This is a genomic window from Lysinibacillus sp. GW247-5R2A (assembly GCF_059424475.1).
This window is the reverse complement of the sequence record NZ_JBWKZL010000014.1, coordinates 82,327-131,172: the sequence shown is the minus strand read 5'-3', so window position 1 is coordinate 131,172 and position 48,846 is coordinate 82,327. Positions and strand designations below refer to the sequence as shown.

51 protein-coding genes and 1 rRNA gene are annotated in these 48,846 nt (G+C 38.4%); 38 read left to right on the top strand and 14 right to left on the bottom strand.

From position 1 onward, the window contains the following. Positions 1-73, top strand: a 5S ribosomal RNA gene (gene rrf, locus AC07YC_RS19900); the annotation flags it as partial. Between the two features lie 91 nt (positions 74-164). Here rrf and AC07YC_RS19895 read toward each other — a convergent pair. Then, the gene (locus AC07YC_RS19895; RefSeq protein WP_336636364.1) at positions 165-836 is read right to left on the bottom strand and encodes a LytTR family DNA-binding domain-containing protein; all 672 of its coding nucleotides are present in this window, start codon (positions 834-836) and stop codon (positions 165-167) included. A gap of 214 nt (positions 837-1,050) precedes the next feature. Between AC07YC_RS19895 and aceA the strand changes: the two genes are divergently transcribed. Together aceA and aceB are read left to right on the top strand one after the other, a co-directional pair. Then, complete coding sequence (aceA, locus tag AC07YC_RS19890; RefSeq protein ID WP_494920232.1) at positions 1,051-2,334, top strand: isocitrate lyase; 1,284 nt, start codon at positions 1,051-1,053, stop codon at positions 2,332-2,334. A gap of 103 nt (positions 2,335-2,437) precedes the next feature. Next, entirely contained in the window at positions 2,438-4,036 is a 1,599-nt protein-coding gene (gene aceB / locus AC07YC_RS19885) for a malate synthase A (RefSeq protein WP_494920231.1), read from the top strand. 224 nt (positions 4,037-4,260) lie between these two features. Here aceB and AC07YC_RS19880 read toward each other — a convergent pair whose 3' ends face one another. Continuing rightward, positions 4,261-4,926: an O-methyltransferase gene (locus AC07YC_RS19880; RefSeq protein ID WP_494920230.1), complete on the bottom strand. Its 666-nt coding sequence runs from the start codon at positions 4,924-4,926 to the stop codon at positions 4,261-4,263. A 130-nt stretch (positions 4,927-5,056) separates the two neighbouring features. On the opposite strand from AC07YC_RS19880, the gene AC07YC_RS19875 reads away from it, so the two are divergent. From AC07YC_RS19875 to AC07YC_RS19850, 6 genes are all read left to right on the top strand, one after another. Next, positions 5,057-5,947, top strand: a complete 891-nt coding sequence (locus AC07YC_RS19875; protein WP_336636448.1) for a LysR family transcriptional regulator — start codon at positions 5,057-5,059, stop codon at positions 5,945-5,947. A 73-nt stretch (positions 5,948-6,020) separates the two neighbouring features. Continuing rightward, a complete protein-coding gene (locus AC07YC_RS19870) occupies positions 6,021-6,416 on the top strand; it encodes a GntR family transcriptional regulator (protein WP_036148217.1) in 396 nt (131 codons plus the stop codon). A 37-nt stretch (positions 6,417-6,453) separates the two neighbouring features. Next, the gene (locus AC07YC_RS19865) at positions 6,454-7,515 is read left to right on the top strand and encodes a DUF1648 domain-containing protein (RefSeq protein ID WP_494920229.1); all 1,062 of its coding nucleotides are present in this window, start codon (positions 6,454-6,456) and stop codon (positions 7,513-7,515) included. Between the two features lie 73 nt (positions 7,516-7,588). After that, the gene (locus AC07YC_RS19860; protein WP_336636369.1) at positions 7,589-8,260 is read left to right on the top strand and encodes a response regulator transcription factor; all 672 of its coding nucleotides are present in this window, start codon (positions 7,589-7,591) and stop codon (positions 8,258-8,260) included. Next, positions 8,257-9,630, top strand: a complete 1,374-nt coding sequence (locus tag AC07YC_RS19855) for a HAMP domain-containing sensor histidine kinase (RefSeq protein ID WP_336636370.1) — start codon at positions 8,257-8,259, stop codon at positions 9,628-9,630. Before AC07YC_RS19860 ends, AC07YC_RS19855 begins: the two co-directional genes overlap by 4 nt. A gap of 73 nt (positions 9,631-9,703) precedes the next feature. Then, positions 9,704-10,108, top strand: a complete 405-nt coding sequence (locus AC07YC_RS19850) for a hypothetical protein (RefSeq protein ID WP_336636371.1) — start codon at positions 9,704-9,706, stop codon at positions 10,106-10,108. 49 nt (positions 10,109-10,157) lie between these two features. Here the strand turns inward: AC07YC_RS19850 and AC07YC_RS19845 are convergent, their stop codons facing one another. After that, positions 10,158-12,077 carry an SEL1-like repeat protein gene (locus AC07YC_RS19845; RefSeq protein WP_494920228.1) on the bottom strand — a complete coding sequence of 640 codons (1,920 nt, stop codon included), beginning with the start codon at positions 12,075-12,077 and terminating at the stop codon, positions 10,158-10,160. A 167-nt stretch (positions 12,078-12,244) separates the two neighbouring features. Between AC07YC_RS19845 and AC07YC_RS19840 the strand changes: the two genes are divergently transcribed. The 4 genes from AC07YC_RS19840 to AC07YC_RS19825 all read left to right on the top strand — a co-directional run bounded on the left by AC07YC_RS19840 (position 12,245) and on the right by AC07YC_RS19825 (position 16,054). Beyond that, positions 12,245-12,952, top strand: a complete 708-nt coding sequence (locus tag AC07YC_RS19840) for a glycosyltransferase (RefSeq protein ID WP_494920227.1) — start codon at positions 12,245-12,247, stop codon at positions 12,950-12,952. A 92-nt stretch (positions 12,953-13,044) separates the two neighbouring features. Further along, positions 13,045-13,305 (top strand): metal-sensitive transcriptional regulator, encoded by a 261-nt coding sequence (locus tag AC07YC_RS19835; protein WP_004233098.1) that lies wholly within the window; start codon positions 13,045-13,047, stop codon positions 13,303-13,305. Between the two features lie 219 nt (positions 13,306-13,524). Then, the gene (locus AC07YC_RS19830; protein ID WP_494920226.1) at positions 13,525-14,664 is read left to right on the top strand and encodes a transglutaminase domain-containing protein; all 1,140 of its coding nucleotides are present in this window, start codon (positions 13,525-13,527) and stop codon (positions 14,662-14,664) included. A gap of 94 nt (positions 14,665-14,758) precedes the next feature. Continuing rightward, positions 14,759-16,054: a transglutaminase domain-containing protein gene (locus AC07YC_RS19825; RefSeq protein WP_494920225.1), complete on the top strand. Its 1,296-nt coding sequence runs from the start codon at positions 14,759-14,761 to the stop codon at positions 16,052-16,054. Between the two features lie 24 nt (positions 16,055-16,078). Here the strand turns inward: AC07YC_RS19825 and AC07YC_RS19820 are convergent, their stop codons facing one another. The 7 genes from AC07YC_RS19820 to AC07YC_RS19790 all read right to left on the bottom strand — a co-directional run bounded on the left by AC07YC_RS19820 (position 16,079) and on the right by AC07YC_RS19790 (position 24,273). Next, positions 16,079-17,026, bottom strand: coding sequence for an N-acetylglucosamine kinase (locus AC07YC_RS19820; RefSeq protein ID WP_494920224.1), 948 nt, complete (start codon positions 17,024-17,026; stop codon positions 16,079-16,081). Continuing rightward, positions 17,023-18,537 carry an argininosuccinate lyase gene (gene argH, locus AC07YC_RS19815; protein WP_336636377.1) on the bottom strand — a complete coding sequence of 505 codons (1,515 nt, stop codon included), beginning with the start codon at positions 18,535-18,537 and terminating at the stop codon, positions 17,023-17,025. The genes AC07YC_RS19820 and argH overlap by 4 nt, the downstream gene beginning before the upstream one ends. 27 nt (positions 18,538-18,564) lie before the next feature. Further along, positions 18,565-20,286 carry an ABC transporter permease gene (locus tag AC07YC_RS19810; protein WP_494920223.1) on the bottom strand — a complete coding sequence of 574 codons (1,722 nt, stop codon included), beginning with the start codon at positions 20,284-20,286 and terminating at the stop codon, positions 18,565-18,567. 12 nt (positions 20,287-20,298) lie between these two features. After that, complete coding sequence (locus tag AC07YC_RS19805) at positions 20,299-21,369, bottom strand: ABC transporter ATP-binding protein (RefSeq protein WP_494920222.1); 1,071 nt, start codon at positions 21,367-21,369, stop codon at positions 20,299-20,301. A gap of 101 nt (positions 21,370-21,470) precedes the next feature. Further along, entirely contained in the window at positions 21,471-22,577 is a 1,107-nt protein-coding gene (locus tag AC07YC_RS19800; protein ID WP_494920221.1) for an extracellular solute-binding protein, read from the bottom strand. A gap of 199 nt (positions 22,578-22,776) precedes the next feature. After that, on the bottom strand, positions 22,777-23,691 hold the full coding sequence (locus AC07YC_RS19795) for an EamA family transporter (protein ID WP_494920220.1): 915 nt from the start codon (positions 23,689-23,691) through the stop codon (positions 22,777-22,779). Positions 23,692-23,709: 18 nt separating this feature from the next. Beyond that, a complete protein-coding gene (locus AC07YC_RS19790) occupies positions 23,710-24,273 on the bottom strand; it encodes a GNAT family N-acetyltransferase (RefSeq protein WP_494920219.1) in 564 nt (187 codons plus the stop codon). A gap of 145 nt (positions 24,274-24,418) precedes the next feature. Here AC07YC_RS19790 and AC07YC_RS19785 point away from each other — a divergent pair, with 145 nt between their 5' ends. From AC07YC_RS19785 to AC07YC_RS19760, 6 genes are all read left to right on the top strand, one after another. Beyond that, the gene (locus AC07YC_RS19785; protein ID WP_336636382.1) at positions 24,419-25,366 is read left to right on the top strand and encodes a carbohydrate kinase family protein; all 948 of its coding nucleotides are present in this window, start codon (positions 24,419-24,421) and stop codon (positions 25,364-25,366) included. Between the two features lie 20 nt (positions 25,367-25,386). Then, positions 25,387-25,818, top strand: coding sequence for a protein-tyrosine phosphatase family protein (locus AC07YC_RS19780; RefSeq protein WP_069479704.1), 432 nt, complete (start codon positions 25,387-25,389; stop codon positions 25,816-25,818). Positions 25,819-26,026: 208 nt separating this feature from the next. After that, positions 26,027-26,230 carry a PLDc N-terminal domain-containing protein gene (locus AC07YC_RS19775; protein WP_081937092.1) on the top strand — a complete coding sequence of 68 codons (204 nt, stop codon included), beginning with the start codon at positions 26,027-26,029 and terminating at the stop codon, positions 26,228-26,230. Beyond that, positions 26,227-27,111, top strand: a complete 885-nt coding sequence (locus AC07YC_RS19770; protein ID WP_494920218.1) for an ABC transporter ATP-binding protein — start codon at positions 26,227-26,229, stop codon at positions 27,109-27,111. The genes AC07YC_RS19775 and AC07YC_RS19770 overlap by 4 nt, the downstream gene beginning before the upstream one ends. Next, the gene (locus tag AC07YC_RS19765) at positions 27,108-27,890 is read left to right on the top strand and encodes an ABC transporter permease (RefSeq protein WP_494920217.1); all 783 of its coding nucleotides are present in this window, start codon (positions 27,108-27,110) and stop codon (positions 27,888-27,890) included. The genes AC07YC_RS19770 and AC07YC_RS19765 overlap by 4 nt, the downstream gene beginning before the upstream one ends. A gap of 352 nt (positions 27,891-28,242) precedes the next feature. Then, on the top strand, positions 28,243-28,947 hold the full coding sequence (locus AC07YC_RS19760) for a CBS domain-containing protein (protein ID WP_375105769.1): 705 nt from the start codon (positions 28,243-28,245) through the stop codon (positions 28,945-28,947). 19 nt (positions 28,948-28,966) lie between these two features. On the opposite strand, the gene AC07YC_RS19755 is transcribed toward AC07YC_RS19760, so the two are convergent. Beyond that, positions 28,967-29,686, bottom strand: coding sequence for a DUF421 domain-containing protein (locus AC07YC_RS19755; RefSeq protein WP_249661550.1), 720 nt, complete (start codon positions 29,684-29,686; stop codon positions 28,967-28,969). A gap of 106 nt (positions 29,687-29,792) precedes the next feature. Between AC07YC_RS19755 and AC07YC_RS19750 the strand changes: the two genes are divergently transcribed. Beyond that, positions 29,793-30,998 carry an MFS transporter gene (locus AC07YC_RS19750; RefSeq protein ID WP_233301942.1) on the top strand — a complete coding sequence of 402 codons (1,206 nt, stop codon included), beginning with the start codon at positions 29,793-29,795 and terminating at the stop codon, positions 30,996-30,998. Positions 30,999-31,178: 180 nt separating this feature from the next. Here AC07YC_RS19750 and AC07YC_RS19745 read toward each other — a convergent pair whose 3' ends face one another. Beyond that, on the bottom strand, positions 31,179-31,865 hold the full coding sequence (locus AC07YC_RS19745) for a histidine kinase (RefSeq protein ID WP_336636388.1): 687 nt from the start codon (positions 31,863-31,865) through the stop codon (positions 31,179-31,181). A 562-nt stretch (positions 31,866-32,427) separates the two neighbouring features. Here AC07YC_RS19745 and AC07YC_RS19740 point away from each other — a divergent pair. The 10 genes from AC07YC_RS19740 (at position 32,428) to AC07YC_RS19695 (ending at position 40,876) form a co-directional block, all read left to right on the top strand. Next, positions 32,428-34,839 carry a Na+/H+ antiporter subunit A gene (locus AC07YC_RS19740; RefSeq protein ID WP_494920216.1) on the top strand — a complete coding sequence of 804 codons (2,412 nt, stop codon included), beginning with the start codon at positions 32,428-32,430 and terminating at the stop codon, positions 34,837-34,839. Further along, positions 34,829-35,251 (top strand): Na(+)/H(+) antiporter subunit B, encoded by a 423-nt coding sequence (locus AC07YC_RS19735; RefSeq protein ID WP_036122157.1) that lies wholly within the window; start codon positions 34,829-34,831, stop codon positions 35,249-35,251. The genes AC07YC_RS19740 and AC07YC_RS19735 overlap by 11 nt, the downstream gene beginning before the upstream one ends. A gap of 3 nt (positions 35,252-35,254) precedes the next feature. Next, positions 35,255-35,593 (top strand): Na(+)/H(+) antiporter subunit C, encoded by a 339-nt coding sequence (locus AC07YC_RS19730; protein WP_004233143.1) that lies wholly within the window; start codon positions 35,255-35,257, stop codon positions 35,591-35,593. Then, positions 35,586-37,091 (top strand): Na+/H+ antiporter subunit D, encoded by a 1,506-nt coding sequence (locus AC07YC_RS19725; protein WP_494920215.1) that lies wholly within the window; start codon positions 35,586-35,588, stop codon positions 37,089-37,091. The genes AC07YC_RS19730 and AC07YC_RS19725 overlap by 8 nt, the downstream gene beginning before the upstream one ends. Beyond that, complete coding sequence (locus tag AC07YC_RS19720; RefSeq protein WP_012292439.1) at positions 37,091-37,573, top strand: Na+/H+ antiporter subunit E; 483 nt, start codon at positions 37,091-37,093, stop codon at positions 37,571-37,573. The genes AC07YC_RS19725 and AC07YC_RS19720 overlap by 1 nt, the downstream gene beginning before the upstream one ends. Further along, positions 37,573-37,857, top strand: a complete 285-nt coding sequence (locus tag AC07YC_RS19715; protein ID WP_025116881.1) for a Na(+)/H(+) antiporter subunit F1 — start codon at positions 37,573-37,575, stop codon at positions 37,855-37,857. The genes AC07YC_RS19720 and AC07YC_RS19715 overlap by 1 nt, the downstream gene beginning before the upstream one ends. Next, the gene (locus tag AC07YC_RS19710) at positions 37,835-38,194 is read left to right on the top strand and encodes a Na+/H+ antiporter subunit G (protein WP_494920214.1); all 360 of its coding nucleotides are present in this window, start codon (positions 37,835-37,837) and stop codon (positions 38,192-38,194) included. The genes AC07YC_RS19715 and AC07YC_RS19710 overlap by 23 nt, the downstream gene beginning before the upstream one ends. Before the next feature lie 312 nt (positions 38,195-38,506). Next, the gene (locus AC07YC_RS19705) at positions 38,507-39,295 is read left to right on the top strand and encodes a transporter substrate-binding domain-containing protein (protein WP_336636392.1); all 789 of its coding nucleotides are present in this window, start codon (positions 38,507-38,509) and stop codon (positions 39,293-39,295) included. 206 nt (positions 39,296-39,501) lie between these two features. Further along, on the top strand, positions 39,502-40,161 hold the full coding sequence (locus AC07YC_RS19700; protein WP_031418079.1) for an amino acid ABC transporter permease: 660 nt from the start codon (positions 39,502-39,504) through the stop codon (positions 40,159-40,161). Further along, a complete protein-coding gene (locus tag AC07YC_RS19695) occupies positions 40,154-40,876 on the top strand; it encodes an amino acid ABC transporter ATP-binding protein (protein WP_089986880.1) in 723 nt (240 codons plus the stop codon). Before AC07YC_RS19700 ends, AC07YC_RS19695 begins: the two co-directional genes overlap by 8 nt. Positions 40,877-40,963: 87 nt before the next feature. Here the strand turns inward: AC07YC_RS19695 and AC07YC_RS19690 are convergent, their stop codons facing one another. Together AC07YC_RS19690 and AC07YC_RS19685 are read right to left on the bottom strand one after the other, a co-directional pair. Beyond that, a complete protein-coding gene (locus tag AC07YC_RS19690) occupies positions 40,964-42,022 on the bottom strand; it encodes a saccharopine dehydrogenase family protein (protein ID WP_336636393.1) in 1,059 nt (352 codons plus the stop codon). Further along, positions 42,019-42,720 carry a class I SAM-dependent methyltransferase gene (locus AC07YC_RS19685; RefSeq protein WP_336636394.1) on the bottom strand — a complete coding sequence of 234 codons (702 nt, stop codon included), beginning with the start codon at positions 42,718-42,720 and terminating at the stop codon, positions 42,019-42,021. The genes AC07YC_RS19690 and AC07YC_RS19685 overlap by 4 nt, the downstream gene beginning before the upstream one ends. A gap of 96 nt (positions 42,721-42,816) precedes the next feature. Between AC07YC_RS19685 and AC07YC_RS19680 the strand changes: the two genes are divergently transcribed. The 8 genes from AC07YC_RS19680 to AC07YC_RS19645 form a co-directional block, all read left to right on the top strand. Further along, on the top strand, positions 42,817-43,863 hold the full coding sequence (locus tag AC07YC_RS19680) for a LuxR C-terminal-related transcriptional regulator (RefSeq protein WP_336636395.1): 1,047 nt from the start codon (positions 42,817-42,819) through the stop codon (positions 43,861-43,863). Positions 43,864-44,148: 285 nt separating this feature from the next. Beyond that, positions 44,149-45,285 (top strand): hypothetical protein, encoded by a 1,137-nt coding sequence (locus AC07YC_RS19675; RefSeq protein WP_336636396.1) that lies wholly within the window; start codon positions 44,149-44,151, stop codon positions 45,283-45,285. Position 45,286: 1 nt separating this feature from the next. Beyond that, positions 45,287-45,682 carry a hypothetical protein gene (locus AC07YC_RS19670; protein WP_336636397.1) on the top strand — a complete coding sequence of 132 codons (396 nt, stop codon included), beginning with the start codon at positions 45,287-45,289 and terminating at the stop codon, positions 45,680-45,682. Between the two features lie 20 nt (positions 45,683-45,702). Beyond that, positions 45,703-46,164, top strand: coding sequence for a GNAT family N-acetyltransferase (locus AC07YC_RS19665; protein WP_336636398.1), 462 nt, complete (start codon positions 45,703-45,705; stop codon positions 46,162-46,164). A 20-nt stretch (positions 46,165-46,184) separates the two neighbouring features. Then, a complete protein-coding gene (locus AC07YC_RS19660) occupies positions 46,185-46,697 on the top strand; it encodes a phage tail protein (RefSeq protein WP_494920213.1) in 513 nt (170 codons plus the stop codon). Positions 46,698-46,712: 15 nt separating this feature from the next. Then, positions 46,713-47,213, top strand: a complete 501-nt coding sequence (locus AC07YC_RS19655; RefSeq protein WP_336636400.1) for a phage tail protein — start codon at positions 46,713-46,715, stop codon at positions 47,211-47,213. A 13-nt stretch (positions 47,214-47,226) separates the two neighbouring features. Next, positions 47,227-47,766, top strand: a complete 540-nt coding sequence (locus AC07YC_RS19650) for a phage tail protein (protein WP_336636401.1) — start codon at positions 47,227-47,229, stop codon at positions 47,764-47,766. A gap of 5 nt (positions 47,767-47,771) precedes the next feature. After that, positions 47,772-48,846 (top strand): InlB B-repeat-containing protein (locus AC07YC_RS19645; protein WP_494920212.1); only part of this gene is annotated, 1,075 nt, incomplete at its 3' end.

The following is a 48,846-nucleotide window of genomic DNA, read 5'->3' as shown; positions in this document are numbered from 1 at the left end:
ACACGGAAGTTAAGCTCTTTAGCGCCGATGGTAGTTGGGGGCTTCCCCCTGTGAGAGTAGGACGTCGCTAGGCAATAGAAAGACCAGAGAATCTTTTCTCTGGTCTTTTTTCGTTTTCAACAGAAGAAATGAAAGCTGTCTCCTGAGTAAGACAGCTAATATATTTAAAACTCAAGCGCACTTCTCAAGTTATTGATATATGATTGACTGACTGGTAATTCACTACCATCCATTAATGTAATAATAAAGTTTGATGTCAAATCACGCGCCATTTTTTTTATAAAATAAATATTTACGATATAGGATCTATGAATACGAATAAAGTATGATGGTAATCTTATTTGAAGTTCCTTAAGGGTGATGTTCGTTTTAAATTGTTCGCGCTCTACATAAAACCATGTCTTTTTTTGAAGGCTTTCAATATGCGATACTTTACTAATGGCTACAGGATTCCATTCTTCATCTTGTTTTCCTGTTATAAACTTAAATGGTTCTGTTTTTTTAGTAGTGAAAGTAGATGGCAGTATGACTACTAGAGCTGCTGGTTCATCCTGAATGAGTATCGGATAGCCGATACCGTAAAAGGGTGTATCGCATGACAAATTATCTAAAATTGTTTCTGTTTTTTTCTGTGTGCGCAATACTTGATCGGCAATACTTCCAGGTAACACCTGTTGACCGATTTCTAAATGGATACTCGGATGCCCTGGTTGAATAAAGATATACGTATTATCAACGGCAATTGCCATCGATGAATCAGTAGGAATCCAATCGCTCAACATTGAAATATATTGTTCTGAAATATCTTTTGCACAAGATTTTAACTCATTGTTCATTGTGAATATCCCCCTTGTTTGTAAATAAGCCTCCAAATTTCGTCGCAAAAAAGAATAGCTTTGTCATGAATATTTGGTCTTTTATCAAAAAATAATGAAAATTCAAATACTCTGTTATATATTAATTTACAACAAATAAACCTGTTATGGAACAGTGATTTAAAAGTTTTTTAACAGAGTATATTGTACACAAAGGGGAAGGTGGAATTTCAATATGTCAACTCGTCAAGAAAGAATCGGAGCTTTAGAGAAACAATGGGCTGAAAACCCTCGCTGGGCTGGTATTGAACGCACATATTCGGCTGAAGAGGTTATAAAACTACAAGGTACTGTAGTAATTGAACAAACTTTAGCAAAAAAAGGTGCTACTCGACTATGGAATTCATTACATGAGGAGCCGTTTATTAATGCATTGGGGGCATTAACGGGGAATCAGGCGGTACAGCAAGTTAAAGCTGGACTCAAAGCTATCTATCTATCAGGCTGGCAAGTAGCTGCGGATGCAAACCTTTCGGGTCAAATGTACCCAGATCAATCACTTTACCCAGCTAATTCTGTACCAGCAGTAGTTAAACGAATTAATCAAGCACTTCAACGTGCAGATCAAATTGATCATGCTGAAGGACGTGTCGATCAATTTGACTGGTTTGCTCCAATTGTAGCAGATGCAGAAGCAGGTTTCGGAGGACCTCTTAATGTATTTGAGCTAGTTAAAGGCATGGTGGAAGCAGGGGCAGCTGGTGTTCATCTTGAAGATCAGTTAGCTTCAGAGAAGAAATGTGGACATCTAGGCGGTAAAGTTTTACTTCCAACACAAAACGCTGTTCGTAATTTAGTAGCTGCGAGATTAGCAGCTGACGTTATGGGTGTTGATACAATTCTTATCGCTCGTACAGATGCTGATGCTGCAGATATGGTTACTTCAGATATCGACCCACGTGATGCAGAGTTTATTACGGGTGAACGTACTCCTGAAGGTTTCTTCCGTACAAAGCCGGGCATCCAACAAGCAATTGCTCGGGGCTTAGCTTACGCACCATACGCTGATTTAATTTGGTGTGAAACTTCTAAACCATCTCTCGAGGAAGCTCGTGACTTTGCAGAAGCTATTCATGGGGAATTCCCAGGTAAAATGCTTGCATACAACTGCTCACCTTCATTTAACTGGAAAGCAAATCTTTCAGAAGAAGAAATTGCAGAGTATCAGCGTGAGCTTGGTAAGCTAGGTTATAAGTTCCAGTTTGTTACTTTAGCAGGATTCCATGCATTAAACCACTCTATGTTTGAGTTGGCACATGATTATAAAGATAATGGTATGGCTGCATATTCTAAGCTACAGCAAGCTGAGTTTGCTTCGGAATCTAAAGGCTATACAGCGACACGCCACCAACGCGAGGTAGGTACTGGATACTTTGATGAAATTTCTCAAGTTATTTCAGGTGGTACTTCCTCAACAACGGCAATGGCTGGATCGACAGAAACTGAACAGTTCGTATAAAAAATGCGTGTTTTCCTAAATTCATAATCATAGAGTAGTCTCCTCCGCTCCTCCTAAAGCGGAGGAAGACAAAACTAAAATCGCAAAGGTGGGTAAACAACTAATGAAACAAGCAACGACAGGTAGGCTTAAAATTGTTGGAGAACAAAATGAGCATACAAATGAAATTTTAACGCCTGAAGCTCTTGAGTTTGTTCTTGCCCTGCACGAGAAATTTGATGCTCGCCGTAAAGAGTTATTGAATGCTCGTCAGAAACGCCAAAAGCGTCTAGATGCGGGAGAGAAGCTAGATTTCTTACCTGAAACAAAGGCTATTCGTGAAGGCGATTGGTCAATTGCACCTCTTCCACAAGATTTGCAGGATCGGCGTGTTGAAATTACAGGGCCGGTTGACCGTAAAATGGTTATTAATGCTTTAAACTCCGGAGCAAAGATGTTTATGGCTTGCTTTGAGGATGCTTCTTCTCCAACATGGGAAAATATGATTGGTGGTCAAATTAATATGCGCGATGCTATTAATAAGACGATTGAGTTTACACAAGCATCCAATGGAAAAACGTATAAACTAAATGTTGAAACAGCCGTGTTACTAGTTCGTCCTAGAGGCTTACACCTGCTTGAAAAGCATGTACGTGTTCATGATGAACCGATTTCTGGAAGTTTCTTCGACTTTGGTTTGTATTTATTCCATAATGCAAAAAATGCACTGGCAAAAGGAACGGGGCCGTACTTTTATCTACCGAAGCTTGAAAGTCATTTAGAGGCTCGTCTATGGAATGACATCTTTGTATTTGCCCAGGATTATATTGGCATTCCACAGGGCACTATAAAAGCTACTGTATTGATCGAAACCATTTTGGCGGCATTTGAAATGGATGAAATTTTATATGAGCTACGTGAACATTCAGCTGGTCTGAATTGTGGGCGTTGGGACTATATTTTCAGTTATATTAAACGCCTTCGTAATCAAGCGGATGTTATTTTACCAGACCGAGGTCAAGTTACGATGACTGTCCCGTTCATGAAGGCTTATACATCTTTATGTATTCAAACTTGTCATAAGCGGAACGCACCAGCAATGGGTGGGATGGCTGCACAAATTCCTGTTAAAAATGATGATGAAGCGAATGCGGTGGCATTTGCAAAGGTTGCTGACGATAAGCGACGTGAAGCATCAGAGGGGCATGATGGTACTTGGGTAGCGCACCCAGGTATGGTGGCAACAGCCATGGAGCAATTTGATGCCATTATGACGACCCCTAACCAAATTCATAAGAAGCGTGAGGATGTACAAGTTACTGCGGAAGATTTAGTAGCTGTACCTGAGGGCACAATTACCCTTGAGGGACTTCGTGTTAACTGTAGTGTTGGTGTACAATATATAGCTTCATGGCTTAGTGGTAATGGGGCTGCACCAATTAACAATTTAATGGAGGATGCTGCAACAGCAGAAATCTCTCGTACACAAGTATGGCAGTGGATTCGACATCCAAAAGGTATTTTAGATGATGGGCGTGGCATCACTTTAGCGTTTGTCCTTGAAATTCTGGAAGAAGAGCTTGTCAAAATTAAAGAGGCTGTTGGGGAACAAGCCTATAACAGTGGTCGCTTTGAAGAAGCTGCTGAACTGTTTAAATCCTTAATTGAGCAAGATGAATTCGCGGAATTCTTGACACTTCCAGGCTATGAGAAATTAGCGTAAATGAAAATCTACTAAAAACATATTCAGCTTTCCTACAAAGTAAACTATAACGGGGTCTGTTCCTCCGTTTCTAATGAGATGAGCACAAGCGTATAAAAGGGGTCTACTTATAAAAGTAATTTAGAGGAAAAAGATGTCCTACGAGCTTAGATGGGGAGCTTATAAGACATATTTTTTATTAATCCGCGTAACTGTTCTTCCAGGCTACGCGGATTTTTTCTATATTAATTGACGATGGCTAGGACAAAGCCATCATAGCCCTTGACGCCAACCGTCTGTATAGCTGTTGCTTCAATACGGGCCTCCTCTTTTAGCAGATCAATAAATTGCTGTACGCCTTTAACACGTTCATCCATACTATTTATATCTGTGACAGCACCATTCCGCACTACATTATCCGCAATAATAACAGCACCAGAATTCGCTAGCCTTACTGCCCACTTTAAATATTCAGGATTATTGGGCTTATCTGCATCAATAAAAATGACATCGAAAAATTGCCCCCTTTTTTTCAAGTCTGGCAATGTATCCAACGCTGGACCGACGATAATTTCAATCTTTTCCTCTAAGCCTGCATGTCGTATATTTTTGCGAGCGACAGAGGCATAGTCTTCATTGATTTCTAAAGTCACCACTTTCCCTTCTTTTGAAAGAGCTTGAGCTAAGCATATACTGCTATACCCACCAAGTGTGCCAATCTCTAATACATTAACAGCTCCTTTCAATTTAGTTAGTAAATACAAAAATCTCCCTTGGGTTGGGGATACATCAATTTCAGGTATACCTGCAGCTTTATTTGCCAGTAGTGCAGCGGTAAGACAGCTGTTAACTGGTAGAAGCTTATCCGAAAAATAATTATCTACATTTTGCCAAACATGTAACTCAGTCATCGTACAGTCCTCATTTCTAAGTCGTTTAAAAAGTGCAAGCTTGCATATAGAGTGTATGATAAAATGAATCATAAAAAAAATATATTATAATTATTCATATATAACTAAATATTATGGATAGGAGAAAATGATGAATATTCATGGGTTAAAATTGTTTTATCATGTTGCTACTACTGGAAGTTTCACAAAAGCGGCAGAATTATTATGTATAAGCCAGCCTGCTGTTTCGAGCCAAATTAAACGATTTGAGCATGAATTAGGCGTACAACTTTTTCAGCAGCAGGGGCGAGGGGTCGTACTCACGGAGTTTGGCATAGCTCTAGCGGAGAAAGCTCAACATTTGATGGCCCTTGAACAGCATATAGAAACATTTGTAGAAGAGTATCGCCTTGCCAAAGCAGGAGATTTACATATAGTAGCTACTTACCTACCAGCCAATTTTTTAATTCCTAAATGGGCAGCTACTTTTAAGGCAGCCAATGAACATGTAAATTTAATGATTACAACTACGAATACCAAGGATGCCTTTGAGCAACTAAAACACTATAAAGCCGACATTGCCATTTATGGCGGAGGAATTTCTGAAAGACCTAAAGAAATATGGTGGGAGGAATTATATGAGGATGAACTATGGTTTGTGGTGTCACCCCATCATAGGTATGCTCATCAAACTATTACCTTAATTGAAATGTTTCAGGAGCCATTTATTATGAGAGAGAAAGGGAGCTCAATGAGAGAACATCTTTTTTCCTTATGTCAAACGTACCAAGTAGAGCCACCAAAAATTGCGTTACAATTTAATGGGATCAATGAAACCATACGTTCTGTTATAGCTGGATATGGTGCCAATTTTATTTCATCCCTGGCAGTTAGAGAATATGTCGAGAGTGGGCAATTGGCAAGGGTCTATATAAAAGATATCCATCCCGTTAAACATAAAATTTCCATTTGTACGAGAAAAAATGAAAAGCAAATTTTGCTGGTGCAAAATTTTATCGAGACGATTAAGCGCTCACTATAAATAGTTTGTCCTTCATGTACATTTGAAAAATATTTGTTATACTAAACATATAACAAATATGGAGCTGATAAACATGTTTATTCAAATAGAGCCGCAATCTGACGTTCCCATCTATGAGCAGGTGACACGTCAAATCATAGAAGGGATAGCAAGAGGCGATATGAAGCAAGGAGAGACCTTGCCATCTGTTCGGAGTTTAGCTGCTGATTTAGGCGTTAATATGCATACTGTAAATAAAAGCTATCATGAATTAGAGGCTAAAGGCATAATAGCTATACGCGCAAAGTCGGGAGCCATTATCTGTTCAACAGAGGAGAGGGCTTTGACGCCTGAACAACTACGACAAATTGAAAAGAATTTAAAGCCTGTTGTGGCAGAAGGTATGGTGCTCGGCGCAACAGTAGAACAAATTGAGCACATGATGAAAAAGGTGTTCGCAGACTTGCATATTCCAGCAGAGGGAGTGTAGCAAAATGCTACTTGGTGTTTTTATATCTATTTACATCATGACATTAGTTTTACAAATAATCGTTCCTTTTATCGTCCGTGAGACCATTGTTTTTGGGGTTACTGTGCCAGATCAACATATTAAGCATCCTGCCCTAGCTAATGTGAAAAGACGTTACGCCCAAATAGTCGGAGGCGCTGGCGTGGTGTTTTTAATTGTTATGATTATTAGTTATAACTTGCTTACTTCTGAATCCATTCAAGGTATGTTTTTACTTGGTTGTTTATGGAGCATGCTTGCAGTGAGTATGGGGCTATACTGGGTATATCACCAAAAGATATCAGCCTTAAAAAGGCAGGAGCAGTGGGGCGTAAATTTTAAGCAGGTACGTGCAGTCGATCTTACAGCACGAAGCCGTGATGAGATGCTTCCTTGGTCATTCTTTGCTGTGCCCTTAGTGATATCAGGATTTTTAATTATTTATACAATCCTTCATTACGATCAAATGCCAGCTAATATAGCTGTACATTGGGGACCAAGTGGAGAGGCAGATGCTTGGAAAAGTAAGACGTATTTAACAGCCATTTCATTGCCTCTTGTTATGCTAATGATACAATTCATGATGTGGGGCATTACTGATTCGATAAAGCGTTCTGCCATCAAAATAGCAGTAAATCGCAAGGAGGAATCACTAGAGGATCAGCTAAAGACTCGAAAATTTATGAGCTGGCAAATTTTATTGGTAAGCTATGCTATAACAGTGTTATTAACGGTGCTACAACTTAGTAATATTTATCCTGCCATGACTGTAGGCTATAAGCTATTACCGCTATTTGTTTTATTTTTAGCTGTTGTAGTCGGCTCTCTTTTAATTTACGTGGTGAAAAAGCGCAAATATAGAGTTCACTATGAAAAAAATAGTGATTCACAGGTCATGGATGTCGATGAAGATCGTTATTGGAAGGGCGGCCTAATTTATATGAATCGTCACGATCCTTCCGTTTTTGTAGAGAAACGTTTTGGGGTAGGGTGGACGATGAACCTTGCCAATCCAAGAGGATATATTGTCATTGGATTACCTTTTCTCTTATTGCTGTTGATTTCTATATTTTCGTTATAAAATAATAAGGATCTATGATGAAAAATTCGTTCCAAGTGAGCGGATTTTTTTCATATTGACTGGAGGTAAGCAGATGAGAATTCTTGTTGTCGATGACGATGTGCATATTTTACAGCTAGTAAATATTTATTTAACAAAAGAGGGCTATCAAGTGTTACGTGCGGAAAATGCCCAACAGGCACTAGCATTACTTAACGGGAATCTACCCGATTTAGCAGTCGTAGATGTGATGATGCCGGGGATGGATGGATTCACACTGACCGAGACTTTAACACAAGATTACGATATCCCTGTTTTATTATTAACAGCAAAGGGCGAGCTTGAAGATAAAGAGCGAGGCTTTTTAGCAGGCTCAGATGATTATGTTGTGAAGCCCTTTGAGCCAAAGGAATTATTATTTCGTATAGCCGCTATTTTGCGTAGATTGGATAAGAAAAATCAAATAACCATCCAAGTGGGCCATCTAGTAATCGATCGTCGTAGCTTCGAGGTTATTATTGGAGAAGAGACGCTTATCTTACCTTTAAAGGAGTTTGAATTGCTGGCGTTATTAGCATCACGTCCTAACCAAGTATTTACAAGGAGCTATATAATGGAGCAAGTATGGGGCTATGACTATGATGGGGACGAGCAAACATTGAATACGCATGTGAAGCGGGTTCGAGAAAGATTAAATCGTTTTGATACGGCTGTTGAAATCATCACGGTACGAGGCGTTGGCTATAAGCTAGAGGCAACGTCGTGAAGACTTTATATAGTAAATTTGTAATGACCACATTGCTAGTGATGATTGGGAGCTTGTGTATTGGTTTTTTAGCGACGAATACATATTATCATCAAGTCGTAAAAGAAAAAAATGATACAAAAAACGTTGTCATCGCACAGGGGATTGCGCAATATATTGAGACTGCTAAGCCAGAGGATTTAAATAATTATTTCATGACACTTGGCGAAATTGGCTATCAAATATATGTAACCGCTGGTGAGGAAGGGCGCTTTTTTGGTGGCGATTATCGGGATAAGACTTTGTCAGAATCTGTTGTAAAGCATGTTTTAAATGGTGAGGTCTATCATGGTATGCGAGATTTTCCAAAAGAAACGTTTGTAACAGGCTTTTTTGCTAATGAGCTAATTAATACAATTGGTGTGCCATTTACGTATGAAAATAAATCCTATGCATTGTTCGTAAGACCGGATATTCGCTTATTGTTTTCGGAGGTACATACATTGCTTGGTGGATTAATGCTCGTCATGATAGTGCTCAGTTTACTGGCCATGCTACTATTTGCTAAGGCACTCATTCGTCCCATTACAAAGCTAACAGCAGCAACTCAACAGCTTGCACATGAAAAGTTTGATACCGTATTGGACATTGACCGTAATGATGAATTAGGCCAATTAGCTACTAGTTTTAATATAATGACAGAAAAATTACAGGAGAATGATCGCGTGCGAAAGGAATTTATAAGTAATGTATCGCATGATTTTCAATCCCCTTTATTAAATATTCAAGGATATGTTGACTTACTAAAAAATCCTTTGCTGAAGGAGAAGGAAAGACGGGAGTACGCAGCCATTATCGAATTGGAAACAAAACGCTTATCAACTTTAACGAAGCAGTTATTGTTATTAACATCGCTTGATCAATCGACACGAATAGTCAAACGTGAGCGTTACCGAATAGATGAACAGCTAAAGGAAAGCGTACGGAAATATCGCTGGCAAATGGAAGAGGCTCAGCTCCAAATCACTTACAAAATGGAGCAAGTTATTTTTAATGGAGATGCAGGGCTTCTACAAAATGTGTGGGACAACTTGCTGACAAATGCGATTAAGTACAATGTGGAGGGAGGTCAAATACATCTAGATTTACAGCAAAAACCTGCTTCACTTGTAATACTTGTTGAGGATAATGGAATAGGTATGACTGCAGATCAATTAGCAAAAGTTTATGACCGTTTTTATCGAGCAGACACTTCTAGAACGAAGCAAGGGACTGGATTGGGGCTAGCAATCGTCAAGCAAATCGTAGAGCTACATGGAGGCACTGTCCATATAGAAAGCGCAATCCATGCGGGGACAAAGGTATATATAGATCTCCCTATTTTGTCATGAGGAGTTCATGTAAAGTTCATGTTCTCCCGATAAACTGCTACTTAGTTGAAACAAACTAAGGGGGAGTTTTCGTATGGAACAGAAGTGGAGCATACGCCTTATTCGATTGGCGGCCATTTTTGCTTTAATTGGAACCTATCTAGGTTCACATATGTCCGGTTCAGGTAGCTACGAATATAGACCGATACATGCACATATTTTACTTGTTGGTTGGCTGAGTATGTTTGCATGGGGTATTTTTTATAGAGCTTTTAAAGTCAAATCACAAAAATTAGTGAATATACATGGTTGGACAGCTATTCTTGGTGTTTTTGGCTTAACATTAGGGATGTGGTTTTACAATATCAATCCATTTCAATTTGGCAGTACATTTACTTTAGTGTTCTTTATTGTAGGTGGAACTACGTTATTAATTAGCTTTGCTTTGTTCATTGTAGTAACATTTATGATTAAACAACAAGAAGATATGAAAAATTAGAAAAACCTACCGTGTTACATAAGCTCGTGACACGGTAGGTTTTTGATGTTTATTGGATATCTTGAAGTGATTTTTTCAGCCATTTTGTGGCTTCTTGATAATCTTGGGCAACTCCCTGCCCTTTTTTATAGATCAGACCGAGTTGGAATTGTGCCTTCTGATGGCCCTGATTAGCAGCCAATCGATAGAGCTGGGCTGCTTTAGCAAAATCCTTTGGAACGCCTTGCCCATGACTGTGCATTTGTGCTAATTGGAATTGTGCTTTTATATGCCCTTGTACCGCAGCTTGCTCAATCCATTTGGCAGCTTCAGTGTAATCCTGGGTAACACCCTTGCCTTTATCAAATAAATTTCCGAGCTGGTATTGAGCACCCGCATGCCCTTGAATGGCAGCTAATCGATAGCAGCGGCGTGCCTCTTCCAGATCCATAGAAACCCCTAATCCTTGCTCATATAATAGGCCTAATTGATACTCAGCCTGAATATGAGACTGATCGGTTGCAGCTCTCCACCATTGCACGGCTTCCGGATAATTAACAGGAACACCAGCTCCTGCAGTTAGTAAAAGTCCAAGCTCGTATTGAGCATCCACATAACCCTTTTCAGCTGCAGCCTTTAGATAGGGCAGAGCTTTATCTGGTTGTTGAAGTTGATAAACATATAGACGCCCAAGCTCGAAGCCAGCACTAATATGTCCTTCTTTAGCAGCTAGGAGTAGCCATTTCTCAGCTAATACGAAATCCTGTTCTTTTTCATAGAGAAGACCAAGGTAATATTGTGCATGTAAATGTCCTTTATGTGCCGCTAGCTTAAACCACTTCAAAGCCTCAATAGGGTCCTTGTCTATTCCTTGGCCAGTATTGTAGAGCATGGCAATTTGAAATTCTGCATTCATATGGTCTTGTAAAGCGGCCATGTGCAACCATTTAGCTGCCTCTGCAAAATTTTGTGGAATGCCACGTCCTTTCAAATGCATATAGCCTAGATTATATTGCGCACTTGCATCTCCGGCTAAGGCAGCCATTTCAAAATAAGTGCTGGCCATCACATAACTTTGCTTTACACCTGTCCCATTATGATAAAGAAATCCTAAATTGTTTTGCGCACTGGTATTCTCTTGATCCGCGGCTAAGGTGTACCATTTGGCTGCCTCATTGAAATCTTGCGATAGGCCCAGCCCTTGATTATAAAGCACACCCAGATTATATTGAGCATCTGCATTTCCTAAATCAGCCGCTATTTGGTAGTGATGAGCGGCCTCCCCATAATTTTGTTCCGTACCTTGTCCTAGATGAAAGAGGACACCTAGACTATAGTGTGCATTGGGATCATTTTGAGCTGCGGCTCGTTCATACCACGTTTTCGCAAGCGCATAATCCTTTTTAACCCCCTGCCCATGGTTGTAAAGCGCCCCTAGATTATATTGCGCACTTGCATCCCCATTTTGTGCCGCAATTTCGAACCAATCAGCGGCATGTTTATAAGCATCTGTTGAATGGCCCTGCTGATATAGGTTGTTTTCCGACATGAAAATTTTCTCATCAGCGACATTCGATTTAAAGCTATGATCATAGCGCTTCATAAACCATTCAACAATATCAGTTATATAATCAAGAACAATTTTGGCCGCCTTTGCCTCCACAAGTTCATTACTAGTATGGCTCGTCATTTTATAGACGAGATTCATTAATAGGAAAATTCGACGAGGATGAATCTGGGCTGTAAAACTACGATTATTTAACAGCATGCGGACATTTTTTAATTTGGGCATAGTATGCATTTCCAATTGATAAACCTCAAATAAAATCTCCTCTAATACTAGCAGTGATTTTTGTAAAGAAACTAGAGGGTTTGAAATGGCGAAAAAACTAGCTTCCTGTAAGTTTTTAGCTAATGTTGCGAAGGAAAATTGCCTTAACTTATGACATTGTTCCTCAAGAGTTTCATAATGTATGACGATCGTACTCACCCTCTTTCATGGTAATTCTCTTTTTTCATATATCGGAGAAATATCGATATTATTGATATGTTTTCATGGGATTCATCAGTTGAATTGTTGCTGTTACATGATACTATTTGATATAAGGGGAATTCATTCATATGAAGAGCCTGACAGCCTATAGGTGGAGGATAGACATGAAAAATATTGCAGCTATTATTCCAGCATATAATCCGCAACAATCACTCATTACCTATGTACATCAATTACTAGCAACGACCATTACACAAATTATTATTGTCAATGATGGAAGTGATCAGAAATATAAAGGGATTTTTGACGACCTAAAAAAAATAGATGGTTGCCAAGTCCTTCAGCATCGAGACAATATTGGAAAAGGTGGTGCCCTAAAGACAGCCTTTACATATATACGAGAGCAAAAAAGAATATTTCATGGGGTACTCACAGTAGGGGCTCATGGTCAGCATACATTACAAGATGTAAAGCTTGTTTTAACAATGACGAAGGTCTTTTCAGAAGGTATTGTGCTAGGCGTGCGAAACTTCCATTCGGTCGATAGTACCTTTCTTTCCTATTGGGGAAATCGTGCAACAAGTCTCTTTTTTGAACTGCTCTATCACCGGAAATTGATGGATACTCAAACGGGTTTACGCTATATTTCGATGAATGAATTACCATGGCTAATGAAGGTAAAAGGTGAACATTATGATTATGATACAAATATGCTAATCGCTGCACTTAAACGAAAGTGCCCTATTTTCGAGGTGGAGATTGGGCAATTACGAATAAAAAAGAACTCCATTATTCAGTATGATGAAATAACAAATGCAAGCTCCATTATAACGAGAATGCTTATGAATTATTTACGACCAAGAAAACAATGATAATTAAGGTTTAAAATTGAAATAAAGAGCTAGGATAAAGGATAACAATTACTCAATAGAACGTAGCGAGTATAGAAAGAAGGAGCATGTTTATGGAATATTCAGATCAAGTGAAAAATCGGGTGAAACGAATGGAAGGTCAGCTACGTGGTATTTTGAAGATGATGGAGGAGGAAAAAGACTGTAAGGCAGTGATTACGCAGCTATCAGCCGTCCGCTCGGCTGTAGACCGAACAGTTGGTGTGATTGTTAGTACAAATTTATTGGAATGTGTGCAAAATGCGGAAGGGGATGGCGAAAAGATGAATGAGGCCATTCAGGAAGCGGTTAACTTAGTAGTAAAAAGTCGTTAATTGTCGTAAAACTCACTGGAATGTAGTGAGTTTTATTTTTTTACAATTTAATAGTTAGAATCGACGCCTATATTCAATTTTTAGGTATTTTATATTAGAAGGATCATTTTATTTTTTTAGTTGAAAGTCTTAGTTGGGGCGCTTGTCTCATAGCCTAGTAGTCACTTTCTTTGTTATGCTAACTAATAATGATAGCGTAAAAGGGAAGGTGATCGTGTTATGAAGAAATGGTTATTATGTGGCGCTACTTTACTTATGTTAAGCCCGACTGCGGCTTATGCACAACATGAGGAAACTAATTCTGTAATAAATCCTGTTGTAGCAAATTCAACAGTCACAACTTGGGAGCAGTTTACAAAAGAACTAATAAAGAAAATTAATAGTTTTGAAACGAATATTAACATTACATATACTGGGCCGATGGGTGATTTCAAAAAAGAGATTATGGCTGCCTTTGATCAAGCTAAAAAGCAGGCTGTGTACGCAAGCGGACATATGGAAAGCACAACAATTTCCGCAGATTCTTTAGGGAACGTAACCTATAAAATAAAGTACCTGACAAATCAAACACAAGAAGCAGCTGTACAAAAAAAGATCGGTCAAGTATTGAAAAATATTATAAAGCCCACTATGACTGAATTCGATAAAGTAAAAGCTATTAATGATTATATTGTATCGAATACTAGTTATGGTACTAAAACAAAAGCAAGTCCCCATAGTGCCTATGCTTTGCTATTTGAAGGACAAGCTGTTTGCCAAGGTTATGCCTTAGCTGCACAGGCGATGCTGTCAGAGAGTGGAATTGAAACAAAATACGTGGTGGGATTTGTGAATGGAAATGAGGCTCATGCTTGGAACTTGGTAAAGGTAGACGGCAAATGGTACCATTTGGATACAACATGGAATGATCCACTACCAAATCGCATTGGTGCTGCATCCTATGATTACTTTTTAGTGACGGATGAAGTGCTTAAGAAGGATCATTCTTGGATTCAGGCAGATTACCCTGCTGCCTCAAGCACTAAATATAGCTTTATGCACAATGTTCATTTTGCGTATCAATTAAATAATGTCGTCTATTTTAGTAATACGGCTGATCACGATAAATTATATAATCTAGAAATGGCAACTGGTAAAAAAACAAAAGTTTTGGATAAACGAGCGTTGTATATTACTGGAATGGGCCAAAATCTATATTATAGTGATTATAGCAACAGCGGTTATTTAACAAAACTAAATCTGAAAACATTAAAGGCTGAAGTGTTGGTCAAACAGCCAGTAACGAATCTAAAGATTAGTGACAATTATCTAATCTATAACATGAATGCCAAAGAGCATAAACTTACATTAAGTCAGTAAACAATTATTAACAGGCATAAAAGGACTCTGAACGGGTTCTTTGTGCTTGTTTTTGTATATAATGAATAGAAGAAGACGGTTGGAGGTGAGGAGTTTGTGGAAGAAATTAGCCATTATTATGATCATCATTATTTTCATTGACCCCATTTATACGGCAGGTAAAGCAGTTGTCCGGCAGGTAGCAGAATGGACAAATAATGATGAGATAGAAACAATGCTTCTTTCAACAAAGGAAAAAATCGTTGATGTAACCGCTAGACTTTCAGACAATGCCTCAATAGAAACGGCCATACCTATAGAAGACATGCATGATATGGAGGTAGCACCTACTGCTCAAGCAATTCAGAAACCAGAGACGAAGTTAGTTGTGACAAACGTTAAGGAAATGACTGATGCAATGTATGCGTATTATAGTAGTTTCTCACCGAAATTTGAAATTCAGTATAAAGGGAATACACAACGAATTGAACAAATTGTAGAAGAGGCCTATAACAATGCCATCGAAAGAGACGATTATGTGTATGGCCATATTAGTAAACATTCAATTCGTTTTGAATATGGAAGAAACCAGGCAACAATATTTGGGGAGCAAAGCTATTTAATGACCCCAGAACAGGCTGCCTACGTGGAGATGAATGTCCAAGAAATCATTGCCAAAATTAGTAATACATCTATGTCAGACGTAGAAAAGGTACGAGCCGTTAATGATTATATTGTGGCGAATACGGCCTATACCGATCAGACAAATTCTAGTCCCCATAGCGCCTATACCGTTCTTGCAGAGCGCGGAGGGGTATGTCAGGGCTATGCTTTACTTGCTCACTCCATGTTACAAAAGCTAGGGATTGAAACGAAATATATTGTAGGATATGTAGGTCAAGAAGGACATGCGTGGAATTTAGTGAAGTTAGGTGGACAATGGTATCACCTTGACACAACGTGGAATGATCCAGTCCCAGATCGTAAGGGGGCCATTCGTTACCAATACTTTTTAGTTGATGACCGCACAATGGCAAAAGACCACTCATGGATTGCTGAAGATTATCCTAAAGCAACGAGTACACTTTATAGTTACTATCATGATATAGACTTCCCAGCACAGGTTGACCATCAATTATATTTTAGCAACATCTCTGATGACAATAAGCTGTATGTGCTTGATATGAAGACGGGTAAAACGAAACGAGTAACAAATTCCCGTGTACAATACGTCGTTTATGCAGATGGATGGCTCTATTATAGTAATTATTCCCGAGGCGCTTATTTAACAAAGATTCGTCCAGATGGTAGCGGGGAACAGTCCCTAAACCGAGAAGATACGAAGGATTTATTTGTGAAAGATGGCTATCTCTATTTCACAACGAATGAGTTGAAGAAAATGGCCCTATAAATGGGGACAACAAAAGGGCATGACTTATAAACAGTCATAGGCCCTTTTTGTTCGTTCAATTAAATAAGCAATTGGTTGCTGCTTACAAAGAGAAATGGAAATCTGCGGATGCGTTACTGCTAATATATTTGTAAATGTTTTTAAAATAAGTGGATTATACTTGATGGCACCACCATTACAATAAAGAGGAAACAGTCCATTCTGATAGCCTATCTTTGTTAACACGGCCCTTGCTAAAAGAGCCAATTCTTGAGCTGCCTGTTGTGATATTTGAATGGCACAAGCATCTTGTTGTTCAACTGCTTGCGCAACAAATGACCCCATTTTCGCTAATTGTGCATTTGTATAGGATGGCTGAAATAACCATTCAGCGAGCTCGGTTACATTTTGTATACCTAAGGAATGATAGACAGCCTCTTTTAAAATAGTGGTCTCACCTCGACCATCTTCCATTTTAAAGATGGCTCTTACCACCTCTTGCCCTAACCAATAACCACTACCCTCATCTCCAGCTCGGTGTCCCCAGCCTCCAGCCCGAACGATTTGCTGTCCATCATACGCGTAAGCGATGGCTCCTGTTCCAGCAATGAGTAATGCACCTGCCTGTCCAGCAGTCACACCAAGTAGTGTGGCTTCAGCGTCATTTTCAATAATAAGAGTTGCAATAGAGAGCTGTGTGGCTGATAGGGCATTTTGAACAATGGCTGTAACCATTTCTTTGTCTTTTGGAGAATCAATCCCAGCTAAGGCAAAGGTAGCTACAGCAATTTGAGAGCAGGGATACTTTTGTAAAAAATTTTCTACCTTTGCTAATAGCTCATGTAATATCACTGTAGCTGCTTCCATACCAATGGCTTGATAGTTGGAGCCCTTTGTTGAAGCTGAATATTCCATAACACCAGTTTCCGCGTGAACGACTGCGCATGCCGTTTTTGTTGCACCGCCATCTATAACTAGAAGCCATTTCATCATTGGCTCCATTCCTCAAGAAAAATCGTTAATTGTTTCTCTGCTTCAATAATGGAGATTTCCTTTAATTGAATCCATTCATAAAGACTTTTTGTTTTCATTTTGGCATGTTCAAGCGCTGCTTTCATTGTGGCAGGAGCTGGGCCACCTGGTAGTGTTCGAACACCAACAAAAGACTCTGGCTGTAAGGTTTTATAAAAATCCTCTTCTGAAATATTTAATTCTTTTCCCGTTACCAATTTAGATTGAGTATTCACGAGCCCCCATGTAAGGCTTGCTAGCGATTCCTCACTATGAGCAAGTAGTACTTTAATGCATTTACTAACAATGCTATGTGCTTGGCGGAAGGAAATATCCTCTGAACGTACTAATGTATCAGCCAGCTCAGTAACATTGGCAAAGCTGTTCTCTGCACGGTTTCTTAGTTTTTTCTTGTTCACATCCATTGTGACAACAAGTGAGCCAAATAATTTATAAATCCCAACTAAGCGGTCGATGGCACGCCATAAATAGGGTTGCATATCATCCTCAGTATCGACGATATCTCCGAATGGTGTATTATGTACCATCTGTAACACGGTGCTTGCATCTCCAACAACAGCTGATAGTAATGAACGCGTATGTTCAATTGAAACAGGATTACGCTTTTGGGGCATAATAGAGCTTATTTGAACATATGGACTGGCGAGTGTGAAGGCATTGAACTCCTGGGTAGCCCATAATAAAAAATCTTGAGAGGTGCGGCCAAGATTGAGTGCAGCAAGCTGTACAATACTTGCTGCTTCAGCAATATAGTCAGCTCCAGCCACTGCATCCCACGCATTTTCGATAATATCGTCGAATGCCAACAAATGACGCATCCGTTCTCGATTTATATTAAATCCTGTTGTAGTTAAGGCTGCAGCCCCCATACTGCTACGATTCACAGTTTTATAGACATGCTGCATGCGCTCAAAATCTCGTTCGAGCTGGTCAATGACAGCCTTTAAATAATGGGCAAAGGTTGTAGGCTGTGCCTGTTGGGTATGCGTGTAGCCAATCATAATAGTATCTACATGCTCCTCAGCAGCTGCGATTAAATCATCTCGCAATGTGAGTAGCTCTCGCATTAATAACAGTAATTTTTGCCTTAGTGTCATACGATAAATGGCGATGCCCATGTCATTACGACTGCGTCCAATATGAAGATTTCCAGCAACGTCGCCAGCAAGCTCTATTAATTTATTTTCAATGCGGAAAAATAAATCTTCGTATTGGGGGCTATAATCTTCTATACGATAATAATTTAAATCTATTTTCTTTAGTGCTGCCCCAATTTGTTTCGCTTCCTCTTTTTTTACAAGTCCTTGTTCTTCTAACATTTTTAAATGAGCTATATTAATTTGTAGCATAATAGTTAGAAAATTTTTCTTTGCCTCTTCATAAGCTGGCTGTAACACAATTTTCCGATAGATGTTAGAAGGGAAAATCATCCCATCTTCCTGCTGCGTTTTGTTGCGAAAATCTTCAAACATTATCATGGCCTCCTAATAGATTAGCAGTTAAATAGCTGTACCAGCACTGCCTTTTGATAGTTTTTCAGAAATAATAAGGACAACTAAAATTAAGCAAATTTGTAAGACACCGTAGGCACATGCAGTCCCAAATTTAAATGCATACAATTTTTGAAATATGGCAACAGACAATGGAATAGTAGATGTACTGTAGATAAGAATGGACGCAACAAATTCACCAAAGCTTTGTACTAGGGCTAATAGTGTTCCCGCTAATATTCCGGTGAATGTTAAAGGTACGACGATGCGTCTAAATGTATACCACCAATTGGCGCCTAATCCACGTGATGCCTCTTCAATTGACGGGTCTAGTTGTACGAGAGAGGCAGAGGTTGACCGGAAAACAAGTGGCAAATGTCGGATAAAATAGGCTAATGGTAAAATCCAAAATGTCCCGATTAATACTTGATTAAAGGCAAAGATGTTTTCCGTGCTAAAGGCGGCGATTAAATTGACTGCTACCACTGTCCCTGGTAGAGCCCAAGGTACCATTATTAAAATGTCGAGTAATGTTTTTCCTTTAAAATTTAAACGGACCATCGCATATGCTGCGGCAACACCAAAGATAATATTGCCAAATGTTGCGACGATACCCATCTGTATAGAATTCCAAATAGGTCGCCATGTACGCTCATCAGTAAAGAGAGCTGTATAATGATCCAGTGTATAGTCTGTAGGGAGTATTTGAGTCTTCCATGCCCCATCAACAGAAAAGGATATTAATATCAGCACTAATATCGGTAAAATCAAAATCAACGTGCCGATAAAGGAGGCAATAGTTGCCGCTATTTTTATTTTCTTGGAGGATACCTCCGAGCGATGGACACTTATCCCTTTACTGAGATTTTGATAATTTCTGCGATTTTGATACCAACGCATCATTATTAAAAATGTAATAGAGACGAAGGACAGTATCATCGACTGAGTTGCGGCCATCTCAAGATTGCCATTAGTCCGCGATAAGTAGATTTGCATGGTCATAGTTCGTTCTACACCAAACATTAAGGGTGCCGTGTAAGAGGCCATAGAGATCATAAACACCAATAAGGAGGAAGCAACAATGGAAGGGGTCAGCATGGGTAAAATAACCTTTGTCCACACGCGAATACGCCCTGCACCTAAACTAGTTGCCGCTTCTTCTAGAGCTGGATCTAGCCCCTTTATGGCTGCTGATGCGGTTAAATAAAAATAAGTATACATGGTGAAAGTATGAACAACGATGACTCCCCAAATCCCTTTCAATGAAAAGGGTACATGATCTAAACCAAATAGATGCTGAAAGATTCGAGGGAAAATACCACTATCTCCGTACAAAAATGAAAAGGATAGCACACCGACTAGGGGGGGGAGTGCCATAGGGACCAATACTAAAATAGAAAGTATTCGTCTCCCAGGGAAGTTATAGCGTTCGAGTAAAAAAGCCATAGTTACTCCAACGATAGCGCAGCAAAGGACGCTAATAATAGAAATATAAATACTGGTCCACAAAGCTTCTAAATTTGCTGGGCTTGCTAGATTGAAAAATTTTTTATAGTGAAGGAATGGTTCATCACCAGCAAAACTTTGAGTAAATGTTTGATAGAAGGGATAGACGACATAGGCGAACAACACTAAAAATAATGGCGATATTAATATATAGATGAACCAATGGGAATGAAAGATTCGTGTCCATATACTTTCTTGAGAAGCATTGACAGCTTGCTTTTCCATATTGGCTTCCTCCTATTCCCCTAAAAAATACAGCGAGTCATGCGTTATATGAATGGTAATATCCTCGCCAATCTTTTTTATTTGGTCATAAGAATTAATAAGCATTACTTTAAGTGAAAAGGCGTTACAATCTACAATATAATTGACGCTAATGCCTGTGAATTCAACAAAGGTAATTTTCCCTGTTAATGTATTATCCCCAGTCCCCAAATGAATAGATTCTGGACGTATTGAAATAAATACTTTGTCTCCAATCATATGCGTTAATGCTGGAGAGCTCTGTTGCTTTCGCCCAGTAAAAATATGCCCATTTGCTGTTTTCACTTGTATTTCTTCGCCTTCAATTGCTTCTAATATGCCCTCAATTAAATTGGTTTCGCCAATAAAGTTAGCTACAAAGCGATCTACAGGTTGGTGATATATTTCCTGAGGAGTCCCAATTTGCTTGATATAGCCGTTTTCCATGACCATGATTCGGTCAGACATCGCCATAGCCTCCATTTGATCATGGGTAACATAAATCGTCGTAACACCAAGCTCAGATTGAATCCGTTTGATTTCAACACGTGTTTCCTCACGTAATTTTGCATCTAAATTGGATAATGGTTCATCCAGTAATAAAATATCTGGCTCAATTACGAGTGCTCGAGCCAAAGCCACACGTTGCTGTTGCCCGCCAGAAAGCTCATTTATTTTTCTGTTTCCATAATTTGATAGATGTACTTGTCCTCTCATTCGATCAACCTTGTACTGAATCTCAGTTTTAGAAAATTTACGAACCTGTAAACCAAATGCGATGTTTTCATCTACTGTCATATGGGGGAAAAGGGCATAGTTTTGAAATACCATACCGATATTGCGTTTATTTGGCTGAAGCCGAGTGACATCTTGTTCATCAAATAGAATCCTACCTTTAGTAGGGTAATAAAAACCGGCAATCATTCTCAAAGTAGTTGTCTTGCCACAGCCGCTAGGCCCAAGAAAAGTGAAAAATTCACCAGCCTTTATTTCGAGATCTACATCTTTCACACCATACAACTGACCAAATTGCTTCGAGACCTTTTCGATTGTGACTCTTTTCAACAAAAAACTCCTCTCCAACAAAGGATTCATAGCTATATAGGGAATGAGATAGATAGTAAGGTGAAAACCCACTAAAAAAAGCTGGATTTTTCACCCGGATACTATTTACCGCGGCCTTTAATATTGTTATCCCAGTATTCCATCCATTCAGCCTCTTTGTCAGACATTTGCTGCCAGTCTATATCGAATGTTTTTAAATCTAATTCTTGATACCACTCTGGCATGGAGGCCTTATCGATATCAGATCGTGTAGGAATTTGATAATAATCATTTGCTAACTGTGTCACCATCTCTTTTTCGAATAAAAATTCGACAAATAGTTTGGCATTCTCTAGATTTTTCGCCTTGTTGACAACAGCAACACCATCTACCAAAATAGGTGCTCCGCTTTTTGGATAAATATAATCAAAGGGATAATCAGTTGTATATTTCTTTAATAAAATATCTTGTAGATTCCATAAGGAGACACTGCCTTCTTGTCGTGTTAGCTTTAAGTACAAAGCATTTGGATCTTGCGTATATTCCTTCGTATTAGCGTCTAATTGTAAGAGCCATTCATAGCCTTTATCAGGAGAGTTCGCATCTTGTCGTACAATCATAGAGGAATATATGGTGCGCATTGTTCCTGAAGCCAGCACGCCCCGAATTAAAATTTGATCCTTCCATTTAGGGTCAAGAAGGTCATCCCAATCCTGTGGCCCATTTTCTTTTGTTAATAAATCTCTATTGATCATAATGACTTCTGGTAGCAGCATCTCGCCAAACCAGCGACCATCTACATCTTTATGTGTACCATCAATAGAGTCAATAAAGCTAGGCTGCCAGGCATGTAATAAGTCTTCATTCGCCCCAACAATGAGTGCTGATTGTGTGCCGCCCCACCAAAAGTCTGCCTGAGGATTGGCCTTTTCGCCCCGTAAACGTTCTAAAATTTGCTGAGCGCCCATTGTTAAAAACTCTACTTCAATGTCTGGATACTTTTTATTAAACTGGTCGATTACACTTTGCACCATTTCTTCGTCACGCCCTGTGTAAATAACAAGCTTACCGGATGGCGTTGTTGTCGCTACTTCCGTTTTGTCGCCATCTGTCGCTTTATCGTTCTTGGCAGCATCATTTGTAGTTTTTGGGTCATCGTTTCCACTACATGCAGCTAAAACAAACAGTATGAACACAAGGAAAAAACTAAGAATACGTGTTTTTTTCATCAACTTCCCCTTTCTCAAAGTAAGGTACTTACATATTGCAGTATAATACGAAGGGGTAACATTCATGTTAGAATTATTAAAAAATTACATTTTCCTTCATCATAGCGAAGTGCCAATCCATTAGCAACGGCATTTCAATGAAGTGCAAAAAAACTCCTTAAAAAGGAATATTTCCATTTTCAAGGAGTTTTCTATCTGTTTAGGTTTGTGCATCCAATAGGGTATCATTTTGTCGGCGTTGCGCAATAATTGTCGGCAATAACATACCGACTATCACTAGAGCAATGCCCATAATTTGCAATGCCGTTAATGGTTCATGTAGGACAATAACGGAAACGGTAACTGCAACAGGTAATTCAATAGCGCTTAAGATGGAAGCGAGTGCACCACCAATTTTCGGAATAGCAATGGAGAATAAGTATATAGGTAAAATGATACCGAATAGACCGAGGGCTAATCCATACTTCCATAAGCCTTCCATAAACAATTTGCCGTTCCAAATCACTTCAGGACTTAAGAAAATACTGATCATTATAAGGGCTACAAAGGAAACGATAAATACCCTTGAAGTGGTTGTAACACCCTCCACTGGTCGAGAGTTAAATTGAATGAAGCAGGCAAAGGTAACGGCAGCAGCAAAGCCGAATAACCACCCTTGGAGAGGAATTCCACTTAAATCTACATTTAAAACACCTGCAGCTAAAATTGTTCCTACAAATAAGATAATAATAGAAATTACTTCAGGTCGACTTGGTAATCTTTTATGTAGAGCACAATCAATTAACAAACCAATCCATGTAAATTGGAACAGCATCACTACTGCAAGAGAAGCGGGTAAATACTTGAGAGATTCTCCGTACACTATTCCTGTCGTTCCGGTAAAAATACCAGCGCATAATAATATAAGCATGCCTTTTTTGGATGGCTTAGGTAATTTTCTATCTGTCAACATAAAAATAACTAAAACAAGTAAAAAGCCAATAATATATTGGCTCGATACAGCCTCTGCAGATGTAAAGCCATGCTGCATTGCTACTTTGACAATAGTCGACAAAATTCCATAGCTACTAGAGGCAATGACGATCAAAAGAGGGTAAATTAAATTTGTTTTCATGAATACAATCTTCACTTCCTAAAATTGTTTCACCATATGATGAAATGGTTCATCAATTATGGACCAGGGCTCAGTAATAACAAAGCCTAAACGTTCATAAAGACGACGAGCATCTTCTTTTTGAGTTTCTACATTTAAAGATAACTTTGTATAGCCCTGCTGCTTTGTCAGTTCTTCGGCATATTGTAAAAGCAATGTGCCAATTCCTTTACCGCGCGCTTCAGGTGTTACACAAACTGTATCGATATAAGCCTCATCTTCGTGGGCCTCTTGATCGATGATGATGGATGGAGCATTTTTAGCCTCTAACCATTTCACAAGGTTAGCATCCATAGCAATGGCATGTGCGCCATAATAATAAACGAGAATCCCTACTATTTGCCCATCCTCCGTAGCGACATAGGTATTTAAATAAGAATGTCGATTGTCGTCACGCTGAAAAAGGGTTGTCAGTTCTTGACGAACAGCTTCGGTCGATTGCTCGCCAGTTAAACGATTAGCAATCTCACCAATCGCATCAATAATTAAAGGCACAACGGCATGGGCATCTTGTGGTTGCGCTTGTCGAATTGTAATACTCATCTTGAAAATCCCTACCTTTCTATAGGCAAGTATAACAAAGTTAGTGGATGACACAAATTTTCAGGCATGCTTCCACAAGTTAAACCTTTATAGAATGACAATTTTCGTGTTAATCTATAATGACTAGACTTTCAGGAGGACAATCATGACGAAGCAAGATAAGGATTTTATTTTAGTCTATGGAGACGCATTTATTGACTATATTGCTGATGATGTAACAAACACATCATTTACAAAATATATGGGTGGTGCAACAGTAAATGTTGCAGCAGGTATTAGCAGAATTGGGGCACCATCTGCCCTAATTACAATTACAGGGGATGATGAGGGTTCTCAGTTTGTGCGTGATGGGCTTGTAGAGGAAGGTGTCAAGCTTGACTATGCCATATTCGACCCCGCTAAACGAGTAAGTGGTGTTTATGTGCATCTGACAGAAGCCTGTGAACGAATTTTTAAAGATTATGTGGATGAAACACCTGATTTACAAGTGGAGCCGCAACAATTAAATGAAGCAGCATTTAAACATGCCTCTGCTTTAACGGTATGTTCAGGGACCATGTTCCATCCGACAGCTCTAGCTACAACTCGAGCTGCCGTAGAAATGGCGAAGGACAAAGGTGCAATCATTGCGATGGATGCAAATATTCGACCATTACGCTGGAGTAGTGAAGAAATTTGCCGAGAAACGATTACGTCGTTTTTTGAGGATGTAGATATTTTAAAGGTAACAGATGATGAGTTATTCTTCCTGACGGAAACGACTAGTTTGGAAGAAGGAATTGAACAACTAAGTAGCTATTTAGTGCCTATTATTTTAGTGACAGTAGGAGAAAATGGCACTTATGCGGTGTTGAATGGAGAGGTTATCCACGTACCAACTGAAAAGGTAACACCTGTAGATACTACTGGTGCAGGGGATGCATTTATGGCAGGGGTATTACGCGATGTTCATTACAATGGCTTACCTACAACAAATGAAGAGCTTGTTCGCTGTACAAGCTTTGGTAATAAATTAGGAGCATTTGCAGCAACAAAAGCAGGCGCTTTAACGGCTTTACCATATTACGAGGATATTAAGCATTTACTGAAATAATCCTATGGAGTGTGACCAATATGGAAAAAAACTATGATGTTTTAGTAAAGGATCAAATATTCTTTGGCGGCGCAAAAGATGCGGAGGCAGCTTTTAAGCAAGAAGCTGTAGATGTTGTAATAGATGTTCGTGTGCAGGGACTTACTTCAGAAGAGCAAGAGACTGTTTCTTATTCGTATAAGCATATGCCAATTGCAGATGAAGATATTGCGGTAGCATCATCTATTCAGCATGTAGCTAAGGAAATTGCTTCGTCCTATGAGGCAGGACAGAAGGTATATGTTCACTGTGGAAGTGGTGGTGGTCGTGCTGGAGTAGCAGCTACTGCGGTGTTAATAGAGCTAGGGCTGGCTCATTCTCTTGAGGAAGCGGAGGCAGCGGTCAAAAAGGCTCGTCCACAAGTAACGATTCGTCCTAAAATGGAAGACGCTCTACAACAACTTTATAAATAAAGGAAAAGGTGTACTGATTAAGGTACATCTTTTTTTGTTTTATAAATGAGGCAGGGCGTATAGATGGTGAAACAGGGGACTATCTTAAACATGACATCTTATCCTATGGAAATGTCACCTAATATTTGGAATAAACAACAACTTTGTTCTATACATATTAGAACAAAGTTGTTATAGTTAATCTATAACAACTAATGGGGTGATCTGTATGATGGAGGAATTAGCAAAAGTTCCATGGGCAGTGATAGCACCGCTCATCGTCGTTCAATTAATATTAATGATCGTAGCACTTATTGATTTGCGTAAAACACATGCAACGAATGGGCCTAAAATTTTATGGGTATTTATTATTTTATTTACAAATATAATAGGGTCGATTGCGTACTTTATAGTTGGGAGAAAGCAGTCATGACAACATTACTTCAAGTAACTGGTTTGACCAAACGATTTGCAGAGCACAATGTTGTAGATAATGTTCAATTTATTCTAGAGGAAAATACTTCAACGGCGTTAATAGGGCCAAATGGCGCGGGTAAGACAACAACATTGTCCATGTTAACAGGGCTCTTAACGCCGACTGCCGGAAGTGTAGAAATGCTAAATGGGGATTTACGTGAAAATATAGGGTTTTTACCCCAATATCCACAGTTCCATCCTTGGCTCAGCGCGTTAGAATTTACTGAGATGGCTGCGCGGCTAAATGGTGTATCAGCAAAAAATGCTAAATTAGAAGCTCAAAAAACATTAGAGTTTGTAGGGTTAGGAAATGTTCAACATAAAAAAATAGATACTTTTTCTGGTGGGATGAGGCAACGCCTTGGTATTTCCCAGGCAATTGTGCATAAGCCAAAATTACTGTTATTAGACGAACCTGTTTCAGCACTAGACCCTGTTGGCCGTAGAGAGGTTCTTGATTTATTAAAAGGTTTACAACAAGAGACAACCATTTTATATTCAACTCATATTTTAAACGATGCGGAAGAAATGACAGATCAGTTATTATTCTTACAAAATGGAAAACTAGTAGAGCAAGGAACATTACGAGAGGTACGCCAACGTTTTGATGAGCAAAATTATATAATTGAGTTTTCCAGTGAGGAAGAGGCAAAGCTTTTTGCAAGCTCGACTGATCATGTAGTAGGTTGTTATGTATATATCGAGATATTGAATGAGCAGCCAACGATGAAGGAGCTTCTTCATCGTTTAAGTAATTGTCCTTATACAATAAGAAAAGTAGAACGACAAACAGCATCGTTGGAAGAAATTTTCATGAAGGTGGCGAAAAAAGCATGAGAGGATTCAACGTACTTCTACAAAAGGAATTTAGAGAGGCGTGGCGAAGCTGGAAATTTTTGTGGATTCCTCTTGTGTTTGCCCTGCTTGGAATGAATGATCCCCTGATAAATTATTATATAATGGATATTTTAAATGCTGTTGGAAATGTGCCAGAAGGCTTTGAAATGTTGATGCCTGAATTAATGCCCGTTGACCTATTACAGGCTTCTATAGGGCAGTTTCAAACGATAGGGTTATTGGTGATAATGGCTTCTTTTGTGGGTATTATAAGTAAAGAACGTGCGAGTGGTACGGCTACCTTATTATATGTAAGACCTATATCTTTTGGAGCCTACTTTATGAGTAAATTTATTGTAATGAGTGCAGTTTGTTTTGTGAGTATTTTAGCAGGCTTTGCGGCAAGCGTGTATTACACAAGTATTTTATACGGAGCTTTAGAAATTGGACCACTGCTTGCCAGCTTTTGTACGTACTATGTTTGGCTAATGTTTGTAATGGCTGTGACATTAATGATGAGTGCTAGTTTTAAAACAATTATAGCTACTACATGTGCCTTTACAGTTATCTTTATTGGGCAAATAGTCGATATGGTAGTAGGACTTTTCTGGACTATATCCCCTTGGAAGCTAGCAAGCTATGGACCTTTACTAGTTCGTGGAACAATGGAGATGTCTGATTACTGGTGGAGTTTAATCATGACGATAGCACTGATAATTCTTTGTATTTGGATTGGAATTACAATGATGAAAAGAAATGCGGCTATGACCAAAATTTAAAAAATATAGGACGGGAAATCTGATACATATAGATTTTTCCGTCCTTTTGTTTGAAAGCATACCGCCATTGATAAGCAGGAAGAGCCCAACAAAGAACATAATCCATGATAGGGCCGAGCACAGTTCTTTGAATCGTCAGCAAAATAACCATACCCCTTTCCCTGTTAGTGTCATTATACAAAATGACGTAGCGTAACTTTCAAGGGGATATATACAAATAAATATATAAATGACAGCAAAAATTACATTCTTGGAATATGCATTACTTAGGAATATAATGGTGGTGTAACTCGAAATTTGTCAAATAACTCGGAAAATAAATAAAGTTACTAGAGAAAGAGGGTACGTAAAAGTGGAGACTGAAAATTCCGATCGTTTCCTGACAGCATTTAATCGAATAGACCATAGATTACGAGATATTGTAGGCATTAAGGATTTTACGCCCTTTTATCGGCTCATTGATCAAGCGAAGAAAAAAGAGGTATTGGTGAAAAAATACGAAGATGATTTACGGTCATACGCCGATTTGCGAAATGCAATTGTCCATCATCGTACTTCTATTAACTATGTAATTGCAGAACCACATACCGATGTAGTCGAAAGAATTGAATACATAGATGCTACGCTTGCTAAGCCTATGCTTGTCGGTCAAATGTTCCGAAAGAGAGTACTTGTTTTTCAAGAGAATGATTCCCTCAAGCATGTGTTAAAGGTTATTCACCAGCGAAAATATACGCAGTTCCCCGTCTATTTTAATAAACAATTTAGAGGGCTAATTACAACTGTAGGAATTACCAATTGGCTTGCCTCTAAAATGGGTGGCGACCATTTACCTAAAGGAATTCCGACGTTGCATGATATTTTGATGCATGAGAAAAATAGGGTGAATTACAAGTTTGTTAGCAGATACATAACGATATATGAAGCCGAAGAAATTTTTAAACAGGGAGTGGAAAGAGGTAGGCGTTTTGAGGCATTACTAATAACAGAGCATGGCAAACCACACCAAAAATTAATAGGAATCATTACACCGTTAGATATTGTAAAAATTGATTAAAAAAAAACGAGACAAGCATTTATGGGCTTGAATGTCTCGCTTTATCTTTTAGGCTAATGTATAAGGACCCATTTGTTTGAACCTGTGCAAAAAAGACATCTTCAACGGAATGCACATTTTGTTTTTTCAGCTTCTTCATTACCCAGTCCTCTGTTAATTCGAGCTCTACAATATTTTCTTTGATGAGTTGCCCATCTGACACAACCTCCGTAGGCAAATAAGTAGGTGGGGAAACATCAGCTTTAACATCCTGCTTCGTGGCAACTTGCTCGGAGGTTTTTTGCAGGACACTTAGTTTTCCGTTTGTTTCAAGTAACGCATATTGAATATCTTGTACAGAAAAGATGGCTTGCTCACGTAGCATCATTGTCAGCTCGTCCATATGCAAACGATTTTTTCTTAAGGCAGATTCTAAAATAAGACCATTTTGTACGACAATCGTAGGTTTGTCATCAATAAGGACGCGAGCTTTTTTTGATTTAATCGTAATAATCGTCATTAAGTAGGTTAAGGCACTCCACCAGATAAGGGATATTACGCCATCCAAAAAGGGTGTTTCCTCCTGTGAGGCGATTTCTGAAGCAATCGATCCAAATGTAATACCAGTAATATAATGGAAAAATGTGAGTTGGCCCAATTGTTTCTTTCCAAGAATACGCGCCAAAATAAGTAAGATGAAGAATGAAAGTGTTGTTCGAAGAATCATTTCCCAAAAATGAGCATGAATAAAGCTTTCCATGCATACATCAACTCCTTTTACAGCTGTCGAAACATAGCTTGTGCAAAATGGTTGATAGTATGCGACAATCGTCAATAACAAAAACTAAAAAGAGCGAGGTGGCAGCATGAATAATCAAATAAATGTCGCTAATCCAATTTATCCCATCATGATTTTAATAGGTGTTGCTCACCTAATCAATGATACGATGCAAGCTGTTATTCCAGCTATGTTTCCAATCTTCAAAAGTGAGCTAGGATTGACTTTCACACAAATTGGCCTCATATCATTTGTCTTAAATATAGTTGCGTCTGCATTACAGCCTATTGTTGGTTTTGTTAGCGATAAAAAGCCAATGCCCTATGCATTACCAATAGGGATGATCAGTTCTTTTATTGCTATAACAATTATTGCATTTACTACTCAATATTGGATTATTCTTATTGCGGTATTATTTTTAGGCTTCGGTTCAGCAATATTTCATCCTGAGGGTTCTAGAGTATCCTTTATGGCAGCAGGCTCTAAAAGAGGACTTGCTCAATCCATTTATCAAGTGGGGGGGAACTCAGGACAAGCGCTTGCCCCATTAATTAGTGCCTATATTTTTGATATTTTCGGCCAACGTGGTGCAGCAATTGTATTAGTAGCGGCAACATTTGGTATTATTCTATTAACTAAGATTGCAAAATGGTATAAAAAGCAATTAGAGCAGGAGCGTGCAGCGAAGAAAAAACGTGTGTTGGTTTCGACATTGCCACCATTAACAAAGAAGCAGGTAGGCGTAGCTTTAACCTTACTATTTACCATCATTTTTGCACGATCATTTTATACAACTAATATAACTAGCTTTTATGTATTTTATTTAATGGATCATTATGATGTAAATCTCCGTCTAGGACAAATCCTAATTTTCCTATTCATGGCGTTTGGGGTAGTGGGAACATTTTTCGGTGGCTCTCTGTCAGACCGAATAGGAAGGAAAAATGTTATTATTCTTTCCGTTGTAGTACCAATGCCATTTTGCCTAGCATTGCCTTATGTACCGCTATGGGCGGCTATGATATTTTTAGTGATCATTGGTACATTAATTATGATTAGCTTCTCTGTAACCGTGGTATATGCGCAAGAGCTAGTTCCTTCTAAAATTGGCACAATGGCCGGCTTAACAACTGGCTTTGCCTTTGGTATGGGGGCCATTGGAGCAATGGTTATTGGTGTTTTAATTGACCATAAGGGTATTGATTTTACAATGATGGTCGTTTCTTTATTGCCGTTATTACTGCTAATAGCCTTTTTCCTACCGAAGGATAAACCAGCAACTTCAGCGGCTTAGAAAAAACGCATTAGGAATGTAGGCAAACTCAGAATGGGTTTGCCTACATTTTTTTACAATGAACTAAAGTTTTCAACTACAATCCAGAGTTAAAATGAAATGACAAAAGCCGTCGAGAGATACTTCCCGACGGCCTTTATCAACAGTCTGAACGCAACCTTTAAAAAGAGGGGCGCGTTTTTATTGTCTTAATGGGGATAAAAATTCTCCAGGAAGATTCTCTTGATCGATCACATAGCCCTCTGAAATATGAACTTCATGCATTTTATCGTTGTAAGTAAATTTGAAGACACCATTGTCAAAATCCGTGCCGATTTCCTTGAAGAAGATACCTTCGATGGATACATATTTCGGACATGTAAATGCTACTTTAAAGTTTTCCTGTTCTTTAATTAAGTAAGCACGAACACCTTTTTCGTATGTCTCGTTAGCATCATCATCAGTAGGACGTTGAACAGCTACAATATGAAAATCTACAAATGGAACTTCTTTTAACAGTACGTTAAGGAACGATCCTTTAGTAATCTCTTCCCAGCGACTTTGTGCGCTTTGTCCTACAATAATTTGTGAAATGCCGTAGTTTTTCGCCACTTCTGCAATGACTTTCTGAATGGGGCGTTTTTCATTATCTTGCAAAATGAATTTTTCGACCTCAAGTTCGTTTGATAACTTTTCCCATTGCTCAATATAACTAGATTTTTCAGCGTCAAATGCATCAAGGGGTTGCGAATCAACTGAAAGAATATAGAGTGGGCAATCTAGCATGGTTGCCATTTTGTGCCCTCTACGTATCAAACGTTCACCATTTAAGCCATAGTAAACACAAACTAATATACTTTCGTCTAAACGCCCTTTTACATGCCTCATAAAAATGTACACCTCTTATCTGTTGGTATTTTGTTAATTTCACTGTTGATTTTGAAAAATTATCCTAAAACAGCTAAAATCGATGCTGTTACAGTGCATTATGCTCATTTATATTGTATACTTAAAAATGTATAAAAGTTAATGAAAATATATTGGAAAACCCTTGAAGGAATAAGCTTATATCAATAATTTAAAGTTATTTAATTTATGCATTGCGTGCATCTAAGCTAAATTGATTTCATATGCCACACTATTATGCAGTGTGTTAAATAGATAGTCAAGTGTCTTTATAATGCTGATATAATTGAGTTGTAACTGTATAAATTATCTGATTTTCCACAAGTTATTTAGGCTTGCATCGGGTTAGAGGTGACTAAATAACTAAACATACCATTTTCAATGAATGACAAGACACTTTAACACCCCATCACTTTCCATTGCAAAATTTCAAGAATATATCTGATATGTTACTTAGCTTAAACAAATTGCTATAGTTTTAGCACTTACCATTCCAATCACCACAAAAATTTGCTTGATGATTTTGATAGTAGGAGGTTTTCATTTGGTTACAGTTCTTATCGCGATACTTTTGCCATTTGTCTGTGCTGCACTTATCCCATTGCTGTATAGGCGACTAAGGCGTGTAACACATCTTGGCTGGTTTGTTTTTTCTGTTCCATTCATCTTGTTTCTTTTACTTGCGCGCTATATTCCTCAAATTGCCGGAGGTAAAACATTTATCCATACATATGAGTGGATTCCCTCTTTTAATATAAATATTACAACTTACCTAGATGGGCTCAGTATGATTTTTGGCTTACTGATTACAGGTGTAGGTAGTTTAGTCATTTTATATTCTATTTTTTATTTGTCAACGAAAGAATCTCTTCACCATTTTTACTGCTATTTATTACTATTCATGGGCGCTATGCTTGGCGTTGTCTTTTCAGATAACCTAATGGTATTATACACATTTTGGGAATTAACGAGTGTGTCATCATTCCTATTAATTGCATTTTGGCACCATAGAAAGGCATCACGTGCAGGGGCTAAAAAAGCAATGATGATTACAGTCTTTGGCGGTCTCTCTATGCTAGCTGGTTTCCTGATGCTCTATGTAGCTGCTGATACATTTAGTATTCGTGAAATTGTAGCTCATGTAGGGGTTATCCGTGATCATGCCCTCTTTACTCCAGCCTTAATCTTAATTTTACTAGGGGCTTTTACAAAATCTGCACAATTTCCATTTCATATTTGGCTACCGGACGCCATGGAAGCACCAACACCCGTTAGTGCATACTTACACTCAGCCACAATGGTAAAGGCAGGGATTTATTTAGTTGCCCGCTTTTCACCAGTCTTTGGGGGAGAAGCAATTTGGTTCTGGCTCGTAAGTGTTATTGGTCTTGTTACACTTTTCTGGGGATCATTTAATGCGGTTCGCCAAACGGATTTAAAGGCGCTCTTAGCCTTTTCAACGATAAGTCAGCTAGGCTTAATTATGAGCCTATTCGGTCTAGGGTCTGTAGGTCATTACTATGGCTACACTAAAGACTCTATTATATATACACAAGCAAGTTTTGCTGCTCTGTTTCATCTCATCAACCACTCCACGTTTAAGGGAGCCTTATTCATGATGGTTGGGATTGTCGACCATGAAGTGGGAACTCGGGATATTCGCCGTTTAGGTGGCTTAATGTCTTTAATGCCTATTACATTTACAATTGCAGTCATTGGTAGCTTTTCTATGGCAGGATTACCACCATTTAATGGTTTCTTGAGTAAAGAAATGTTTTTTGCAGCGGTCTTGGCTATTCGGGATGTAGAGGCCTTTTCCATTGCTGATGTAGGGTTATTTTTCCCATTAGTAGCATGGGTAGCGAGTATCTTTACCTTTATCTACAGTTTAATTTTAATTAGTCGAACATTTTTGGGTAAACTACAGCCTGAGAAGATGGATAGAAAACCACATGAAGCTCCATTGGGCATGCTAATATCACCCATTATTTTATGTCTGTTAGTAGTCGGTATCTTTTTCTTCCCGAACGTGTTAGGTCATTATATTTTGGAGCCAGCCATGGCAAGTATTTATCCTACATTCCCAACAGCCAATGAATTAACACCACATATTTCTGCTTGGCATGGAATTAATGCGGAATTATTAATGACGTTAGGAGTCATTGTACTCGGGATTATCTTATTCAAAACATTGAAAAGCTGGAAGCCGATGTATCGCATTTTTTCACAAAAATATACGTTTAATACTTACTATAATCGAATGATAGAAATAAGTGAAAGTGGTTCAGAGAAGCTTACTCGCAAATATATGTCAGGTAATTTAACCCATTATTTTGTCTATATATATATATATTTCGTGGCCCTTATCGCTGGTTATTTTATTTATTCAGACGCAATGACCTTTAATTTTGATATGGACTCCACGATTGAGTCATACGAATTAATTCTTGTATTTGTTATGGTATTCGCTGCTGTTTGGATGATTTTTGCAAAGGGTCGCGTTACAGCCATGCTATTAAATGGCGTATTAGGCTATTCAATTGCCTTCTTCTTTGTCATTTTCCGCGCACCAGATTTAGCGTTAACACAATTAGTTGTAGAGTCAGTAACAACTGCATTATTCCTTTTATGCTTTAAGTATTTACCAGACTTAATGCCTGAAGCACCTCGCAAAAGGGTGCAATGGTCTAAAGCAATGATCTCTATTTTTGTCGGTGCAACAGTCACAATGGTTGGTCTAGCTGTAGTGCACTACGAGCAATTTGAGCCAGTATCCACTTATTTTAATGATGCCTATGAGCTAGCGGGTGGTTCCAACATTGTTAATACAATTCTAGGGGATTTTCGTGCCTTTGATACAATGCTTGAGGTTGTAGTGCTTCTGATTGCTGGCTTAGGGGTTTATACATTAACAAAGCTTAAGCCTCGGAAGGAGGAAGCAGATCATGAAAATTAATGATGTGATATTACGGACAGTCACTAAGGCCGTCGTCTTCATTATTTTAACACTTGGCGTGTATTTGTTCTTTGCGGGACACCACGCTCCAGGTGGTGGCTTTATTGGTGGCCTCGTGTTAGCTTCTGGCATTGTATTATTGTATCTTGCTTACGATATAGAGACTGTGCATAAGGGAATGCCGTTTGACTTTAAAAAGGTTGCTGCTCTTGGTGTATTGCTGGCAACAGGTACGGCAATTGGTTCTTTGTTTTTCGATGTACCATTTCTAACACAGGCTTATACGTATATAAATGTCCCGATTTTCGGGAAAATGGGTTTTTCAACCGTAACCATTTTTGAAGCAGGAGTAGCTTTGACGGTGGTGGGTGTTGTCGTGACAATTATTTTAAGCATAAGTGAGGATGAGTAGCCGATGGAATCTTTAATACTTGTTTTAGTAGGTATATTAGTAGCTGTTGCGACGTACTTAATCCTCTCTAAACAGTTATTACGTGTTATTTTAGGCACTGCTGTTTTATCACATGCTGCCCACTTGCTGATTCTAACAATGGGAGGTCTTAAAAAGGGGGATGTCCCATTATTAGGCGAATCAGAGGGTCCTTATACAGATGCATTGCCGCAAGCCCTAATTTTAACAGCTATTGTTATTAGTTTTGCTGTGACTGCGTTTGTTCTCGTTTTAGGCTATCGAGCGTACAAAACAAATGGTTCAGGGAATTTTGATGAATTGAGGGGTACGCCGGATGAGTAATATGATTGTTTTACCATTAATAGTACCGGTAATTACAGCTATTTTACTGGTGTTTTTAAAAGAGCATGTCTTTTTACAACGGGTTATTAGTTTACTGACATTAAGCTTTATCGTTATTATTAGTGTGATTTTATTAGTAGAAATTCAAGAACAAGGGATATTGCGCATTGACTTTAGTGGTTGGGCACCTCCTTTTGGTATTTCATTTGTGGCAGATTCCTTCGCAACGCTGCTCGTGTTAATAGCAAATCTTGTAGCAGTTATTTGTATGCTCTATGCAATATTCACAATGGAGTTAAAGTATGAAAAAATGTATTTTTATCCGTTTACCTTACTAATGGTAGCTGGTGTAAATGGTTCATTTTTGACAGGAGATATCTTTAACTTATTTGTATGTTTTGAGGTGATGTTGCTGGCTTCATATGCACTTATAAGCATAGGTGGGGAAAAGATTCAGCTGCGTGAAGCATTAAAATATGTGCTGATTAATATTGTCGCATCTTGGATTTTCTTAGTGGCTTTGGCCTTTCTTTATGGAACAGTCGGTACATTAAATATGGCCCATATTTCTATGCGTGTGATGGAAGCCGGTGCTAATCCACTTATTACAACAGTGGCACTCATTTTCTTAATTGTCTTTAGCTTAAAGGCGGGACTGCTATTATTCTTCTGGCTGCCTGGCTCTTATAGTGTACCTCCCACTGCCATTGCTGCTTTATTCGCAGCACTATTAACAAAGGTTGGGATTTATGCACTCGTAAGAACCTTTACATTGCTTTTCCCAAATAATACTGAAGTCACGCATACGGCACTTGGCATTATGGCAGGTATTACAATTATAGCTGGCTGTATCGGTGCTCTTTCAGGGCGTGATGTTAGAACAATCGCTTCTTATAATGTATTGATTGGTGTTGGGTTTATAGTAGCTGGTCTAGCGATTGGTACAGAGTCTGCCTTACAGGGCGTTGTCTATTATTTAATGCATGATATGGTGGCAAAGGCTATGTTATTTTTAGCTGTCGGCATGATGATTTATGTAACTGGGGAAACAGTCATAGATAAAATGAGTGGGCTTATTCGTAACTATCCGTTCTTTGGATGGCTATTCTTTGTAGCCATGTGTTCATTAGCGGGTATCCCGCCATTGAGTGGCTTTTTAGGGAAGGTTTTAATTGGACAAGGTGCGATAGAGGGCGGCAATTTTGTTCTATTAGGTCTAGGTTTTTTCTCTAGTTTAATTGTTTTGTATTCATTACTGCGGATATTTCTCTCCTCCTTTTTTGGCGAGACCATTATTAGTTTAGAGGATGAAAAGCCTTTACACAAACGTGTAATACTGCCGTTAACTTTATTGGCTGCTTGTACAATTAGTTTAGGAGTAGGAGCGGAGAAATTGGCTCCCTTTGTCACCGATGCAGCAGAAACGTTATATACACCATCTATTTATATAGACGCTGTTCTAGATGGTGAACAATGGCAAGGTGAGGTGAATAAATAATGGCGATGCAGTTTATTTTAAATTTATTTATCGCAGCACTTTGGTTACTCTTGCAAGATGAAGTGACACCACAATTTTCAACGTTTTTAATGGGGTTTATTGTAGGAATGGGCATACTATATGCGATGCACCGCTTCTATGGGACCCAATTTTACTTGCGACGAGTCTTTTCGATTATCAAGCTATTATGGCTATTTAATTGGGAGCTATTTTTATCAAGCTATAGCGTATTAAAGCAAATTACTACACCAAAGCTAAACATTACGCCGGGTATTTTTACGTATAAAACCGCACTCAAGGGTGATTGGGAAATTACGGCGCTAGCATTATTGCTAACATTAACACCTGGCTCTGTCGTCATGGAAGTTTCTGAAGAAGGCGATGTCTTTTATATTCATGCGATGGACATTGAGCAGTCTAAGGATGCGGTTATTCGCTCTATTGGAAAGTTTGAACAAGCAATAATGGAGGTGACGCGTTAATGATAGAGAATATTTTACTTCTGGCTCTCGCCTTCTTTAGTATTTCCATCGCGCTGTCGTTGTATCGAGTTATCCGAGGTCCATCTATGCCTGACCGAGCCATTGCTCTCGATACAATTGGTGTAAATCTTTTATCCGCTATTGCGATTGTTTCGATTATATTAAAAACAAAGGCTTATTTAGAAGCCATTCTTATATTAGGTATTTTAGCGTTTATTGGGACCATTGCCTTTACAAAATATATTGAAAGAGGTGTGATTGTTGAACGTAAATCAAATGATTGAATGGGCGGCAGTCATCCTCATTCTAATCGGTTCGATTGTGAGTGTTATTAGCGCATTTGGCATGATCCGTTTACCAGATGTCTATACGCGATCACATGCTGCTACGAAAAGCTCCACGTTATCCGTGTTAACTTGCTTATTAGGTGCATTTATATACTTTTGGGTACACGATGGTTATGTCAGCGTCCGATTAATTTTAGGTATTCTTTTCGTCTTTGTTACAGCTCCAGTTGCCGGACATTTAATCTGTCGTGCAGCTTATCGTTCTCATGTTCCATTAGCGGAAGGCTCTGGCGAGGACGAATTAAAAGATAAATTATTTATAGAAGACAAATAAGCAAGGGACCTCCAAATGGGGGTCTTTTTTATTTCCACGGAAATTTTGTTAAAGAAGGAAGGGATAATTATTAAGCTTTCGGAAAATAGTAAGGAAGCGAACTCGAAAACAATAAATTGACTTATCAGAAAATTTTGCATATAATATTTAGCTAAAAATTTTCTAGTTTATCTTGATTATTATTTCAAAAGAGTATATCTTAATTAGCAGATAGTTTTTTTATTCTCAAACATGAATAAATATCCAATTTACTATTTTCGAGAAATGTATTCTCATACACAATATATTATAAATAAAAGGAGATGCTTAAAGATGAAGAATAAGTTTTTCATGATAATTCTGGTCCTAGCTATTGGCATACTAGCAGCTTGTGGCGCTAAAGAGGATAATGCAAATAATAATGCTGATGGTAGTACAGACAAACAAGTATTAAAAGTTGGTACTTCAGCAGACTACGCGCCATTTGAATATGTTGACGCTGCAAAAGGTGAAGAGATTATTGGTTTTGATATTGATTTAATTAAATTGGTTGGAGAAAAAATAGGTATGGACATGCAAGTGCAAGATTTGGACTTCAACAGTCTTGTACCAGCGTTACAAGCAGGGAAAATTGATGTAGTCATTTCTGGTATGACACCAAACCCTGAACGTGAAAAGGTAGTAGATTTTTCTGATCAATATAATGAAACAGAGCAAGTTATCATTGTTAAAAAGGATAGCGGTATTAAAAAGGAAGCTGATTTAGCTGGTAAAAAAGTTGGTGTGCAAACAGCCTCTATTCAAGAAAACTTAGGTAATGAAATTGCTAAAAAAGTGGATGTTTCAGTTGAAGGACGTACACGAATTCCTGAAATTATTCAAGATATGATGTCTAAGCGCTTAGACGCAGGCATTTTAGAGGGTGGCGTTGCGAAAGGTTATTTAAAAACAAATGATCAATTAGCAGCCTTCCCTGTAGAAGAACAGCCCGAGGATTTCAAAGCGATTGCTGTGCCAAAAGGCAGTGATTTAAAAGAAAAAATTAACAAGGCATTAAAAGAACTAGCTGAAGAAGGAAAAATCCAAGAGCTAGAAGAAAAATGGTTAGAAAAAGTTGAATAATACTTGCATGCGATAGCTCTTATTTGGGCTATCGCTTATGCTTTTCAGTTCAATCTAATATGCTTCGGCAAGAATTTTGTCGAGTGTGCTAGAAAAGGTCCACTCCCATATCTGTGACAACCGCTAGAAGCTTCTGTATTTGCTGTTTCGCTTTCAGTGCAAAAAAGAATGGCTGAATCAAGATGAAAAAGAAAGGAGGGAGCGCTGTGAATTTGGATTTTACAGCTATCGTTCCCTCTATTCCTTATATTTTAAAAGGGATAGGTGTTACTCTTCAAATTGCAATTGGTGCATCCATCATTGGGTTTATCGTCGGTATATTACTAGCCTTATGTAAAATTGGAAAGGTAAAAGTTTTACGCTGGTTTGCTGACTTTTATACGTCAATTTTCCGTGGTACACCACTAGTATTACAATTATTAATTATTTATTATGCAGTACCACAATTATTAGATATTCAAATCGAGCCTATTCCAACGGCCATTATTGCATTTGGTTTAAATTCAGGTGCTTATATTTCGGAGATTATTCGTGCAGGTATTAATGCAGTGGATAAAGGGCAAATGGAGGCGGCACAAGCTCTTGGCATTCCTTATGCAAAGATGATGAAGGATATAATTATCCCGCAGGCAGTAAAAAATATTTTGCCCTCTCTAGTTAATGAATTTATTACACTAAATAAAGAAACAGCAGTTGTCACAGTAATTAGTGCCCTTGATATAATGCGTCGTGCTTATATCGTAGGTGGTTCGACATATCGATATCTTGAGCCTTTACTATTTGCCGGTATTATCTATTACCTCATGACACTTGTTTTAACGTTCCTTGGTAAACGAATCGAGAAGGGAATGAGAAAAAGTGATTAAAATTGAAGATCTACACAAATCATATGGTCAGAATGAAGTACTAAAAGGTATTTCAACCGAAGTTAAAGAAAAAGAAGTAATTGCTATTATCGGACCTTCAGGATCTGGCAAATCAACATTCCTTCGTTGCCTAAACTTATTAGAACTCCCTACGAGTGGAAAGGTAACGATTGCTGGGGATGTTCTTACAGATAAAGGGACGAATATTATGAAAATACGGGAAGAAGTTGGGATGGTATTTCAGCATTTTCATCTTTTCCCACATAAAACAGTGTTAGAAAATTTAACGTACGCTCCAATTAATGTAAAGGGAATGGATAAAGCGGTTGCGATAAAAAATGCAGAAGAGTTACTTAAGAAAGTAGGGCTCTTTGAAAAGCGCCAAGAGTATCCAAACCGTCTCTCCGGTGGACAAAAACAACGTGTTGCCATTGCCCGAGCGCTTGCGATGGATCCAAAGGTTATATTATTTGATGAACCAACGTCAGCACTCGATCCAGAAATGGTTAAAGAAGTATTGGCTGTTATGAAAAACCTAGCGGACAGCGGCATGACAATGTTAATTGTGACACATGAAATGGGCTTTGCACGTGAAGTTGCTGATCGTATACTCTTCTTAGATGGTGGCAAGCTCATTGAGGATGCTCCTCCCGAGCAGTTTTTTACAGCACCTTCAACACAGCGAGCAAAGGATTTCTTAGAAAAAGTTTTATAAATAATTAAACGCAGTAAGTTCTCTTTGAGAGGGGAACTTACTGCGTTTTTTATTCAGAATGCAAAATATAAGGTTATGCCCCTATTGTTATGTAATTAGTTGAGAGAAAGAAGATGCATCAAATTGGTTTTGTAATGCTTCGAATGTAAATAATTCTTCAATATGATAAGTCCCCGCTGGATATTTGTTATCTAGAAGCTCTCTAGCAATGGCAGCTGCAACCTTTGCTGTCACAAGTGATTCATCACGACCTTTAAAGTCTAGTGTTACATTCGCTTCTTTATGCTGTATCTTACCAATAGCTTCAATTTGTATGGAGCATACATCTGTACCCATTTTTATTTTTTGAACGAGGGAGGCAAGCATGGATTGTACTCCTTTAAATTTCAATAAATAGGCAATACGACTTTTTTGTAAGAAGGCGACAAACCAATTAAGTGATTCTACATCAAAGCCTAATCTCGTCACAATGGGAACACTAGGAAAATGATGAGCTAATGTGTGCTGATCTGAAAAGTTGAATTGGTACACACTACGTTTTCCAATATCCCTAAATTGCACAGATCTCTTACTAGTGAAATTAGTAATAATCTGATTTTCGTAATGGGAATACGGAATATTTAATTGTTGCAAAATCCAAAGAATAGCTGCAGTGCCATGCGTATCTCCTGCCCCAAGTAAAATAGAAATATGAAGCTTCTCCATAGTGGTTAATGGCTTGGTGGCATGCATGGCCATTATATTAGTGAGTCCTGGAGCCATACCGACACTGAATATGGCAGTTGAACGATTCTCTATAGCTGTCGAATGAAGATTTTTTAGTTGTTTGAGGAAGGTATGGCTAGCAGTAATATCAATATACTTAATTCCTTCTTTCAAGCAGAGCTCTGCAAAAGTAGTATCTTGTTGCTCCAAACACATAATGACCAAGGCTACATTGGCTAATTGCTGTGGATGTACAGTTTTAGATACATCCATTTGTAAAGGTGCCCCGAGACCATTATGCTGTGCACAAAACTGTCTGGCTTTTTCTAAATTCCTTCCGGCGATACATACTCTATTTGGGTAACTAGAGAGTAGTATTTTTGCAATTTTACGACCAACTTCACCATATCCACCAACGATTAATATATTATCTCTTGTCATTTGTTTACCTCTTCTTTAATGGCTAATAAGGCGTCGACCATATGTGATTTAAAATATGGAATTACCGTTGAAAAACCGACTTCATGTAATAGGTCCGTTAGCAATTCAAGTGTAATTGGATAGGTAGAGGAGCCAAAGGATTGCTCAAAGCGTAGCCAGTGTTCCTCAGACAAATCATTTTGTAGCATAGAGCTTCGCCAATACTTGAGTTGGTGTTGGAATGATACGGCTGACATGTCTGCATGAATGGATGATATAAATAAAATTCCGCTCTCCTGTAAGCTATCCGCTAATTTTTGTAGCAGAGCTTTTTTTTGTTCAAGTTCCTCAATAAAATGTAAAACTAAGTGACAGGAAGCTACTTCAAACTGATGGTCAAATACTAACGCAAGTAAATCTTCTTCATACCAGTCAATACGAAGAGGGGGTTCCAATTTCTCAATATGTTTACGGGCAGCCTGTAGCATAATTTTAGAAGTATCAATGGCTGTAAAGTGAGAGAAGGGGAAAGCTTGCCCTAGTGAAAAGAGTTCCTGACCGCCACCAGCTCCAACTATTAGCATGTTATCAGTCGGGTAACTTTGAAGAATATCGGTCATCATGTCATAGATAAGGTCATAACCACTAATTTTTTGTCGAATAGTATTTTGGTAGTTAGAGACATAAGGTTTGTGCCAGTCATGTTGTGGATTTTTCATTTTTACCTCCTTGTTGTACAATTTAATTAAGAATTATTCTCAATTATAAATACTTATGGAAAATGTGCTATCCCATAATTCTGGGGGAGGAATTTTGTGAAAGATATTCATTATTGGAAGAGACGGTCAGAAGTCCACTTAAAAGATAATCAGAATTCAGCTCAATACCGACAAAAGATGATAGAAGAATTGCGTGATTTTATTAGTTTTGACGCATATTGTTGTACCATGACAGATACTCAAACCCTTTTTTCTATAGGAGCTGTTACAGAGCAATCAATAGAGGATATCCATCAGCAAATAATGTCCTTGGAATACGATTCACAAGATATAAATAGTTATGTATATCTTGTGGAAAGTGGCAAATACATCGGTAAACTTAGCGAAGTGAGTAGTCAGAGTAAACGTTATCGAGAGGTGTTAGAGCCCCGTGGATTTAGTGATGAAATTCGAGCTGCATTGATGTTTCAGGGGCAATGCTATGGGTTTTTAACACTGTTTAAAAGGATAGAAAATGGAAAGCCCCATTTCCAAGATGCTGACGTAAATCAAGTGAAAATCCTCATGCCTGTTATGGCTGAGGCATTAAGGGGGTTCTACCATACGATTATAGAAGAGCGACTCTTTATCGAAGAGGAACAGAGTGGCATCATTATTTTGAATAAAGAGCATCGTATTATTTCCACCAATACAAAGGCGGCTCGATTGTTAACACTTTTAAGAAACAATGAAGGCTTGCTTGATTGGCAAATACCCAAACCAATTCAGGCATTTTGTGCAAAGCTACAGGCTAACAAATTGAACAACCAATCTTCGTTATTAGTGCCAATTAATAATACGGGTTATGTAACAGTCCAAGCATCAGTTCTCATGACAGCAGATTCACAGCAGCAAATAGCCATACTATTAAATGAAGCATCTCCTAAAGAAATGTTAGCCTATTTACTGACAGCCTATCATCTTACACCTAGAGAAAAGGAAGTAGTAGTTGAAGTAATGAAGGGGATACCGACGAAAATTATTGCACAAAACCTTGGGATTTCTAGTTATACCGTTCAAGATCATTTAAAGCTAATTTTTCAAAAGGTAGATGTTGCCGATCGGAATGAATTAGTATGGAAGCTCTTTACTCGTTTTAATTGAATAAATATGCCTTACGTAAATCTGTTTATGTTCATAAAAGGGAGCATGAGCAGATTTTTTTGCCTTCTGGACAAAATTATAGGTCGAAAGGTTAAGAAAAATTAACCTAAAAAATGGAATTATTTCATAGAAGAAAATAGGGAAGTTGTAATATAATAAAAACCAGTAAGAGAGTCCTAAGAAAAATACAATACTCGACACTATTTTTAGGTAGTAAGAGATAGAAAATAGAATACATTCGCTTTTAGTATTCTGAAAATTCTGTAAAGTAAGGGAGAGACAAGGATGACGTGGACTTTTTATTTAAATGTTACAAATGACACAGACCGAGATTTAGAGTTAGTAGAATCGCAGTTACACTGGGGTTATTGGAATACAGATGGTGAAGAGGATAAAAAACCTCAAACGATTAAGGCAGGTGAAACGATTCAAGCTGTTGGAGCCAAATCAGCCTTTGGACCAAATGGCTATGAATTTTCTTGCTCCTGGAAAGATCAAAATAATACAACAGAAGCACCATATGGGGTAGTAAGCCTTTATGTAAATGTTCCCTATAATGACCCAAATGAAGCTAGATGTCTAGCAAATGGATATTTTGAAGTAACAGAGTGGAAGGATATTCCACACGATGGTCATAACTTTGTTCGAAATATACGAATCTCTAATAAAATGGATAAATTGAAACAAAAAGAAATAAGAAATAATTTATTTACGGACTGGTCCAAAATCAAAACATTAAACGAAATTGAAGATGTTCGAGAAATTGATTTAAACCAATCCATTCCGAGTGGTGTTCATTTTGAAAAAATGCCATTATTTCGAACGCCTCTCTTCAACATTTCTAAACAATTATGGGACGGGGTCAATGATTTAGAAATTGATAGCCTTTATTTAAAGCAGCGAGAGGCACAACAGTATTTTTCTGTAGAGGTAACTTGCTTAAGAGGAGATGCTTCTAAAATTGAAACTGTTACTAAAAAGGGAAAAATTACAGTCATAGATGAGTATGGATTGTCTACTGCTAGTAAGGTAGTGGAGGAAAAGGTTTGTACGATTGAAACTGCCTTTAAATTTACTGAGAAGGTATCTGTATCAGATGAAAAAGTAGTGAAAGCGAGCGTAGCACAGGAACTACAGGCAGAATTAAAGGCGAAATTCAATATATTAAACGCTGTGACAAAAGAGCAACATCAAACAGAGAAAAATTCAAAGACAAGGGTTTTTGAAGCTCCCTCTGATAAGGATATGGACGTTGTGCCATGGATTTTTAGTAAAATGATTCTTCTTTACCGAACAGACAATAATAATATCACCACACTCATTGGCGCATCTGAATGGGACTATGCAGTATTACACCGTACGCATGTATACGATGTGATGGATAACGCGAAGAAAAAAGTACTGACAGGAGGAGCGCACTAAAATGGCGACTTGGACATTTTCATTAATGATTACAAATGCAACAGACCGTGAGCTTGAAGTGTTTCAATCACAGTTGGAATGGGGAATCTGGAACACCCAAGATGAGGAGGACAAGGAGCCCGTTAGTATCCCACCAAATACAACATTACAAGCATTGGGCATAAGAGCATCCACTGGCCCAAATGGCTATGAATGCTCTTGTTCGTGGCGTGATAAGGTACAGCCAGGTGAAAAATCCTATGGCACCATCTCGCTTTTCCTGGACGTACCTCAAAAAAGTAAGAATCGATCTGAATGCTTAGCTGACCATCAATTGCACGTAGATAGTTGGGAAGACTTGCCTGAAAAAGGACATAACTTTGTAAGATCTATCATTGTGACTAATAAGAATGTTTAGAAGAAAGTGGAACAAACATTATGAAAATAGAGCTTAAATCTATAGCAAAGGAAGATGAAGCACTTCTCTATGAAATCTATGCCTCTACAAGAAATGAAGAAATAGATTCATGGGGATGGTCGGCTGAACAAAAGACACTTTTTTTAGATATGCAATGGCGTGCACAGCAAGCTTCCTACAATCAGCAATTCCCAAGAGCGAGTCATTGGAAAATTGTTGTAGATACTGAGGGCGTTGGCAGGTTTCTCACGGAAGAGCAACCTGAATTCCATCATCTTATAGATATAGCTTTATTGCCAAATTACCAAGGGAGAGGCATAGGAACACTTTTGATTGTTCAGCTTCAGAAAAAGGCAAAGGAACAAAGCAAAGCAGTTGTATTACAGGTTCTTAAAACTAATTCTGCAAGAGACCTTTATGAAAAACTAGGATTTCAAGTTATTCAAGAAGATGAGATTTATATGAAAATGCTATGGAAATAAAAGAAAAGGAGAGTGTTGGCATGTCAGAGGCGTATCTAGGTGAGATTCGTATGTTTAGTGGTAAGTTTGCTCCAATAGGTTGGGCTCTTTGTAATGGACAACTGTTATTGATTAATCAGTATCAGGCTCTTTATTCATTAATAGGAAATAAATATGGTGGGGATGGAATAACAAATTTTGCTTTACCAGACTTACGTGGAAGAATCCCCATTCATTTAAACTCGCAATATCCTATCGCGAGTAATGGCGGAACGGAAAAAGTAACACTATCAGAAACGAATTTACCAGCCCATACTCATATAGTTTCAGCAAATAAAGAAAAAACGGATACTACAGCAAGCTCGCCAGCTAATAATGTGTGGGGAAAAGCTGATTTAAAGAATTATCAAACAAATGTAGCTAGTGATATTGTGCAGATGAATACAGATTTAGTGACGTCTGTGGGTGGCAATCAACCTCATGAGAATATGATGCCTTCATTGGCCATTAATTTTATTATTGCAACGCAGGGTCTTTACCCTGATTTTACTTAAAAGGGGGAGAGTATATTGGCAGAACCGTTCTTAGGAGAAGTACGGCTATTTAGTTTCGACAAAATACCTCAAAATTGGTTACCGTGTGATGGCCGACTATTACAAATAAGACAGCATACAGCACTTTATTCTTTAATAGGAACCTGCTATGGGGGAGATGGTAAAACGACTTTTGCGTTACCTGATTTGCAAGGAAGAGTACCTCTTCATAAAAATGATCAAATTACCTATGGTTCCATAGGCGGTGAGGCAACCCATACATTGACAATAAATGAAATGCCTACTCACACGCATGAAGTTTATGCTGATGAGGGCGTAACAAATAAACCATCCCCAATGAATAATGTATGGGGAAAATTTGATGGAAATCCTATGTTTTCTAGTAATGTAAATACTCAAATGAGTTCAACGGCGATGACAGTTACAGGACAAAATAAGGCACATAATAATATGCAACCATATCTAGTAGTATCGTTTTGTATTGCAATAAATGGGATTTTTCCACCTAGAAGCTAAGGAGGGACAAAAAATGGCAGATGCCTATACAGGAGAGATTCGAATATTTGCTGGAAATTATGCACCAAGAGATTGGGCTTTTTGTGATGGCAGTACATTACTTATTCAGCAGCATGCCGTGTTATATTCGGTTATTGGTAATGGATTTGGTGGGGATGGGAAAACAGATTTTAAGTTACCAGATTTAAGAGGTAAAGCGCCCATGCACTACGGAACTGGCACAGGACTTACTACAAGAGAATTTGCCAAAGAAGTAGGGGTAGAAAATGTGACATTAAGTAATGAGCAGCTACCTGTCCATAAACATGTATTACAAGGAAGCTCGAAAACAACTGGTGGAGATAGTAGTCCAGAAGGTGCTGTTTGGAGTGCTATAGGAGGATTTAATCCCAAAAAAATATATAAAGAATTTACAGCAACTACAAAAGTAAATATTCATCAACAAGCGATTGGTACAACCGGAGGGAATTTGCCGCATAATAACATGCAGCCTTATGTAGCATTAAACTTTATTATTTGTTTGTATGGTGAATACCCAGTGAATGGGGAGTGATGTAAATGAAAAAACGTCAACAAGTATATGTTGTACCTATGTTGATTGCAATGTTGCTCATAATTGTACAACCGTTTTTAGAATTACAAGTAGCGAGGGCAGCAGTTACAACTATCTTTCCAAGTAAGATTGTAACGGGAACTGTCTTTCAAGGAATGCCGAATAGCGTTGGTATTTTAGAAGAAATAGCCGGCGTAGGTGGTTATGATTCAGGTGATCAGACAAATACTGCTTATGTAAAATTTTACTTACCGTCAAACTATGATTATTCTAATGCAAAATTAAGTCTTACACCTATTCCTGGTTCGGATAGTGGTGGAGATATATCCAATTTGACAATTAATATTGGTAGTTCGGACGATTGGACATTTACTGAAGGGAATACATATTCTCTAGCTGATTTACCAAGTAATGTAGGGATTGAGAAGGATTTTTCAAAGCCAGCTTATAGTTTTAATAATTTCGATGTCCCTGTTTTATTACCTATCGGTGATTTACTCACCGAACAAAATATTAATGATATTGGTAGTAATAATATTATTACACTAATTCTTTCCTCACCTAATATGAAAGATGACTATGCTGTTTTTGGAAGCATTTCATTAGTTGATTTTAATACCTCACCTCAAGTGAAACATACAGTTAGTTTTGAAACAGATGGGGGGAGTGCGGTAACAAGTCAATCGGTTGTTAATGGCGGTATGGCAACAATGCCAGAAGTAGAGCCGACGAAAGCAGGTTATACATTTGAAGGCTGGTATACAGACGCTGGCCGCACACAAGCCTACGATTTTAATAGTGTTATCACTGAGGCTACGACCATTTACGCCAAGTGGAATGCACAGACGTATACCGTGAGTTTTGAAGTGGACGGAGGAAGTGCAGTATCCAATCAATCCGTAGCGTACGGTGGAAAGGCAACGATGCCGCAGATAGAGCCGACGAAAGCAGGCTATACATTTGGAGGCTGGTATACAGATGCTGGTTATACACAGACCTATGATTTTAATAGTGTTATCACTGAGGCTACGACCATTTACGCCAAGTGGAATGCACAGACGTATACCGTGAGTTTTGAAG

What these genes read in the sequence shown, in the direction of transcription:
- AC07YC_RS19650 (WP_336636401.1), top strand. Translation starts at nt 47,227, where the DNA reads ATGGCAGATGCCTATACAGGAGAGATTCGAATATTTGCTGGAAATTAT.
- AC07YC_RS19755 (WP_249661550.1), bottom strand. Translation starts at nt 29,686, where the DNA reads ATGGAAAGCTTTATTCATGCTCATTTTTGGGAAATGATTCTTCGAACA.
- AC07YC_RS19670 (WP_336636397.1), top strand. Translation starts at nt 45,287, where the DNA reads ATGGCGACTTGGACATTTTCATTAATGATTACAAATGCAACAGACCGT.
- aceA (WP_494920232.1), top strand. Translation starts at nt 1,051, where the DNA reads ATGTCAACTCGTCAAGAAAGAATCGGAGCTTTAGAGAAACAATGGGCT.
- AC07YC_RS19865 (WP_494920229.1), top strand. Translation starts at nt 6,454, where the DNA reads ATGACATTAGTTTTACAAATAATCGTTCCTTTTATCGTCCGTGAGACC.
- AC07YC_RS19770 (WP_494920218.1), top strand. Translation starts at nt 26,227, where the DNA reads ATGACAACATTACTTCAAGTAACTGGTTTGACCAAACGATTTGCAGAG.
- AC07YC_RS19870 (WP_036148217.1), top strand. Translation starts at nt 6,021, where the DNA reads ATGTTTATTCAAATAGAGCCGCAATCTGACGTTCCCATCTATGAGCAG.
- AC07YC_RS19750 (WP_233301942.1), top strand. Translation starts at nt 29,793, where the DNA reads ATGAATAATCAAATAAATGTCGCTAATCCAATTTATCCCATCATGATT.
- AC07YC_RS19685 (WP_336636394.1), bottom strand. Translation starts at nt 42,720, where the DNA reads ATGAAAAATCCACAACATGACTGGCACAAACCTTATGTCTCTAACTAC.
- AC07YC_RS19715 (WP_025116881.1), top strand. Translation starts at nt 37,573, where the DNA reads ATGATAGAGAATATTTTACTTCTGGCTCTCGCCTTCTTTAGTATTTCC.
- AC07YC_RS19745 (WP_336636388.1), bottom strand. Translation starts at nt 31,865, where the DNA reads ATGAGGCATGTAAAAGGGCGTTTAGACGAAAGTATATTAGTTTGTGTT.
- AC07YC_RS19675 (WP_336636396.1), top strand. Translation starts at nt 44,149, where the DNA reads ATGACGTGGACTTTTTATTTAAATGTTACAAATGACACAGACCGAGAT.
- AC07YC_RS19775 (WP_081937092.1), top strand. Translation starts at nt 26,027, where the DNA reads ATGATGGAGGAATTAGCAAAAGTTCCATGGGCAGTGATAGCACCGCTC.
- AC07YC_RS19705 (WP_336636392.1), top strand. Translation starts at nt 38,507, where the DNA reads ATGAAGAATAAGTTTTTCATGATAATTCTGGTCCTAGCTATTGGCATA.
- AC07YC_RS19660 (WP_494920213.1), top strand. Translation starts at nt 46,185, where the DNA reads ATGTCAGAGGCGTATCTAGGTGAGATTCGTATGTTTAGTGGTAAGTTT.
- AC07YC_RS19875 (WP_336636448.1), top strand. Translation starts at nt 5,057, where the DNA reads ATGAATATTCATGGGTTAAAATTGTTTTATCATGTTGCTACTACTGGA.
- AC07YC_RS19810 (WP_494920223.1), bottom strand. Translation starts at nt 20,286, where the DNA reads ATGGAAAAGCAAGCTGTCAATGCTTCTCAAGAAAGTATATGGACACGA.
- AC07YC_RS19895 (WP_336636364.1), bottom strand. Translation starts at nt 836, where the DNA reads ATGAACAATGAGTTAAAATCTTGTGCAAAAGATATTTCAGAACAATAT.
- AC07YC_RS19835 (WP_004233098.1), top strand. Translation starts at nt 13,045, where the DNA reads ATGGAATATTCAGATCAAGTGAAAAATCGGGTGAAACGAATGGAAGGT.
- argH (WP_336636377.1), bottom strand. Translation starts at nt 18,537, where the DNA reads ATGTTTGAAGATTTTCGCAACAAAACGCAGCAGGAAGATGGGATGATT.
- AC07YC_RS19780 (WP_069479704.1), top strand. Translation starts at nt 25,387, where the DNA reads ATGGAAAAAAACTATGATGTTTTAGTAAAGGATCAAATATTCTTTGGC.
- AC07YC_RS19720 (WP_012292439.1), top strand. Translation starts at nt 37,091, where the DNA reads ATGGCGATGCAGTTTATTTTAAATTTATTTATCGCAGCACTTTGGTTA.
- AC07YC_RS19690 (WP_336636393.1), bottom strand. Translation starts at nt 42,022, where the DNA reads ATGACAAGAGATAATATATTAATCGTTGGTGGATATGGTGAAGTTGGT.
- AC07YC_RS19725 (WP_494920215.1), top strand. Translation starts at nt 35,586, where the DNA reads ATGAGTAATATGATTGTTTTACCATTAATAGTACCGGTAATTACAGCT.
- AC07YC_RS19840 (WP_494920227.1), top strand. Translation starts at nt 12,245, where the DNA reads ATGAAAAATATTGCAGCTATTATTCCAGCATATAATCCGCAACAATCA.
- AC07YC_RS19860 (WP_336636369.1), top strand. Translation starts at nt 7,589, where the DNA reads ATGAGAATTCTTGTTGTCGATGACGATGTGCATATTTTACAGCTAGTA.
- AC07YC_RS19850 (WP_336636371.1), top strand. Translation starts at nt 9,704, where the DNA reads ATGGAACAGAAGTGGAGCATACGCCTTATTCGATTGGCGGCCATTTTT.
- AC07YC_RS19730 (WP_004233143.1), top strand. Translation starts at nt 35,255, where the DNA reads ATGGAATCTTTAATACTTGTTTTAGTAGGTATATTAGTAGCTGTTGCG.
- AC07YC_RS19790 (WP_494920219.1), bottom strand. Translation starts at nt 24,273, where the DNA reads ATGAGTATTACAATTCGACAAGCGCAACCACAAGATGCCCATGCCGTT.
- AC07YC_RS19795 (WP_494920220.1), bottom strand. Translation starts at nt 23,691, where the DNA reads ATGAAAACAAATTTAATTTACCCTCTTTTGATCGTCATTGCCTCTAGT.
- AC07YC_RS19735 (WP_036122157.1), top strand. Translation starts at nt 34,829, where the DNA reads ATGAAAATTAATGATGTGATATTACGGACAGTCACTAAGGCCGTCGTC.
- AC07YC_RS19800 (WP_494920221.1), bottom strand. Translation starts at nt 22,577, where the DNA reads ATGAAAAAAACACGTATTCTTAGTTTTTTCCTTGTGTTCATACTGTTT.
- AC07YC_RS19665 (WP_336636398.1), top strand. Translation starts at nt 45,703, where the DNA reads ATGAAAATAGAGCTTAAATCTATAGCAAAGGAAGATGAAGCACTTCTC.
- AC07YC_RS19785 (WP_336636382.1), top strand. Translation starts at nt 24,419, where the DNA reads ATGACGAAGCAAGATAAGGATTTTATTTTAGTCTATGGAGACGCATTT.
- AC07YC_RS19880 (WP_494920230.1), bottom strand. Translation starts at nt 4,926, where the DNA reads ATGACTGAGTTACATGTTTGGCAAAATGTAGATAATTATTTTTCGGAT.
- aceB (WP_494920231.1), top strand. Translation starts at nt 2,438, where the DNA reads ATGAAACAAGCAACGACAGGTAGGCTTAAAATTGTTGGAGAACAAAAT.
- AC07YC_RS19830 (WP_494920226.1), top strand. Translation starts at nt 13,525, where the DNA reads ATGAAGAAATGGTTATTATGTGGCGCTACTTTACTTATGTTAAGCCCG.
- AC07YC_RS19820 (WP_494920224.1), bottom strand. Translation starts at nt 17,026, where the DNA reads ATGATGAAATGGCTTCTAGTTATAGATGGCGGTGCAACAAAAACGGCA.
- AC07YC_RS19765 (WP_494920217.1), top strand. Translation starts at nt 27,108, where the DNA reads ATGAGAGGATTCAACGTACTTCTACAAAAGGAATTTAGAGAGGCGTGG.